At 49.9% G+C, this 57,671-nt stretch carries 52 protein-coding genes (1 of these 52 running past the window's edge); 32 read left to right on the top strand and 20 right to left on the bottom strand.

Annotated features, from left to right (window positions below; translation table 11 throughout):
• From AB1757_26930 to AB1757_26915, 4 genes are all read left to right on the top strand, one after another.
• On the top strand, positions 1–325 hold the 3' end of the coding sequence (locus AB1757_26930; protein ID MEW6130695.1) for an NAD(P)-binding domain-containing protein. The gene continues 3,002 nt to the left of window position 1, outside the view; the window shows 325 of its 3,327 coding nt (coding positions 3,003–3,327); its start codon lies beyond the left edge, outside the window; it ends in the stop codon at positions 323–325.
• Positions 326–468: 143 nt separating this feature from the next.
• Complete coding sequence (locus tag AB1757_26925; protein ID MEW6130694.1) at positions 469–1,200, top strand: hypothetical protein; 732 nt, start codon at positions 469–471, stop codon at positions 1,198–1,200.
• Between the two features lie 17 nt (positions 1,201–1,217).
• Positions 1,218–1,907 carry a hypothetical protein gene (locus tag AB1757_26920; protein MEW6130693.1) on the top strand — a complete coding sequence of 230 codons (690 nt, stop codon included), beginning with the start codon at positions 1,218–1,220 and terminating at the stop codon, positions 1,905–1,907.
• A 72-nt stretch (positions 1,908–1,979) separates the two neighbouring features.
• Positions 1,980–2,516, top strand: a complete 537-nt coding sequence (locus tag AB1757_26915; protein MEW6130692.1) for a hypothetical protein — start codon at positions 1,980–1,982, stop codon at positions 2,514–2,516.
• A 48-nt stretch (positions 2,517–2,564) separates the two neighbouring features.
• On the opposite strand, the gene AB1757_26910 is transcribed toward AB1757_26915, so the two are convergent.
• Positions 2,565–4,526 (bottom strand): heme-binding protein, encoded by a 1,962-nt coding sequence (locus AB1757_26910; GenBank protein ID MEW6130691.1) that lies wholly within the window; start codon positions 4,524–4,526, stop codon positions 2,565–2,567.
• A gap of 450 nt (positions 4,527–4,976) precedes the next feature.
• Here AB1757_26910 and AB1757_26905 point away from each other — a divergent pair, with 450 nt between their 5' ends.
• From AB1757_26905 to AB1757_26895, 3 genes are all read left to right on the top strand, one after another.
• The gene (locus AB1757_26905; protein MEW6130690.1) at positions 4,977–5,741 is read left to right on the top strand and encodes a 3',5'-cyclic-nucleotide phosphodiesterase; all 765 of its coding nucleotides are present in this window, start codon (positions 4,977–4,979) and stop codon (positions 5,739–5,741) included.
• Positions 5,731–5,970 carry a LytTR family DNA-binding domain-containing protein gene (locus AB1757_26900; protein ID MEW6130689.1) on the top strand — a complete coding sequence of 80 codons (240 nt, stop codon included), beginning with the start codon at positions 5,731–5,733 and terminating at the stop codon, positions 5,968–5,970. The genes AB1757_26905 and AB1757_26900 overlap by 11 nt, the downstream gene beginning before the upstream one ends.
• A gap of 86 nt (positions 5,971–6,056) precedes the next feature.
• The gene (locus AB1757_26895; protein ID MEW6130688.1) at positions 6,057–7,841 is read left to right on the top strand and encodes an amidase; all 1,785 of its coding nucleotides are present in this window, start codon (positions 6,057–6,059) and stop codon (positions 7,839–7,841) included.
• A 113-nt stretch (positions 7,842–7,954) separates the two neighbouring features.
• On the opposite strand, the gene AB1757_26890 is transcribed toward AB1757_26895, so the two are convergent.
• Together AB1757_26890 and AB1757_26885 are read right to left on the bottom strand one after the other, a co-directional pair.
• The gene (locus tag AB1757_26890; GenBank protein ID MEW6130687.1) at positions 7,955–8,254 is read right to left on the bottom strand and encodes a 4a-hydroxytetrahydrobiopterin dehydratase; all 300 of its coding nucleotides are present in this window, start codon (positions 8,252–8,254) and stop codon (positions 7,955–7,957) included.
• Between the two features lie 5 nt (positions 8,255–8,259).
• The gene (locus tag AB1757_26885; GenBank protein ID MEW6130686.1) at positions 8,260–8,625 is read right to left on the bottom strand and encodes a hypothetical protein; all 366 of its coding nucleotides are present in this window, start codon (positions 8,623–8,625) and stop codon (positions 8,260–8,262) included.
• 159 nt (positions 8,626–8,784) lie between these two features.
• On the opposite strand from AB1757_26885, the gene rpmH reads away from it, so the two are divergent.
• The 10 genes from rpmH to AB1757_26835 all read left to right on the top strand — a co-directional run bounded on the left by rpmH (position 8,785) and on the right by AB1757_26835 (position 19,171).
• Entirely contained in the window at positions 8,785–8,928 is a 144-nt protein-coding gene (rpmH, locus tag AB1757_26880; GenBank protein ID MEW6130685.1) for a 50S ribosomal protein L34, read from the top strand.
• 80 nt (positions 8,929–9,008) lie between these two features.
• Entirely contained in the window at positions 9,009–9,389 is a 381-nt protein-coding gene (gene rnpA / locus AB1757_26875; protein MEW6130684.1) for a ribonuclease P protein component, read from the top strand.
• Entirely contained in the window at positions 9,352–9,561 is a 210-nt protein-coding gene (yidD, locus tag AB1757_26870) for a membrane protein insertion efficiency factor YidD (protein ID MEW6130683.1), read from the top strand. Before rnpA ends, yidD begins: the two co-directional genes overlap by 38 nt.
• Positions 9,562–9,612: 51 nt before the next feature.
• Positions 9,613–11,670: a membrane protein insertase YidC gene (gene yidC / locus AB1757_26865; protein MEW6130682.1), complete on the top strand. Its 2,058-nt coding sequence runs from the start codon at positions 9,613–9,615 to the stop codon at positions 11,668–11,670.
• A 55-nt stretch (positions 11,671–11,725) separates the two neighbouring features.
• Positions 11,726–12,178 (top strand): R3H domain-containing nucleic acid-binding protein, encoded by a 453-nt coding sequence (locus AB1757_26860; GenBank protein ID MEW6130681.1) that lies wholly within the window; start codon positions 11,726–11,728, stop codon positions 12,176–12,178.
• Between the two features lie 77 nt (positions 12,179–12,255).
• The gene (gene mnmE / locus AB1757_26855; protein MEW6130680.1) at positions 12,256–13,620 is read left to right on the top strand and encodes a tRNA uridine-5-carboxymethylaminomethyl(34) synthesis GTPase MnmE; all 1,365 of its coding nucleotides are present in this window, start codon (positions 12,256–12,258) and stop codon (positions 13,618–13,620) included.
• 111 nt (positions 13,621–13,731) lie between these two features.
• Positions 13,732–15,828, top strand: a complete 2,097-nt coding sequence (locus AB1757_26850; GenBank protein MEW6130679.1) for a beta-galactosidase — start codon at positions 13,732–13,734, stop codon at positions 15,826–15,828.
• Between the two features lie 66 nt (positions 15,829–15,894).
• Positions 15,895–16,470, top strand: coding sequence for a hypothetical protein (locus tag AB1757_26845; protein MEW6130678.1), 576 nt, complete (start codon positions 15,895–15,897; stop codon positions 16,468–16,470).
• Positions 16,471–16,637: 167 nt separating this feature from the next.
• Entirely contained in the window at positions 16,638–17,540 is a 903-nt protein-coding gene (locus AB1757_26840; protein ID MEW6130677.1) for an alpha/beta hydrolase, read from the top strand.
• A 197-nt stretch (positions 17,541–17,737) separates the two neighbouring features.
• Positions 17,738–19,171: a PhoPQ-activated pathogenicity-related family protein gene (locus AB1757_26835; GenBank protein MEW6130676.1), complete on the top strand. Its 1,434-nt coding sequence runs from the start codon at positions 17,738–17,740 to the stop codon at positions 19,169–19,171.
• Between the two features lie 114 nt (positions 19,172–19,285).
• Here the strand turns inward: AB1757_26835 and AB1757_26830 are convergent, their stop codons facing one another.
• Entirely contained in the window at positions 19,286–20,398 is a 1,113-nt protein-coding gene (locus AB1757_26830) for a hypothetical protein (GenBank protein MEW6130675.1), read from the bottom strand.
• Between the two features lie 355 nt (positions 20,399–20,753).
• The gene (locus AB1757_26825) at positions 20,754–21,308 is read right to left on the bottom strand and encodes a hemerythrin domain-containing protein (GenBank protein ID MEW6130674.1); all 555 of its coding nucleotides are present in this window, start codon (positions 21,306–21,308) and stop codon (positions 20,754–20,756) included.
• Positions 21,309–21,788: 480 nt separating this feature from the next.
• Here AB1757_26825 and mnmG point away from each other — a divergent pair, with 480 nt between their 5' ends.
• The 4 genes from mnmG to AB1757_26805 all read left to right on the top strand — a co-directional run bounded on the left by mnmG (position 21,789) and on the right by AB1757_26805 (position 26,770).
• Positions 21,789–23,660 (top strand): tRNA uridine-5-carboxymethylaminomethyl(34) synthesis enzyme MnmG, encoded by a 1,872-nt coding sequence (mnmG, locus tag AB1757_26820; protein ID MEW6130673.1) that lies wholly within the window; start codon positions 21,789–21,791, stop codon positions 23,658–23,660.
• 217 nt (positions 23,661–23,877) lie between these two features.
• Entirely contained in the window at positions 23,878–25,965 is a 2,088-nt protein-coding gene (locus AB1757_26815; GenBank protein ID MEW6130672.1) for a S46 family peptidase, read from the top strand.
• A 62-nt stretch (positions 25,966–26,027) separates the two neighbouring features.
• Positions 26,028–26,294 (top strand): hypothetical protein, encoded by a 267-nt coding sequence (locus tag AB1757_26810; protein ID MEW6130671.1) that lies wholly within the window; start codon positions 26,028–26,030, stop codon positions 26,292–26,294.
• On the top strand, positions 26,291–26,770 hold the full coding sequence (locus AB1757_26805) for a putative toxin-antitoxin system toxin component, PIN family (protein MEW6130670.1): 480 nt from the start codon (positions 26,291–26,293) through the stop codon (positions 26,768–26,770). The genes AB1757_26810 and AB1757_26805 overlap by 4 nt, the downstream gene beginning before the upstream one ends.
• Positions 26,771–27,198: 428 nt before the next feature.
• Here the strand turns inward: AB1757_26805 and AB1757_26800 are convergent, their stop codons facing one another.
• The gene (locus tag AB1757_26800) at positions 27,199–28,938 is read right to left on the bottom strand and encodes a proline--tRNA ligase (protein MEW6130669.1); all 1,740 of its coding nucleotides are present in this window, start codon (positions 28,936–28,938) and stop codon (positions 27,199–27,201) included.
• Between the two features lie 302 nt (positions 28,939–29,240).
• Here AB1757_26800 and AB1757_26795 point away from each other — a divergent pair, with 302 nt between their 5' ends.
• Positions 29,241–29,558 (top strand): EthD family reductase, encoded by a 318-nt coding sequence (locus tag AB1757_26795; protein MEW6130668.1) that lies wholly within the window; start codon positions 29,241–29,243, stop codon positions 29,556–29,558.
• 26 nt (positions 29,559–29,584) lie between these two features.
• Here the strand turns inward: AB1757_26795 and fumC are convergent, their stop codons facing one another.
• Both fumC and AB1757_26785 read right to left on the bottom strand, forming a co-directional pair.
• Positions 29,585–30,991 carry a class II fumarate hydratase gene (gene fumC, locus AB1757_26790; protein ID MEW6130667.1) on the bottom strand — a complete coding sequence of 469 codons (1,407 nt, stop codon included), beginning with the start codon at positions 30,989–30,991 and terminating at the stop codon, positions 29,585–29,587.
• Between the two features lie 162 nt (positions 30,992–31,153).
• Positions 31,154–34,168, bottom strand: coding sequence for a putative LPS assembly protein LptD (locus AB1757_26785; protein MEW6130666.1), 3,015 nt, complete (start codon positions 34,166–34,168; stop codon positions 31,154–31,156).
• A 244-nt stretch (positions 34,169–34,412) separates the two neighbouring features.
• Between AB1757_26785 and AB1757_26780 the strand changes: the two genes are divergently transcribed.
• Positions 34,413–35,039 carry a hypothetical protein gene (locus tag AB1757_26780; GenBank protein ID MEW6130665.1) on the top strand — a complete coding sequence of 209 codons (627 nt, stop codon included), beginning with the start codon at positions 34,413–34,415 and terminating at the stop codon, positions 35,037–35,039.
• Between the two features lie 74 nt (positions 35,040–35,113).
• Here AB1757_26780 and AB1757_26775 read toward each other — a convergent pair whose 3' ends face one another.
• From AB1757_26775 to AB1757_26765, 3 genes are all read right to left on the bottom strand, one after another.
• Positions 35,114–36,532: an aldehyde dehydrogenase family protein gene (locus AB1757_26775; GenBank protein MEW6130664.1), complete on the bottom strand. Its 1,419-nt coding sequence runs from the start codon at positions 36,530–36,532 to the stop codon at positions 35,114–35,116.
• A 125-nt stretch (positions 36,533–36,657) separates the two neighbouring features.
• On the bottom strand, positions 36,658–37,062 hold the full coding sequence (locus AB1757_26770) for a type II toxin-antitoxin system VapC family toxin (protein ID MEW6130663.1): 405 nt from the start codon (positions 37,060–37,062) through the stop codon (positions 36,658–36,660).
• Entirely contained in the window at positions 37,059–37,298 is a 240-nt protein-coding gene (locus tag AB1757_26765; protein MEW6130662.1) for a type II toxin-antitoxin system prevent-host-death family antitoxin, read from the bottom strand. The genes AB1757_26770 and AB1757_26765 overlap by 4 nt, the downstream gene beginning before the upstream one ends.
• Positions 37,299–37,382: 84 nt before the next feature.
• Between AB1757_26765 and AB1757_26760 the strand changes: the two genes are divergently transcribed.
• Positions 37,383–37,976: a DUF1990 domain-containing protein gene (locus AB1757_26760; protein MEW6130661.1), complete on the top strand. Its 594-nt coding sequence runs from the start codon at positions 37,383–37,385 to the stop codon at positions 37,974–37,976.
• 946 nt (positions 37,977–38,922) lie between these two features.
• Here the strand turns inward: AB1757_26760 and AB1757_26755 are convergent.
• The 5 genes from AB1757_26755 to AB1757_26735 all read right to left on the bottom strand — a co-directional run bounded on the left by AB1757_26755 (position 38,923) and on the right by AB1757_26735 (position 43,987).
• Positions 38,923–39,507, bottom strand: a complete 585-nt coding sequence (locus AB1757_26755) for a hypothetical protein (GenBank protein ID MEW6130660.1) — start codon at positions 39,505–39,507, stop codon at positions 38,923–38,925.
• Between the two features lie 46 nt (positions 39,508–39,553).
• Positions 39,554–40,672 (bottom strand): hypothetical protein, encoded by a 1,119-nt coding sequence (locus tag AB1757_26750; GenBank protein ID MEW6130659.1) that lies wholly within the window; start codon positions 40,670–40,672, stop codon positions 39,554–39,556.
• Positions 40,673–40,709: 37 nt separating this feature from the next.
• Positions 40,710–40,913: a hypothetical protein gene (locus AB1757_26745; GenBank protein MEW6130658.1), complete on the bottom strand. Its 204-nt coding sequence runs from the start codon at positions 40,911–40,913 to the stop codon at positions 40,710–40,712.
• Between the two features lie 236 nt (positions 40,914–41,149).
• On the bottom strand, positions 41,150–42,520 hold the full coding sequence (locus AB1757_26740) for a sigma-54 dependent transcriptional regulator (protein ID MEW6130657.1): 1,371 nt from the start codon (positions 42,518–42,520) through the stop codon (positions 41,150–41,152).
• Positions 42,521–42,529: 9 nt separating this feature from the next.
• Complete coding sequence (locus AB1757_26735; protein ID MEW6130656.1) at positions 42,530–43,987, bottom strand: ATP-binding protein; 1,458 nt, start codon at positions 43,985–43,987, stop codon at positions 42,530–42,532.
• 228 nt (positions 43,988–44,215) lie between these two features.
• Between AB1757_26735 and AB1757_26730 the strand changes: the two genes are divergently transcribed.
• The 7 genes from AB1757_26730 to AB1757_26700 all read left to right on the top strand — a co-directional run bounded on the left by AB1757_26730 (position 44,216) and on the right by AB1757_26700 (position 52,124).
• Positions 44,216–45,160: a MoxR family ATPase gene (locus AB1757_26730; protein MEW6130655.1), complete on the top strand. Its 945-nt coding sequence runs from the start codon at positions 44,216–44,218 to the stop codon at positions 45,158–45,160.
• Between the two features lie 6 nt (positions 45,161–45,166).
• Complete coding sequence (locus AB1757_26725) at positions 45,167–46,735, top strand: DUF58 domain-containing protein (GenBank protein ID MEW6130654.1); 1,569 nt, start codon at positions 45,167–45,169, stop codon at positions 46,733–46,735.
• 84 nt (positions 46,736–46,819) lie between these two features.
• Positions 46,820–49,201, top strand: coding sequence for a DUF3488 and transglutaminase-like domain-containing protein (locus AB1757_26720; protein MEW6130653.1), 2,382 nt, complete (start codon positions 46,820–46,822; stop codon positions 49,199–49,201).
• Positions 49,202–49,310: 109 nt separating this feature from the next.
• Positions 49,311–49,937, top strand: a complete 627-nt coding sequence (locus AB1757_26715) for a cyclase family protein (GenBank protein ID MEW6130652.1) — start codon at positions 49,311–49,313, stop codon at positions 49,935–49,937.
• Positions 49,938–49,943: 6 nt separating this feature from the next.
• Complete coding sequence (locus AB1757_26710; GenBank protein ID MEW6130651.1) at positions 49,944–50,588, top strand: hypothetical protein; 645 nt, start codon at positions 49,944–49,946, stop codon at positions 50,586–50,588.
• Between the two features lie 212 nt (positions 50,589–50,800).
• Positions 50,801–51,160 carry a hypothetical protein gene (locus AB1757_26705; protein MEW6130650.1) on the top strand — a complete coding sequence of 120 codons (360 nt, stop codon included), beginning with the start codon at positions 50,801–50,803 and terminating at the stop codon, positions 51,158–51,160.
• A gap of 52 nt (positions 51,161–51,212) precedes the next feature.
• Complete coding sequence (locus tag AB1757_26700; GenBank protein ID MEW6130649.1) at positions 51,213–52,124, top strand: carboxypeptidase-like regulatory domain-containing protein; 912 nt, start codon at positions 51,213–51,215, stop codon at positions 52,122–52,124.
• Between the two features lie 30 nt (positions 52,125–52,154).
• Here AB1757_26700 and lpxK read toward each other — a convergent pair whose 3' ends face one another.
• The 3 genes from lpxK to efp all read right to left on the bottom strand — a co-directional run bounded on the left by lpxK (position 52,155) and on the right by efp (position 55,234).
• Entirely contained in the window at positions 52,155–53,237 is a 1,083-nt protein-coding gene (gene lpxK / locus AB1757_26695) for a tetraacyldisaccharide 4'-kinase (protein ID MEW6130648.1), read from the bottom strand.
• A gap of 38 nt (positions 53,238–53,275) precedes the next feature.
• Positions 53,276–54,595 (bottom strand): 3-deoxy-D-manno-octulosonic acid transferase, encoded by a 1,320-nt coding sequence (locus AB1757_26690; GenBank protein ID MEW6130647.1) that lies wholly within the window; start codon positions 54,593–54,595, stop codon positions 53,276–53,278.
• An 81-nt stretch (positions 54,596–54,676) separates the two neighbouring features.
• A complete protein-coding gene (gene efp / locus AB1757_26685) occupies positions 54,677–55,234 on the bottom strand; it encodes an elongation factor P (protein MEW6130646.1) in 558 nt (185 codons plus the stop codon).
• Positions 55,235–55,473: 239 nt separating this feature from the next.
• On the opposite strand from efp, the gene AB1757_26680 reads away from it, so the two are divergent.
• Positions 55,474–56,472 (top strand): beta-ketoacyl-ACP synthase III, encoded by a 999-nt coding sequence (locus tag AB1757_26680; GenBank protein MEW6130645.1) that lies wholly within the window; start codon positions 55,474–55,476, stop codon positions 56,470–56,472.
• A gap of 93 nt (positions 56,473–56,565) precedes the next feature.
• Here AB1757_26680 and deoC read toward each other — a convergent pair whose 3' ends face one another.
• Complete coding sequence (deoC, locus tag AB1757_26675) at positions 56,566–57,459, bottom strand: deoxyribose-phosphate aldolase (GenBank protein MEW6130644.1); 894 nt, start codon at positions 57,457–57,459, stop codon at positions 56,566–56,568.
• Positions 57,460–57,671 lie beyond the last annotated feature (212 nt).

Here is a 57,671-nt window from a genome sequence, read left to right as displayed (position 1 = left end):
AGCGGCGGTGGATTTGACCGGCTTTAAACGCGAAGGGCGAGAGATAAGCTTTACGCGGACGAACGAAGTGACGCTGGTGATTCGCAGCGATTTCAAAGGCGATTTAAAACTCGGCAACAAGATGAACGTGTTTGATTGCATTGACGCAGGGCGCATCAAAGTTTTTTTCGGCACGCAGATTAAAGAGATTACCCCGCAAGAGGTGGTGTTGGTGGATGGCAAAGGCAACGAAAAAGCCCGCGTGGCAAACGATTATATTTTCGCGTTAATCGGCGGCGACCGCCCGACGAAATTTTTAGAAAAAATCGGCATTCAAATCGGTTGATATATTTTCATTAAATTAAGAAACGTAAAATTAAAGACATTAATTTGATGATTTTTAACTCAATCGTTTCTACAAATTCTTGTGTGTCCTTATCGGATGTGTATATCATTGCATCTTCATTGAAACATTTTGGAGATTTATTTGTGATTGATAGAATTTTGAAATATCAAGCTAGTGCGTTTGTAAAAGCTGAGCAAATAGTTCCTGACCCAAAAATAATTTCTGAATTGACGCCAATTTATGGGAAGCATGGTTTATTTCCCACAATCATTCAGGAACAGACTCCGACCGGCAATAGCTCTCGAATATCATTTAAATCTATAAACGAGCAGATACATCTTTTACTAATGGGTAAAAGATTTGATTTCGTTTACCTTGGTTTTGATGGGAGTTACGATAATTTCGATGAGTTTTCATATTTCTGTCGAATTGGCTCTGAAATGATCAATGAAGTTACAGGTTATTTTAATTTACAACCACACCGACTCGCATCAGTGAAAGAATTTTTTCTAAAAGAAATGTCTGAGGAAGAAATGAACAAAGTTGCTTCGATACTTTTGAACCTTCCTCAGCTATATTCCAAGCATCTTCCTTTTGAGTGGGATTGGAGAGCCGGTTCTTATTCCGAACGCACATTTGGAAATAAAACTGAAAGATCAATTTCATTAACTGGTATTCATAGACAGGTTGCTAATATCTCTCGAAGTTCTGGAATTGGAGAAACTTTAGATAGAATTAGAATACAAACAGACATCAATACTGATCCTAAGAATATTCAAGAGCGGTTTAATAGTAATGACATTTCAAGCTACTTCTCAGAATCACCCCAATGGCACGATGAAATAGTAAATGAGATAATAAATTTTATCTCATAAGCCTATAGGTGAGTTTTATGAATACATCAACCGAAAATTCTAGTTTTACTTCACGACCTAATTATCAGAAGCTTTTAAGGTCAATCTTAGTTGCAGGTATATACCTTTCCGTTAGTTCTGCTGCCACAGGTAACGATGAACAGGAAATGCCTTACATTCAGAAATTCGACTTTAGAACTCATTCAACGAGTTTTTTAGAATCCATAAATAATAATAAACCTACTATTGATTTCCTCGACGACAAGGATAATTTTGGAAACGAGAGATTTTTTAGTTCACCAATCAAGCCGGAACAACTGAATCTGAAGATGCAAATTCGTGAACTCCTAAAAATAGAACCTGTTGAAGATGGTGTAACACATCCTGCTGAAAATTTTTTACTGCATGAATTTGAAGTTGGAAATAAATTTGTCGAAGAAGCCATTGAAAATCTTTATTATGAGTCAATATTAAAATATCCAGGCTTATCAGCAGATCTCCTCCAGGTCGCAGGAAGAGTTCCAGTTAAGCTTATAACAGAAAAATTACGTTTACTTCCAACTCACGCACTTTTTCAGGATTCTGTTGAAGTTCGTGAAGCGGCTGTTTCCACACTTGAATTATGGGGTGGAAATCAAGCAATAGATATTTTAAAAAATCGAGTTAAAACTGAAAATATTTCGTGGTTAAGAGACTATATGCAGAGTGTGATAAACGACCTTGAATAATTTGGTAATAGTGTTAATAAAATCTTTGTATAAATCATTAGGATAGCTCACAATTCGTTGGACCATCAGGAAATGCAAAACAGTAATTCTTCTTTGAAATTTCTTGCTAGGAAAATTGCGCGTTCAAAGTGGGAAGAAGTTCCCCCACTGAAACCTAACGGTATTTGGGCAGATGCAATTTGTAATTGCATTAGGACTACCAGCAATGGCCTGTCTGTTTGGGCATCTCAAGAAACGAGGGAAGATGTTTCAGAAGTTGTATTAGCATTGATGACGGCAAAAAATGCATCACTTTCAAAACTTAATATTTTATTACTTGAAAAATCAGAACTAGATGCTATTAACCTTGAAGTAAAGTTATCACCTGAATCAGGTGATACTCTAATTAACGATCTAAAAGCAAGACATCACGATTTAATAGATTTGGACATGGATAAATTATGCGATTTAGCTAAATTAATTTCAGGACAGGTCAGAAGTGAGAAATACATTTATACCTTTACAGCAGGACAGGTAAAAGAAATTATTCACAATGCAATCAGAGCGAATAGGATTGCATACGATGAACTGAACGAAAATGTAAGAAAGGGTATTCGTCAACCTTCTTAAAACCCGCCTTATATTTGTTAATATCTGCCGTAAATCCACATAAATTTCTCACCGGTTCGGATTGCGCGGGAATTTCACAAACGGTAAGCGAGTGCCGCGCACGAACACGGTATCGCAACGGATGCTGGTTGGCGATTCAAAGCCCGTGCTGCCCATCGCAGAAATCAAATCGTCCTGATCGACGCCGTCGCCGCTGACGCCGATGGCTCCTACCAACCGACCGTTTTTATAAAGCGGCACACTGCCGGGAAAAATTTGAATGCCGTTTTTGAGCGCCGCTATCCCCGTGCAGTTATTCGGACTCGTCATTCCTGTGGTTAAAAATTTAACCAGCGCGGGGGTAATCAAATCGAGTTGCAAGCCGACATTGAACGGCGAGAATTCTTCAATCGCTACCGAAAACGGCCCGTGTTCGGTTTCATCTATGCCATCGGGAAAAAACGGGCGACTCAAAAATCCGTGCCCCCGGTCGCTGAATGCTACCGACCCATCAAGGCGAATGCCGTCACGCGATGCCGCATCAACATAGCTGCCAAGCCCTACGCTTCTCAGTTCGCTTGCAGCAGTCGTTTTGCTGAAAAAAGCAGCGGTGCGGGCTTTCTGCACGCACACATCCAAGCCAAACATCGGCGCATCAACGGTGCTGAAAAGTCCAAGCAGAGTGCCATCCGTATCAACGACCGCGATGTTGACTTCTGCGGCGCTGCCTTCCGGTTGACGAATCGCCGCGCGGGTCTTGAACGCCTGCGCGGCGGCTTGCGCAAGTAGCATATTCACTTCGCTCACGGTGAGCGCCGAACCACTACGAAAAGATGCCGCGCCATTTGGAAAAATGCGTTTATTAACACGACCAGCGGGCGCGCCATTCAAGGTTTCGCTGATGAATTCCGAAGCCGGCGCGTTCCTTACGACGTTCGGCGCAAGCCCCAGAGTCGAACAAGCGGTATCGGTCGTGCCGCGCAAATTATTGAACGAAGTTTGCGAAGCGGCAGCAGGCGTCCCGGCATTCACATACTTGAAGCGAATGCCGTTGACGATAATTTTATCGCCGGTGATTGCCGCCGGTGGTTCATAGCCGCGCGCCCCTGCAACGGCGATGAGTTCTTCGGTTGGGACATCGTTATCCGTAGGGTCGGGGTCGAGCGTGTATTTGCCGTCGCCTTCGATGCCGAGACCGCCGACTTTCAAACCGTTTTTGTAAAGCGGAATGCCGCCGGGGTCTGCCGAAAGTCCGAGCGGCGCTTTCGGATTGATGTCGCTACAGACTTCGAGTTGCGAAAACTGCACGCCGAAAAGTGGACCCCCCGCTTGAAAATTGACGCCGGGCGGAAAGTGTTCCTGCACGATGAAACTCGCGGTGCGCGTCGAAAAGGCGTGACCCTGACTGCTTAAAAACGTCCCGGTCACGGCTTTTGAAATTGCCGCCGCGCATGACGGCACAACGACGCCTTCAAGTCCGCACTCGCCCGCGCGTCCTGCGCATTTGCCTGTACCGATGGTGGTGTTTGCCGCTGCCCCCGCCATTTCAAAAACCCCGAGGACATTGCCTTCTGCGTCTGCTACAGCGATGGTGACTTTCAGGTTGCTCGCTTCGGCTTGCGCTGCCGTCTGTTCAATGATTTTTTTGACATCGCTTTCGGTAAGCTGGCTTTCATCGACCGCATCGAAGGTTAAATGCACGACTTCTGAGGCGACGCCATTGACCATGACTTGCGCCTCAAAGCCTCGGCGGGCGTCTTCGGCAGAGACATTATTGATGACGATTTTTTTGACGCTTTTGATTTTGACGCGCCCGAAATTGATTGCCCCTTCGGCGCTACTGAGACTCACAACCGCGCCGCTTTGAAAATTGTCGCCTTTGAGGACAAGCGTGCCTGAGCGTACGTCATAAGCGCAAGCCGGAGCTTTGATGATGGGGATAGCCGTTGATTGCAGCCAGGCGCTTCCGGTAAACAGGAAGAGCATCGGCGCAATGAAAAATAGCAAGCGTTGGCAAACAACTCTTCGCATACTCAAACTCCTTTTTTGCAGGGAAGCCCACAAACGACCTGTGTAATGAGCGGCTTTTCGGCGCGGAGTATATGTCAGGTGCGCAATTGATTTCAAGAAAGCGGAATTATATTTCGCAGAGCGAAAGGTTAGAAAATCGAGTCAAGCGATTTTTGTTTGTTGGCTGATAGCAAAATTATTCACCAACAATTTAAGCTGAAGCGAAAAGGAATATTGCTTGCTCTTGAATTCGGCTAAAGCCGCTTTTCATAATTCATCTTCAGTCCACTAGCTCAAGCGAGTGGCAATTCATTGAAGGGGGGTGAATGAATGGTGACGCAGATAAACCGGCTTTAGCCAAATTTTAAAGAAAATTTCCTATGGGCTTTAGCCATAATGCAATGACGGATTCTGCTTGCTCGAATCGGCTTTTCGTAGTTACATATCGGGCGACAAACGGGAGAGCAGCGCATGAAAATCAAACTACTGCCCAGTAACATTGATGCGAATTTGCAAACCTTCACCACCTTCTTAATCAATGACGAGGTCACCATTGATGCGGGCAGTCTTGCCGTGGCGCTTACCCCCGCAGAGATGGCGGCGATTGGTCACGTCATCGTTACCCACACCCATAACGACCACATCGCCAGTCTTCCGGTGTTAATCGCCGAAGCCTTCACGCATCTTGAAACGCCTGTAATGATTTATGGAATTGAAGAAGTGATTACAGGTTTGCAAGCTCACATTTTCAACGACGCGATTTCACCGGATTTTACGAAGATTCATCTGGCAGGGACAAACGATGGGGCGATTCGCTACCAGACGCTGGAGCCGCGAAAACGCATTGACATTGGCGGGCTACAGGTAACCCCGATTCCGGTCAATCACACAGTTCCTTCGTGCGGCATGATGGTTGAAGACCAAACGGCGACGGTAATTTTTTCGGCTGATACCTATGTCACCGATGAACTGTGGCAAGTGGCTTCTGATGCCGCTAACCTGAAAGCGATTTTCGTTGATGTGTCGTATCCGAATGAACTCGAAGGGTTGGCGCGGGTTGCCAAACATTTCACGCCTGAGTCGCTTGCCGGGGATTTGCAGAAACTGAAATGCGAAGCCGAGATTTACGCAATGCACATCAAACCGAGCCATCACCGGCAAGTGATTGCACAACTCCGCGCGCTTAACCATCCGCGACTATTTATCGCCGAAGTCGGGCGCGTCTATGAGTGGTAATACCCAAGCGATTTGCGATTCGTCGCTTGCCGGTTTGCTTGACCGCTTAGACCCCGAAAGTTTCAAACAATTCCATCGCAATAATCTTGTCTGCATCGCCCATATTCAGGCTCTAACGACCACCATTCAGGGCGAGATGTTCATCGAACTCGCCAATCGAATGCGCCTGCCCGTGTCGCGCAAACACCGCCGCGATGCGCGCGAACTACTGAAATCCATCAGCAAGTGATTTGTCGATTTGCGTCGGGTTTACCTGCAAAGCTAAGATTGCTGCCTTCAAATTTTTCTACAGATTTTTTCAATAAAAGGACAGCTATGAAAAAAACTTCGCGTAAAGAGTCCACCTCGAAAAAGTTGAATCTCAATCGCCGTTCGTTTGTTAAAAGCTTACCGGCGATTGGATTGGCAAGCGTTGCAACGCCCGGCGCTTTAATCGAAGCAACCGAAGCCGCGCAACAACCGCAACAACCGCAAACCCCGCAACGCATCACCAAAGAGATGTTGCATACCGCCGAAGGGCTTATCGGCATTGAACTGACGGACGCGCAGGAAGCCCTGGCGCTAAATAACCTCAACGGGTATCTCACAAGTTACGAAACGCTTCGCAAAATCGAGATTCCGCTCGATACGGAACCGGCGACCGCTTTTCATCCGGCGCTGCCGGGCAAAAAATTCAATAAGAAAAAGCCTGTGGCAAAAACGAAAGTCAAATCGGCAAAAGCCACCGCGCCGCATTTCGGCTCACTTGAAGAAGTCGCGTTTTATACCGCCACGCAGCTTGGCGAATTGATTCGCGCCAAACAAATCGCGCCCGTGGAACTCGCGAAAATGTATCTGGGGCGACTGAAAAAATATTCGCCGCGCCTGCTAAATGTCGTCACCCTCACCGAAGATTTGGCGATGGCGCAAGCTGAGCAAGCCGAACGCGAAATCAAACGAGGCAAATATCGCGGCGCGCTGCATGGCATACCCTGCGGCGTGAAAGATTTGTTCGCCACCAAAGGGATAAAGACCACCTGGGGCGCAGAACCTTTCCGCGACCAGATGATCGATTACGACGCGACCGTCGTTGAGCGATTGCGCGAAGCCGGCGCGGTGCTGGTCGCCAAACTTTCGATGGGGGCGCTTGCGCAAGGCGGGCGCTGGTTTGCGGGCGTCACGCGCAACCCCTGGCAACCGAACGAAGACCGCATCGGGTCAAGCGGTTCGTCTGCCGGTTCGGCTTCGGCAACCGCAGCCGGGCTTGTGGGCTTTTCAATCGGCACGGAAACCCTGGGTTCAATCGTTTCGCCGTCGTCGCGTTGCGGCGTGACCGGGCTTCGTCCGACTTATGGACGTGTGAGCCGCTATGGCGCGATGGCGCTCAGTTGGACGATGGATAAAATCGGCGCGATTTGCCGTAGCGCCGAAGATTGCGCCATCGTGCTCGAAGCGATTTACGGACCCGATGAGCGCGACATTACGGTCAGCGATGTGCCTTTCAGTTTCGATGCGAGCGTGCCGCTTGCCAAAATGCGCATCGGCTATTTGAAAGCCGAATTTGAAACGCCGGGCGGTGGCGCGAATCAACAAAACAGCGAGCAGCGCAGCAAGATGTACAGCGAGGCGCTCGAGGCATTGCGAAAAGCCGGAGCCAATCTGCAACCGATTGAATTGCCGAAATTCTCGACCCAGAGCCTGAGAATTATTTTAACCGCAGAGGCGGCGACCGCTTTTGATGACATCACCCGCGATGGTCGGGTCAATCAACTGTCGGGACAAAATCCCGGCGATTGGCCTAACACCTTTCGTTCGGCGCGATTCATTCCGGCGGTCGAATACATTCGCGCGCAACGGGCGCGGACACTCTTGATGCGCGAGATGGATAAACTGATGGCAAACTGGGATGTCTTTGTTTCGCCCGCCCCCCAAAGCGCCAGTTTGATTGTGACCAATTTAACCGGACACCCGGCGGTCTGTTTGCCTTGCGGATTTATTAATAATTTGCCGCAATCGATTATGTTCACCGGCAACCTGTATGACGAAGGCGCACCCTTGAGAGTCGCGCGCGCTTATCAACAAGCGACCAACTGGCACCAGCAACATCCCAAGTTGGACTGAGGATTAAACGGTGAAGTCAAAACGCTGAACGATGAAGTAAGAAATAGCTTACTTTATTCGCTAAAAGCCGCTAGAAAAACTTATCAACACTTTTTCATTGCCTTGTTCATCGTTCAGCGTTCCGACTTCATACTTTCCGCCAGCGCGTCGATTTTTTCCGCCAGTAGAAAATCTTTTTCGGTTAACCCGCCGGTGTCGTGTGTCCAGTTGATGAGCGTGACTTCGTTGTAATGGATGAAAATATCCGGGTGATGATTGAGCGATTCGGCAAGGTAGCCCACGGCATTCACGAACCACATCGCCCGTAAAAAATTTTTGAAGCGGTATTTTTTCTCAATCGCCTTTTCAATCCGCGACCAGCCAGCGAGCCGCTCTAACCGCTCAGTGATTTGTTGGTCAGTTAATCGCTGCATAATCGTTAGTGACTGGGAATTTTTTGCGGCATCAGCGCGTTATTGATTTGATGGGTGATTTGCGTGCCGTCAAAGGTTGAGATGCTCAGTGGCGGCAAGCCGGTTGGCGAAGCACCGGTGTAAGCCCGGACGATAATATTTTTATACTGGCTTTTATGCCTTTCGATTACGGTTTCGGCGGCGGTTTTGGCTGTCTGTTCGGAAACCGGCGGGGAGAGCGTAATCTGTACCACGAGGGATTGAGTGGTCGGGTCAACAATCGAGCTTTGAATCAGAAAAGGTTCCCGCTTGAGGGCTTCCCCGGTGGGTGCCTTGCTGTTGCAGGCGGAAACCAGCGTCACCAGTAAAATGATAGAACTGAATTTAATCATCGCTCTCCTGTTTGAAAAAAGATTTTCGGACTGAATCCAATGAGCGTCAACCTCATAAAAGCAGCAACTTCCAGTAGGTCGAAACCTAATCTTGACAATGATGTATTGTGACTAGTACGCTTACCCTTTTCTGTACAAACGAATTTCGAGAGGTATGCTATGAAGAGAACGTTTCAACCGAATAATCGTCGGCGCGCCAAAACCCACGGCTTTCGCGTGCGCATGAAAACCAAAGGCGGACAACTGGTCTTAAAACGCCGCCGTGCCAAAGGTCGCAAACAATTAAGCCCTGCGCATTACTAAAAATCAGAGTCCGGAGTCTGGAGTCGAGAGTCTGGGGTCAGTAATGACTCTCGACTCCAGACTCCGGACTCCAGACTTCTATGAGTGAGCATTTTCCAAAATCGCATAGAATTCTCAGGCGTGCGGAGTTTCGCCAGGTTTACCAGCAAGGGCGTAGATTTCAGGCAAAATTTTTTACCGCGTTTGTTATTGACAACCAGGGTAACCAGACCAGGCTCGGCATTACCACGACGCGCAAGATGGGCAATGCCGTTCGGCGCAATCGCGCGCGCCGCCTGTTGCGCGAAGTCTTTAGAAAAAATAAACAACTCGCGGCGGATGGCATTGACATCGTCCTGAATGCAAGGGATTCTATCAGTGAAGCCGCCTATACGGATGTTGAAAGCGACTTCATCTCTTTTCTAAAAAAGGCGGGCAAGCGCAGTGAAGTTCATTCTGATATTTCTGATTCGGACTTATAAGGTTTGCATTTCGCCGCTACTGCCGCCTGCTTGTCGATTCACTCCTACCTGTTCACAATACGCCCTGGAAGCAATCACCAAGTATGGCGCTTGGCGTGGCACCTATCTGGCAATTCGCCGTCTGTTGCGCTGCCATCCGTTTCATCCGGGGGGCTATGACCCGGTGAAATGAGTTCGCGAATTTAATAAAGGACAAACGCCCGATGGCGTTTGATGTGGTTTGATGGAACAACGAAGTAGAATAATACTGGCAATTTTTCTTTCAACAATAATCTTGATTGGCTGGCCCCTGGTAATGAAACGACTGGGCTTGATGCAAGCGCCTGCCGAGCCTACGGCTACAGAGATGCCACCGGCGCAGGAACCTGCACCGACGCCGCCTGCGCCAACGATGACTGCCCCGGCAAAATCTGAGGATAAAAAATCCGTGGCAAAGACGACGGCGACCGTCGCGCAACCTGCGCCACCTCAAACTCAGGTAGCCGAACGTGACTTGATCATTGATACGCCGTTCTGGCGCGCCAAATTTTCCAATCGCGGCGCAGTGGCGACCTCCTGGATTATTAAACAGGATGGCACGCGCCAGATTACTGCGGCAAACGGCAACCCGCTCGAACTGATTCCGCAGGACGAGATTAAACAACTGGGCGCGCCGTTTCGCTACCGCATTCCCTGGGCAGCAGAGCTTACCTATCAACTCAATCAAGCGAACTTTCAAATCGAAGGCGCAAATGAATCAGAGATAGCCCTCAAACCGGGCGAACAACGCGAAATCACCTTTACCTATCAAGCGCCAGGCATCACAGCCCGTAAAACCTTTAAATTCGATGGCGGTAAATTTGTATTCGACACCACTGCCGAAGTGGTTGCCAATGGCGAGAAGAAAAATGTCGAACTGGTTTTAGGTCCGCGCATCGGGGATGCCACCAACGCGCAAACCGGCGGCAGTTATGCCAATCACTATCAAGCCATCGCCTATACCAAAGAGGGTTCCCGTGTACAGGTTGATGGCGCGCAGATCACCCATCAGTTTGCAAAAATCACGCAAATTGACGAAGCCACCAAACGCATTCAAATCGATAAGCCACTTGCGAGCGATGTCGAAGGCATAAAAATTATTGGCGGCGACGGCAAAAATTATATTTCGCTCGTCGGTTTTGCCCGCGTCACGGAACGCGAAGGCAATAATCAAACCCTGACTTTGGATGCCCTGCCGGAAGGCGTTCAGGTCGGTAATGGGGTCGGGCAGGCGGCAGATACCTTACACAACAGCTATGCGTGGGCGGGGGTGATGGATCACTATTTCAGTATGCTGGCAATTCCGCCGCAAGCGGTCAGCCAAATCGCGCTAAGCAGCGTGCAACTGAGAAACGGCGAACAACAGGAAGTCGCGCAGGATTATCCATCGGTTGCGGTTCCGGTAGATAGCCAGGCATCGACCAAAATTTTCATCGGTCCCAAAGACCGCGAATTGCTCATCCGTCTGAGCAATGAGTTGGGCGCGAATCTCGAAGACATTATCGATTATGGAATGTTTCGCGCCATCGTTCGTCCGATTGTCGCGATTCTTGCGCCGGCGCTCGATGGACTTGGCAACATCTTTAAAAACTATGGCTGGGCGATTGTCGCCATCACCGCTGTGGTCAATCTATTGCTGTTCCCTTTGCGTTGGTATAGCTCGAAGAAGATGAAGCAGGCTGCCAAACATCAACCGCGCATTAAAGAGTTGCAGGAAAAGATGAAGAAACTCAAGGAAAACCCCAAAGCTTCGCAACGCGAGATCGAAGCCATTCAACGCGAGCAGATGGAAATCATGAAAGAGGCGAACCCGATGGGCGGTTGTTTGCCGATGCTGTTGCAGATGCCGATTTTCTGGTCGTTCTTTATCTTCTTAACCATTTCGCTCGATATGCGTCACGCGCACTGGCTGCTCTGGGTGAAAGATTTGTCGAAGCCCGACCCGCTGCATATTCTGCCGATTATTATGTGTGTGACGATGATTGCTTCGACCGCCTTGATGCCGCAACCGGCGGCGGCTGACCCCTCGATGAAGATGCAGCGCACCTTGATGACCTGGGTGATGCCGATTATGCTCACCTGGTTTTTCTTCCTGAGCGCGCCAAGCGGATTGGTGTTGTACTGGATGGTCAGCAATATCGTCGGCGTCGCCATTCAACTGGTTATCAACAAAATGACCGCCGAACCGCAAGCCCAACCTGCGGATGTGAGCAAAAAAAAGGATAAGAAACCAACTCAAAGAAGTCGCAACGTCGAAGCTTAAACCGGAAATTTTGAATCGCAGGTGAAGTGATGTCGCAACCTGTTTGTAAAAAATTATGACTCAAGAAGACGCCAACATAATCGTTGATTTTACCAATGCATTGCTGAAATCGAGCCGTCTCAGATTGACCGCTGAAGCGGAAACGCTGGCAGAGGGTTTTAAAGTACAGGTGCGTGGCGACGATGTTGCCATATTGCTTGGTCATAACGCCGAATTTTTAGACGCCCTCGAATATCTCGGCAATCGCGTGTTATCCAAAGGTCGTGATGAAGAGACGCACATCGCTTTCGATTCGGGCAACTATCGCGCGCGCCGCGAAAAAGAGTTGCACATGATGGCGGAAAAAGCTGCGGAAAAAGTTCGCACCACAAAAATTCCTTTCAAGTTTGACCCGATGAGCGCGCATGAAAGAAAGATTATTCATCTGGCGCTTTCCATTCACACAGGCATCCGCACGGAAAGCACAGGCAACGGCGAAGACCGCCGCCTGGTGGTCTATCCCGCTTAAAAGAGTGATGAGTAATGAGTGATGAGTAATGAGTAAATGGCTTTTCACTCATCACTCATTACTCATCACTCATCACTATGTTAAGAGATGACACCATCGCAGCGATTTCAACGCCCACGGGGCGCGGCGGCATCGGCGTTGTGCGCTTGAGCGGCAAAGATTCGCTGAGTATCGCCCGGCAAATTTTTCATACCACGACGAAAGATTTCCAACCAAACTACGCGCGTTTCGGACGCATCGTTGACTTGACGACCAGTGAAGTCGTTGACGAAGCGATTCTCACCTATTTCAAAGCGCCGCATTCTTACACCGGCGAAGATGTTGTTGAACTCAGTTGTCACGGCAGCCCCGTCGTCTTGCGCCGGGTTCTGGATTTGCTGATTGTGAGCGGCGCGCGCATTGCCGAACCCGGCGAGTTCACCTTTCGCGCTTTCTTAAATCGCCGGATTGATTTGGCGCAAGCCCAGGCGGTGCGCGACATCATCAACGCCCAGACTGCCTATCAAGCGCGGGTGGCGACTCGCCAACTCGAAGGCGCATTTTCAAAACAACTCGCGCCGCTCAAACAAACCCTGCTCGATATTATTGTTCACATGGAATCGAGCGTCGAGTTTGTCGAAGATGACATCACGCCGGAAAATCTCGGACGCATTCTGCAAAAACTCGAACGGGTGATTGGCGAACTGAAAAAAGTAGCCGCGACCTTTGCGCTCGGTCGATTCGTCAAAGAAGGTTTTGACCTCGCTATTGTCGGTCGCCCGAATGTCGGCAAATCGTCGGTCTTCAATCAACTCGTAGGCAGCGACCGCGCCATCGTCACGGCGATTCCCGGCACCACCAGAGATACGCTTTATGAAAGCGCCTCGATTGCCGGCATCCCCGTGCGCTTGATTGACACGGCAGGGATTCGCGAAACCCAGGATGTGGTTGAAAGCCTTGGCATCAGCCGCAGCCGCCGTGCGATTGCCGATGCCGACATCGTGTTATTGGTTTTGGATAATTCGGAAAATTTAAGCGCGGATGATAAACGGTTGCTTACAGAACTTCCGGTTGAAAGACGCATCGTTGCGCTCAATAAATCCGACCTTGCACACCGGTTGGAAGAGAAAATCGGTGACGAGTTGAAAGATGCGGTGATTATTTCGGCGCTCACCGGTGAAGGCTTGGATGGGTTGCGCGACAGAATTTTTCATCAGCTTTCCGGCGACCTCAGTGTTGAGCGCGACGACCTGTTAATCACCGATGCGCGTCAACAGCAAGCCGTGCGAGTGGCGTTTGAACAGGCAAAGCAGGCGCGCGATTTAATCGTCGAAGGCGAACTCGAAGAAGTGATTTTGCTGAAACTCCATGCTTCATTAACTGCGCTCGGCGACATCACCGGTGAAACCTTGACCGATGATATTCTCAATCAAATCTTCTCGACTTTCTGCATTGGAAAGTGATACTGAATTGCAAATCAAAATACGATAGACCGAGTTGAGAAGCGGTCATTGAGCGCGCTTGTCGTTTTCTGACCAACACTCAACTGAAAAATCTTCATTGGAGATTTAGGGATGAACAGATTTTGCCGCTTTGTGAGGATTTCAGTTCTGCTTGCGCTCATGTTGTCGCAGGTTTCAATGGTCATTGCCGCTCAAACGGCATCGCGGTTTTTTCCCGCTAAAGACCTGATGACCATCGGCGTTTATTATTACCCGGAACACTGGACTGAGGCGCAATGGGACAGAGATTTCGCCAATATGGAAGCGATGGGTTTCGAGTTCGTTCACCTGGCGGAATTCGCCTGGGCGCGGATGGAACCGGTCGAAGGGAGATTCGATTTCGCCTGGCTCGATAAAGCCATTGCGCTGGCGGCGCGTCATCATCTGCGCGTCGTGCTCTGTACGCCGACGCCCTGTCCCCCTGCGTGGATGGGCGAAAAATATCCGCAAACCTTTTTAGTCGGAAGCGACGGGCGACGCCGCGAACACGGCTCGCGCGGCAACAACGCGCTTGCCGACCCGACCTATTTGCGACTGAGTGAGCGCATCATCACGGAGATGGCGCGGCGTTACGGGCGCAATCCGAATGTCTGGGGCTGGCAACTCGATAACGAACCGGGCGCGCCGCCCGATTACAGCCCTTCGGCACAAGTGGCGTTTCGCCAGTGGCTCAGGGCGCGTTATAAAACCATCGAACAACTAAACAAGGAATGGGGCACGGCGTTCTGGAGTTTGACCTACAACAACTTCGCGCAGATTCGCATCCCTAATCCGACCTATCTGTATGGCGTCAACCCGCATGCCTTGCTTGATTTTCGCCGCTTCACGGCAGACCAAACCGGCAAGTTTTTGAACTGGCAAGCGGCGCTCCTCAGGCGTCACACCGCGCCCGCGCAATGGATCACCACAAATTACATCACCACTATCGCTTCAAGCGACCCGCGCCGTTCAACCGATTTGGATTTCATCTCGTTTACCCTCTATCCCGTAAGCGGCGGTCATAACCTGGGCGATGATGGGTTTCGTCTGGGTTGGCAATATGGCATGGCATTCGGCAATGCATTTTACAAATCGTTTAAAGGCGTCACAGGGGTAATGGAACTGCAACCCGGTCAGGTCAACTGGGCATACATCAATCCGCAGCCCAACCCGGGCGTCGTGCGTATGTGGCTGTGGCATGCGTTTGCCGGAGGCAGTTCTTTCGCCTGCACCTATCGTTTCCGCCAACCGCTTTACGGCAGCGAACAGTATCATTATGGCATTGTGCGCACGGATGGCGTGACGCCTTCGCCCGGCGGCTTGGAATATCAGCAGGTTATTAAAGAGATGCGAGGCTTACGAGCGAAATATGATGCGGCGGCAAAAGTTCCGGCTGATTATCTGGCGCGCAGGACGGCGATTTTATGGAATCACGAAAACCTCTGGAATATTAATGAGCAGAAACAGACAGGGCTTTGGGACACCTGGGGACATACGTTTCGTTATCTGGAAAGCGCCAAGTCTTGCGGCGCGCCCGTGGACGTGATTGCCGAAACCGATGATTTCAATAAATACCCGGTGCTCATTGCCCCGGCTTATCAATTGCTCGATGAAGCGTTGGTCAGCAAATGGACACGCTATGTTGAACAAGGCGGCAATCTCGTGCTCACCTGTCGCACCGGGCAAAAGAAACGCAACGGGCAGTTGTGGGAAGCGCGTTGGGCAGAGCCTATCTATTCTTTAATTGGCGCAGAGGTCGCTTTCTTTGACGCGCTGCCGGGCGATACGACCGGAGCGGTTCGCCTGAACACGACGAACTATCAATGGAACGTCTGGGCGGATGTCTTGAAGCCATTGGCAAATACGGAAAGCCTGGCGCAATACGCCAATCAATACTATGCCGGACAAACAGCCGTGACCTATCGCAAAATCGGCAAAGGCAGTGTCACCTATATCGGTGTACACAGCAAAGACGGGCAGTTGGAACGAGCCGTCTTACGCCAGGTTTATCAGCGCGCGGGCATCGCCGTTGAAGATTACCCGGAAGGCGTTTATGTCGAATGGCGCGACGGCTTTTATGTAGCGGTCAATTATTCTTCGCGGGCGGCGAGTCTGTCATTGCCAAAAGGCGCAGAAATTCTTTTGGGGAATTTGCCCTTGAAGCCAGCTGAGGTTTTAATCTGGAAATAATTTGAAAGAGGGAGCCATATGGAAAGTGAAGTTGAATCGCTTTTGAAAACCCGGTAGGCTCTCCGCATGACAAGGTTCATTTCTCCGCAAATACGCAAACATTTTTGCAGCCGTTTTACGGATGAATATTGTGATGAGGCATCGCTTCAACGATTATGCGCGCTTGATGACAGGATTCTTGAACGTGTCGCCCAGGTCAGCGAATCGGTATTGCTCGAAAGGCATCGCCTCAATCCTCGCATCATTAAATTGATTAAGCCACAAACTGCAACCGTTGACTCGATGGTCGGTTTTTATATTCTCTATCCGATTAACCGGGAATGTGAAACCTTGATTGAATCAGGGGTGATTTGCCAAAGCCGCGAACTTACCGCAGCGCATTTATGCCAAGCCAACGAATCGGTTGATGCGCTCTATCTTTCGATGGTTTATGGTCGCACCCGACAAGCGCAAGGTTATCTGATTTACCTGCTCTATCGCGACTTGAAAGCCATCATTAAAGCGAATCGGTCAATCCGTTACATCTATGTCAGACCGGTAACAACTGTAGGATTTCAAGCAGTTGAAAAACATGCGTTTCATCCGATTCACCCGGATTCGGGAATTTATTGTCGCAAAGTCGCTCCCGAAGAGATTGCTTGAAGGTTGATAAACTGAAAATTTGGCTGGACTATGCAGGATAAAATGGTGGCTCTCAAACATAAAGCTCTTAAGCAAAAGAAAACCGGTTATGAAAGAGCCAGGTCTTGAATCGCATTGCGCTTCATCAGGCGTGCCGTTATGATTCGCCACTATCAACGGAGATACCCATGAGGAAAAGGCTTTTGTATGCTTTCATCCTAAGCGCGCTTTTTAATTTGCCAACCGTCAATAGACAAACTGCGCCGCCACTTGAACCGCTGTGGCCGCAAGGCGCGCCTGCCGCCAAAGGCAGCCAACCGGAAGACACACCGGCGATTCAGTATTATCCTGCGCCTGCCGATAAAGCGACGGGCGCTGCCATTGTCGTTTGTCCGGGCGGCAGCTACGGTCATCTTGCGTCCCACGAAGGGCACGATGTGGCGTTGTGGCTCAATCGTCTGGGAATTACCGCCTTCGTTCTCAAATATCGTCTGGGTCCGCGCTATCATCACCCGGCGATGATGTGGGATGTGCAGCGGGCGATTCGTCTGGCGCGCACTAAAGCCACCGAATGGAAAATCGACCCGCATCGTATCGGGGTGATGGGATTTTCAGCGGGCGGGCATCTGGCATCGACCGCCGCCACGCATTTCGATGACGGCAATGCGCAAGCTGCCGACCCGGTTGACCGCGTGAGCAGTCGCCCGGATGTGGCGATTCTCTGCTATCCGGTGATTACGATGAAGTCACCGTTTACGCACAGCGGCTCGCGTAAAAATTTATTGGGCGAAACGCCTGCGCCGGAGTTGATAGACTGGCTTTCCAATGAAACGCAGGTGACGGCAAAAACCCCGCCGACCTTTTTATTTCACACGGTCGATGACAGTGGTGTGCCTGTTGAAAACAGCACCAGGTTTGCCGATGCCTTGCGCAAAAATAATGTCAAATTTGAAATGCACCTCTTTGAACACGGCAGACATGGCGTAGGGTTAGCCAAAGACGATGCGACCTTGAGCCTCTGGTCTACACTCTTAGAAAATTGGTTGCGCGGACAGGGCTTTTTAAATTCCAATGATGCTTCAAAAAAATAGTTCCAGTGGAAAATTTTAGGTTGATTACCCGAAACGTGGGTAAATTTCAAGCGTCTTGATACGAGTGATTTTATGTAACCCTCTGCGTCTCGGTGTCTCAGTGGTGAAAAAGAAAAATACAGAGACACCGAGAGTTGATAGAAAATTTCCGCCACCGAATGACGCACAGGCTTCGATTCCATAAGGAGAGTTTTCAAGTGAGCAACAGGATTAGTTTGTCATTGATTCGTCATACCATTTTATGCGCCTTGATTTTATTGATTGGCAGCTATGTTTATGCCGCGCCGCGCGAGCGCAACCTGCGCAAACAGACAGCCCTTGACCGTTACGTTTTCAAACCGGATGCGAATTATCGCTATGACTTGCTCAATACCGTGAAAGGCGCGGGCTATACGGCATTCATCATCGAACTCACGTCGCAACAGTGGCGCGCGGCTGAAGAGGTTGACCGCCCGTTGTGGAAACATTGGTTGGTCATCATTCAACCCGAAAAGGTGACCACTTCAACGGCAATGCTGTTTATCAATGGCGGCTCAAATGGCAGCAAAGCGCCAAACGGCGCGGATGCGAATCTCGCGGCGGTTGCGGTTGATACGCAAGCCGTGGTTGCCGATTTACGTATGGTGCCAAACGAGCCATTGACCTTTAAAGATGAAACGAAATCACGCACCGAAGATGGCATCATCGCTTACACGTGGGAGAAATTTTTAAAGACCGGCGATGAAACCTGGCCCCTGCGTCTGCCGATGACCAAAGCCGCGGTGCGCGCGATGGATACGGTAACGGCATTTTGCGGCGAGGCGGAACGCGGAAAGCTTAGGGTTGATAAATTCGTTGTCGCCGGGGGGTCAAAACGCGGCTGGACAGCGTGGACAACCGCCGCAGTTGATGATCGGGTGACGGCTGTGGTGCCGATTGTGATTGATGTTTTAAACAATGAAAAAAGCATGGAACATCATTTCCGGGCTTATGGTTTTTGGGCACCGGCGATTGCCGATTACTCGAACCTGCATTCATGGTCGGGCACGCCGCAGTACGCCGAACTCATGAAAATCGAAGACCCGTATTCGTATCGCGAACGACTCACCATGCCGAAATTGATTATGAACTCGACCGGCGACCAGTTCTTTCTGCCTGATTCCTGGCAATTTTATTTCGATGATTTGCGGGGCGAGAAAAATCTGCGTTACATCCCGAACACCAGACATGACCTGCGCAATTCGGATGCCCGCGACAGTCTGCATGCATTTTTTGAATCGGTGGTAAAAAATCAACCGCGCCCACGCTTTTCCTGGAGGATTGAAAAGGATGGTTCAATAACTGTGCAAACCAAAGACCAGCCTACAGAAGTCAAGCTCTGGCAGGCGACTAATGCGAAAGCTCGCGATTTTCGTTTGGATACGATAGGCGCGGTTTATAAGAGTTCCGTGTTGACCGCTAAAAAAGCAGGAATGTATCACGCTCAAATTGCAGCGCCTATGGAAGGCTTTACAGCTTATTTTGTGGAGTTGACCTTTCCGAGCGGCGGCAAATATCCACTAAAACTAACAACCGGGGTGCGGGTGACGCCTGATAAATTGCCCTTTGCCGTGCCGAAACGCGAAGCTGTCGGAGCGCAAAACAACAAGTAATCGCTTATAAAAATTTCAACCTGCTCACCTGTCTTGTGAGCAGAAAAAATAAAGCCCGACACAACCGAGTTTTGTTTGATTGTGTCGGGCTGCTCAATTTCAAACAGACTCAAATTAGTCTGAAAAGAGTGCCGTTAAACCGAGAATTCCGGTTAAGACTGCGCCCAAAATTGAGATTCTGCCATTTGAGTAGTTCCCATAACGATGGCGGCTATAATAACCGTCTTCGTAACCGCGACGGAATCCTTCGCGGAAATAGTAATTGTACTCAGACTGGTCTACATAAAATCCCGTGTAACCATAGTTAGCATCCTGATAGGCAAACGAGGAGCGATAATCAAATCTCCAGCCATCTTCTCTATCCGCCTGTCCGGCACGGAATCCTTCCTGATAACCCTGGTTAATTGCCTGTCGCAGCAAATCTGCTGCGTAGCGATTTACCTGATAGTACCTGCCAGCGCGATAGTAACGGTAACTCGGTGGCGTGTAGAAATACGGGTCGTTGTAGTAGTTGTAATTTCTCATCGCCTGAATCCGGCGTTGCTGTTCGCGCAGGTGCTCAAAATAAGCCTGCTGATAACGATATTGCTGTATACGTCTTTGTCGTTGCAGGTAATTTAAACGGTCACGGGAAATTCGCTCACGTTGTTCAAGCGCCTGACGATACTGCACAATTCGTTGTTGTTGACGATTAATCAACGCCTGTTGCTGCTGTTGCGACAGCCGTTCGCGTTCGGCTCTGGCGGCTTGTTTCTGTTGTTGATTTTGCAAATGGCGTTGCCGAGCCTCTTCCTGTCGCTGTTGTTCTAAACGTTGTTGCGCGGCGCGTTGCTGCTGACGCACAACTTCCTGTTGTTGACGCGCAGCTTCCTGTTGTTGCGCCGTTTGTTGACGAGCAGCGCGTTGTTGCTGACGCTGTTGCTGTTGTTGCTGCTCCTGACGTTGCTGCTCTAAGCGACGCTGTTGTTTTTCCTGCTGGCGCTGAGTTTCCAGCTGTTGTTGACGTTGTAGTTCTTGTTGAGCTTGTTGTTGTCGTTCAGTGCGACGTTGCTGCTTTTGTTGCTGTCGCTGCTGTTCGGCTTGTTGCTGTTCTTGACGACGCTGCTCTTTGCGTGCCTGCTTGTCTTGTTGTCCGTTCTGCTGTGTGTAAACCGGCATTCCGGTTCCGACTAAAAACAGTGCGCTCATTACAAGAGATAATAGACGTGTAAAAATATTTCTTTTCATAATTTATCTCCTTCTTCTGTTGTATGCCGCTAAGACTTTTTGTAAGAAATCACAAGGCAATCCATCACTGCAAAAAGTCCGATTGGCTACATACATTTCAATTCAATTTTATTGGCAAATAGCGTGCCTTCGAGTAAATGGTGCAATAACAGTATTTGGATTTTAAAAGAGGAGAAGGTGAGACACCATTTCGTACGCCGGTGAAGCGAAAGCGTTACTTTTTAAAAGCCGCTGGCTTATCAAAATTTTTATGAAGATTTCATAAAATGGCAGGATGCAAAAATTTAAAATTCATTGGTAAATGAGCAGCAGACGGCGATAAAGGTCGCGTAAGTGTTAGCTCATCTTAAAAAATTTAAACCGCCCATTTCTCTTCAAGCGTTGAGGCAAGGTCTTCGTATTCGCGAACCGCATCCGTGCCGAGACTATTTTCTGCAAGTTTAAAATCCTGGTAGAGCGCGTCTTTGTCCGGCTGCTCTAATAACTCTTCAGCCAATCGAAATAGCGTCGCGTCTTCGTGGCGCAAATGCCCGATGAGGTGCGCTACATATTTGGAGGCGATGTCGGTGAACTGCTCAATAGCCACCGCATCATTTTTCTCGATGCCTTTCACCGCATCCAGTAGCTTTTCTACCAACTCGGTCTCAATTTCATGCTCATAAGAGAGGGCTTGCAGTACGCCGCCTTCGCCGCTGATGCCTTGTTGTCTCAGCCGGGGAAATAGGTATTGTTCTTCTTTGAAGTGGTGAAATCCATGCGCGAAATCGCTGATGAAATCAATAAGTTTTAAAAGATCAGCGGCGGGCACCGTTTCTCCGGCTTTGAGCCTGAAGCAGACGCCCTCAAGCGCCCGCAATGCCCGTTCAATTACCCTGTGTTCGTGTTTCAAAATGTAAAATGGCGCTGACATAAGTCGACTCCTGCATAAAGTGTTAAAGTGAACAAAACTGCAAGCTTTGTGCCGAGGTAAATAGCGGTAAAAACCGGGTTTTTAGGAGGTAAATAATCGAAATTTGCGATTTCGCCGCGTGAAATGCCGCAACCCGATAGGCAATATCACGCAAGCAAGGGTCGCGATAACTTTTAAGACCATATCCATTGATTTCTGTTGGTGGTTTCTCGTGACCTCTGATGAATTCGAGCCAAGGTCTAACCCGGTTCGCGAATCATTTGACAGGTATTTTCATCATCAACCGCAAGCTGTTTATCAACGCTTTCAACATTCATCTGTTCAACCAGAGTATGACTCTACTGTCGCCGCATTCCAAAGCCAGTCCCACTTTTAATCGTACCCGCTTTTAGCGCAAGGTGAATTTCACCATTGCATTTGCCTACCGAAAAGCGTTAAACAAATAGATTACAAAAGACACGGAAATTAAGATGGTAGGTTATGAGCAGCACACTTTCATTTGATGTAGTGGTCATCGGCGCGGGACACGCCGGATGCGAAGCCGCGTACATTGCTGCGCGCATTGGCGCAAAGACCGCGCTTTGCACCATCGATGTCAATTCCATCGGCATGATGAGTTGCAATCCGGCAATCGGCGGCATTGCCAAGGGACATATGGTTCGCGAAGTCGACGCGCTCGGCGGTTTGATGGGCGAAGTTATCGACGCGACCGGCATTCAATTTCGCTTGCTGAATCGCAGCCGTGGGCCTGCCGTGCAATCGCCACGCGCCCAGGCGGATAGAAATCTCTATCGTCGTGAAATGCGCCGTCGACTAGGACTCACGGAAAATCTTACGGTCATCGGCGGCGAAGTCGCGGAAATCCAAATCACCGGCGATAAAATCACCGGCGTCGAACTCGCTGACGGTACAATCATCGAAGCGCGCGCAGTTGTTTTGACCACCGGGACGTTTTTAAACGGTCTGGTTCACGTTGGCAAAAAGACTTTTTCGGCGGGACGCAGCGGCGAACCCGCATCCATCAAATTAGCCGCAAGCATTCGCCGTGTCGGATTTAAAATGGGGCGACTCAAAACCGGAACCCCGCCACGACTTGATGGACGCACGATTGATTACACGAAATTCGAGCGCCAACCGGGCGACCCGGAGCCGGTGCCGTTTTCATTCAAGACCGAACGCATCCGTCGTCAACAAATCGAATGCTTCATCGGCTACACCAACCACAGCGTTCACGACATCATTCGCAATAACATTGATAAATCCCCGCTCTACAGCGGTGATATTCAAGGCATCGGCCCGCGTTACTGCCCGTCGATTGAAGATAAAGTGGTGAAGTTTGCCGAAAAAGACCGGCATCAGATTTTCCTCGAACCCGAAGGCTACGAAACCTATGAGGTTTATCCGAACGGCATCTCGACCAGTATGGATGAAGCGGTGCAGAAAATGTTCGTGCGGGCTATACCTGGACTTGAAGCGGTAAAATTTCTGCGACCCGGTTATGCCATCGAATATGATTTCGTTGACCCGCGCGAACTCTACTCGACGCTTGAAACCAAACAAGTAAACGGGCTTTTTCATGCGGGGCAAATCAATGGCACCAGCGGTTATGAGGAAGCCGCAGGGCAAGGCATTGTCGCTGGAATCAACGCCGCATTGAAAGTTTTAGGTCGCGAACCGGTAGTGCTTGACCGGGCGTCGAGTTATATCGGGGTGATGATTGATGACCTGGTTACCAAAGGCGCAGATGAACCTTACAGAATGTTCACCTCACGCGCCGAAATGCGTTTGTCGCTCAGATATGATAACGCCGACCAGAGGCTTACGCTGCTAGGTTACCAAATCGGTTCGGTTGATGAGACCGACTATCAGGCGTTTTTACGAAGACAGGAAAATGTCGAGCGCGTTAAAACCATTTTAGTGAACAAGAAAATTTCCGAACTCGATGAAGCATTCGTCAATAATTTAGCTATCGAGGGTTCGCAGGACAATCTGGTTGGTAAAAAGCTCGAATATCTGGCGCGGCGTCACGATACCGATATTGAAAAGCTGACGGCGCTGTTGCGCGAAGTGGCAGGAGGCGAAATTGCCGATGCGGAAATTGTTATTGCGCTCAATGACACGCGCTATGCCGGGTATTTGAAAGACCAGGAAACCTTAGCGAAAAAGCGCGCGCGCTATGACAATCTGGAAATTCCCCGCGAGATGGATTTCGCGCAAATCGGCGGATTGTCGAGTGAAGTCATACAAAAACTCACGCGCATTCGCCCGATGACCATCGGGCAGGCAGCGCGCATTCCCGGGATAACTCCTGCGGCGATTTCGATTCTGCTCGTCGCCATGCTTAGAAATTAGGTTGCTAGGCTGAATCCGGCTTACCGGAAAGCCCTGTTGCGCCAGTGAGCGAATCTGCTATCATTTTATTGGCAGCAGCGAACTGCCATCTTCTCCAAGAGTGAGCGGAATGGTAGAGGGCGAGAGGTCAGAACATCTCGCCCTCATTTTTACGCATCTACGAGTTCAGATGATTACCAGCCCGATTAAAACTGCAATTCAATTCGAGGATTATAAAATGCGATTAAAAAAATTATTTAGCCTATTGCTGATTCTTGCTTTCAGCGTGTCAAACATCGCCCTGGCATTTGCCGATGAAGGCATGTGGACATTTAATAACATCCCGAAAGCTGACATTAAAAAACGCTACGGCTTTGAGGTGACCGATGAGTGGTTGAAAAAAGTGCAACTCGGTTCAGTGCGCTTCAATAGCGGCGGCAGCGGGTCTTTCGTTTCGTCCGACGGACTGGTTTTAACCAACCATCACGTCGCTTCCGAAACCCTGCAAAAAATCTCCACCCCGGAAAAAGATTATGTGCGCATCGGGTTTTATGCCAAAACTCATGCCGAAGAAATTAAAGCGCCTGACCTTGAACTCAATGTCCTCGACAGCCTCGAAGACGTCACCACGCGCGTCAATGCCGCAGTGAAAGCCAATGCGTCGCCTGCCGAAGCCAACGCTGCGCGCCGCGCCGCGATAGCTGAAATCGAAAAAGAGTCAACGGAAAAAACCGGACTCAGAAGCGATGTTGTCACGCTCTATCAGGGCGGGCAATATCACCTGTATCGCTATAAAAAATATACTGACGTGCGGTTGGTCTTTGCGCCCGAATTTGACATCGCCTTTTTCGGCGGCGACCCGGATAACTTTGAATATCCGCGTTACGACCTGGATATGGCATTATTCCGCGTTTATGAAAATGATAAGCCCATCAAAAGTCCGAGTTATTTCAAATGGTCAACCAAAGGTTCAAGCGTGAGTGAACTGGTTTTCGTCTCCGGGCATCCCGGTTCGACGCAACGCCTGAATACCGTCGCGCACCTCGAATATCTGCGCGATAACGGCTTGCCTTACACCTTGAAATTACTCGAATCGCGGGTCAAAGCCTTGCGCGAATACAGCAAGAAAGGCGATGAACAATCGCGTCGCGCTCAGGAAGATATTTTCGGAATTGAAAACAGTTTGAAAGCCTTGCGCGGGCAATACGCCGGGCTTCGCGACCCGAAAATCCTTGCGAAAAAACAGGCTGCCGAAACCGCTTTGCGCGCTAGAGTTGCAGCCGACCCGAAAATGAAAAAAGAATTCGCCGATGCCTGGGACGCGATTGCCAAAGGGCGCAAAATGTTTGCCGCGTATTTCAAAGAGCATTCCCTGCTATCAAACGGCGCAGCGTTTGATTCCGAACTTTTCGGCATTGCGCTGGCGCTGGTTCGCTTGACCGAAGAGAGTCAAAAGCCTAACGCCGAACGTCTACCGGAATACACCGATGCGCGCCGCCAGTCGCTTGAACTCGGACTCTATTCACCGGCGCCGATTTATGAAGATTTCGAGAAAGTCAAACTCGCAAATGCCCTGGCGTTTATGCGCGATGAACTGGGAGCTAATCATCCGACGGTGCAGAAAGTTCTGGCGGGTAAAACGCCCGAAGCCCGCGCCGCTGAACTCATTGACGGCAGCAAATTGAAAGACGTTGAGTACCGCAAACAGCTTGCCGCAGGTGGCACAAAAGCCATTCAGGAATCAACGGACGCGATGATTGCCCTTGCCCGAATGATTGACCCGCAAGCGCGTGAACTGCGCAAGAGATATGAGACCGAAGTGCAGGCGAGCGAACGCGCCAATTATGCCAAAATTGCCAAAGCGCGGTTTGAAGTCGAAGGCACGAAAGTCTACCCGGATGCGACCTTTACCCTGCGTTTATCTTATGGCGCGGTGAAAGGCTACACGGTAAATGGCAAATTCATTCCGCCCTTTACGGATTTTGCGGGACTGTTTAAACACGCGGCAGCGCACGGCAACAAAGAGCCTTACAAAATTCCCGAAAGCTGGACAGCGAAAAAAGCTCAGCTTGATATGAAGACGCCGTTCAATTTCGTCACCACGCACGACATCATCGGCGGCAATTCCGGGTCTCCGGTGATTAATAAAAATCTCGAACTCGTGGGTTTGATTTTCGACGGCAATATCGAATCCCTGGTCGGCAATTTCATTTACGACGAAACCCAGAATCGCGCCGTGTCGGTTGATGTCAGAGCCATGTTGTACGCTTTGAAAAATATCTACAGCGCGAAAGAATTGGTCGATGAACTGACGAAAGGTGAGTAACTTGATAGCGCATCGAAGCGCGATAAGACAGGAAAATCAAGCGGCCTGAAAACGGAGGGCGTATGGACATCACGATTACGATTGAGCCGGAGGTGCAAGCCAAACTTCAACAGCGCGCTCAGTCTTTGGGGCAGGATATTAAGGAATTTGTTGAGAGTGTTGTGAAGCAGGAAGCCTTGAAACCTGTTAAAAGCGTTGATGAAATTCTTGCGCCGGTGCGTCAGGAATTCGCCGAAAGCGGCATGACAGAAGATGAGTTAGACGATTTCTTGAATGACGTTCGGGAAAAAGCCTGGCAAGAAAAACCCGCAAAGGATAATGCCCAGTGACCGCAGAGTTGCTCAGGGTGGTTTTCGATTGCAATATCCTCTGGCAAGCGTTCTTTTCAAAAACGGGGGCTTCCGGGCGGTGTCAGAAACTGGTTGAGGATGGAAAAATCATTCTCTTTCTCAGCGCCGACGTGTTGGATGAAGTGCGAGATGTTTTAACCCGACCGGAAACCCAAAACCAGTTTGCCCAAGCCACCCCCGAAGCCGTTGAGGCTTTTCTCAAAGACCTGACAAGCAAAGCCGTCGTCTTGAAATCGGTAGCCCAAAAATTTCGTTATGAACGCGATCCGAAAGATGAACCGTATATCAACCTTGCCGTTGAAACAAAAGCGGATTATCTGGTGAGCCGCGATAAAGACCTGCTTGATTTGATGACCGGACACACCGCCGAATGCAAAGAATTTCGCCAAAGATTTCGCCCGCTGAAAATAATTGACCCGGTCGCATTCTTGAAACTTTTCACAGACCCGGATTAACAAAAATCTCGAACCCGTGGGTTTGATTTTCGACGGCAATATCGAATCCCTGGTCGGCAATTTCATTGTGAAAGAGTTGGTCGATGAACTGACGAAAGGTGAGGTTGCGGCAAGCACACGCTAATTGTAAAACCGCTGGCGCAACGAAAATTAAATTCGTTGCGCTTTTATTTTGAACCGCCAGGACGCCAAGTACGCCAAAAAATTAGTCAGGTTTTGATTTGGCGTTCTTGGCAGGGCTGTAACAAAGTCGGAAGCCGTGATACTGGGAACGCGGACGTCCACGTCCGCCGACTTCACGGCTGTGGACGTGGACGTCCGCGTTCCCAGTTAAAAAGTTTTCTGATTCCTCATAGAGAAGCACTTTTGGATTTGCCCCAGACTTTGTTACAGCCCTGGCGTTCTTGGCGTCCTGGCGGTTTATTCTTTTATGCTGTTGGCATCGCTTCGGCAATTTTCGTTTTAAGAACTGAAACCACTGCGTCAATTGCTACATCCTCTTTTTGCCGTGAAGCGCGCGTCAGGAGTTCAACTTTGCCTTCGCTGATTTTTTTGCCGACGGTCACGCGAAATGGCACGCCTATCAAATCCGCATCATTGAATTTCACACCGGCGCGTTCGTCGCGGTCATCGAGTAAAACTTCAATACCGGCAGCTTCTAATTCACCATAAAGTTTTTCAGCCGCCGCAAGCACCACTTCGTCTTTTACATTCACAGGGGTAACGACGACCTGAAAAGGGGCGATTGCCGGATTCCAGATAATTCCCGCTTCGTCGTTGAAGAGTTCAACCGCTGCGACCATCACGCGCTCAACGCCGATGCCATAACTGCCCATAACTATCGGCACACTTTTGCCATCGGTGGTCAGGACATTCGCGCCCATACTCTCGGAATATTTCAATCCGAGTTTGAAGATGTGACCGATTTCAACGGCTTTGAAAACATCAAGCGGCGATTCACAAGTAGCGCACATCTCACCGGCATTCACAGTGCGCAGGCTCGCCCATTTAGCAACCTGAAGGTCACGCGCCACCGACACGCCACGCAAATGGTGGTCGTCTTTATTTGCCCCGGTGGTCATATTTTTTCGACCTTGCAACGCTTCATCGGCAACAATGCGCGTGATGAGTTTATGGGTTGATGGCGTGACACCGACCGCGCCCAAGGAACCTGCGGATGCGCCGAGGGCTTCGACAATCTCTTCGGGGTGTGCAGGGCGAATCTCAATCGCGCCGGTCGCGTCCGCCAGTTTGGTTTCATTGAGTTCGTGGTCGCCGCGCATCAGCACCAGCGCCAGTTTGCCATCCAGCACATAGACCAGAGTTTTGATTTGCCTATCAGCGGGCGCGCCGCCTTCAAATTGCACCAGGTCTTCAATGGTGCGCACGCCCGGCGTCGGGAAAATTTCCGGCGCGGTGAATTTGTCTTCGCCATCGTTTACGGCGTCAAGTTTCGAGGTCGCTTTTTCAACGTTTGCCGAATAGCCGCATTTTTCGCAAACCACGATGCGGTCTTCACCGGCTTCCGTGCGCACCATAAATTCGGTCGATTTGCTGCCGCCCATCGCGCCGGAACTCGCTTCGACCGGCGTGAATTTCAAACCGCAGCGATTGAATATCGCGCAATAGGCGTTGTATTGGTCGTCGAAAGCTTTATCGAGTCCGGCAAAATCAACGTCGAATGAATAGGCGTCTTTCATAGTGAATTCGCGCACTCTGAGCAGCCCCGATTTAGGGCGCGCTTCGTCGCGGAATTTGGTTTGAATCTGATACCAGACTTGCGGTAGGTCACGGTAAGAACGAAGCGCGCCGCGCGCGATACTCGTGAAAACTTCTTCGTGCGTCATCCCCAGAGCCATCTCTGCGCCTTTGCGGTCTTTCAAGCGAAACATATTGTCGCCCATCACGTCCCAGCGACCCGATTCTTTCCAGACTTCGGCGGGGTGAATCGCCGGCAGTAAAAATTCCTGCGCGCCGATGCGATTCATCTCTTCGCGAATGATTTGCATGACTTTCAAGCGCACGCGATGCCCAAGCGGCAGCATGGAATAGACGCCGGCGGTGAGTTGACGAATGTAACCGGCGCGCACCAGCAGACGGTGGCTGACGACTTCGGCATCGGCAGGGTCTTCACGCAGGGTTGGAATAAACAGCTTCGACCATTTCATAAATTAACGAACTCCTAAAAAAAATTTAGCGCAAGCTCTCTATGCCTGCGCCATTGAGCTAAACGGAATTTGAAAAGGTAACAACCGGATTCAGTTGTAGTCAAACCTACTCGTAAAATTGAATTGTCTACAGATAAAGGTTGCAAATTATCCTCAAAAAATGCGCCTTTCCGCAGCGCAGGCTCGCTCGCATCAATCGATACCATATAAAAAACGCAAATCCGACTTACTGGCTTGCGTCTTTCATAATTTGCAAGGTTGAATATGAATGCAATTTTTATAACAACCGCGAAAGGAAACCAATGATTAAAGTCAGCATCCTTTACCCTAACAATGAAGGCTGTAAATTCGATTTGGATTATTACACTAACACCCACATCCCGATGACCGAAGCGCGACTCAGCGCAGCCCTCAGAGGTGTGACCATCGAAAAAGGATTGAGCAGTGGCGCGCCCGGCTCTCAGCCAACTTATATTGCCGCAGGGCATTTGCTCTTCGATTCCGTCGAAGCGTTTCAGGAAGCAATCGCGCCGCACGCGCAGGAACTCATGGCGGACATTCCGAATTACACCAACGTGCAACCCGTCGTGCAGATTAGCGAAATCACCGTTTCGCGTTAAGCCAATCCGGTAGCTTCGCATTCACTTTACGGATGCGTCATGGTTTCGGGTCGCGCGATTTCATCGAACTCTGCGGCGCTCAGCAAGCCGAGTTTTATGCAGGCGTCACGCAAGGTGCTGCCTTCTACATAAGCCGTATGCGCGAGATGCGCCGCGTTGTCGTAACCGATGCGCGGGGCAAGCGCCGTCACCAGCATCAAAGAATTATTGACGTGCGCCGCAATCTGCGCGCGGTTGAGTTCGATGCCGCGAATCATATAATCGACAAATCCATGACAGGCATCATGAATGAGCGTCACCGAATGCAGGAAATTATGAATGATCACCGGCTTGAAGACATTCAATTCAAAATTGCCCTGTGAACCCGCAAAAGCAATCGCCGCATTATTGCCGTGAACCTGTGCAGTAATCATGGTCATCGCTTCGCACTGCGTGGGATTGACTTTGCCCGGCATAATCGAAGACCCCGGCTCATTTTCAGGAATAATCAACTCGCCGAGTCCGCAACGCGGACCAGACGCCAGCCAGCGTATATCATTGGCAATTTTCATCAGCGACACCGCGAGCGTATGAATTGCGCCGTGCGCAAACACCAGTTCATCATGCGCCGAAAGCGCCGCGAATTTGTTCGGATGCGAACGAAACGGCAAGCCTGTCAGTTCGGCAATGCGCGCTGCCGCGCGTTCGGCAAATTCGGGATGAGTGTTGAGTCCTGTGCCAACGGCTGTGCCGCCGATAGCTAAATCATAAAGCCCATCAAGCGACTCTCTGAGCCTTCGGATGTCGCGCGCAAGCAGACTCGCCCAGCCCGACATCTCCTGCCCGACGGTGAGCGGCGTTGCGTCCTGCAAATGCGTGCGACCAATCTTGACGACTCCGGCAAACGCTTTGGCTTTTGCGTCAATCGCGTCGTGAACCAGTTGAATCGCGGGAATCAGATAATTGTGTACGCGCTCTGCCGCGGCGATGTGCATGGCGGTCGGAAAGGTGTCGTTCGATGATTGCGACATATTTACATCATCGTTGGGGTGAATGGGATTTTTTGAACCGCGTATGCCCCCGGCAAGTTCAATGGCGCGATTGGCGATGACTTCATTCAAATTCATGTTGGTCTGGGTGCCGCTGCCGGTTTGCCAGATACTCAAAGGAAACTGGTCGCTCAATTTTCCCGTGATGATTTCATCAGCGGCTTGAATGATGAGGCGAGCTTTTTCCGCTGGCAATTTGCCGAGGTCGAGATTGACCATCGCGGCGGCTTTTTTCAAAATCGCAAATGCGCGAATCAGTTCCGCTGGCATGCGGTCGTGCCCGATGTTGAAATGAATGAGCGAACGCGCGGTTTGCGCGCCCCAGTAAACCGAAGCGGGCACTGCAATCGCACCCATGCTGTCGGTTTCCATGCGTGTTTGAGAGTTTGATAAATTGCTGGACATAACCTTATTTTCTCCTGCTATAAGTTTATAAAAATAGAATACTCAGATAGACAGAGGGTTGTCACGAATCGAGGAAATGAAACAGGTGATGACGCTCGCCTGATCACACAAGATATGGTGGAGTTTCGCTTCGATTAAAAATTCAATAAGAAACAGGTCTGCTTAAAAATCGTTGGCGGCGGCTTTGCGGGCGCGTTTCGCGGCTTTGCGGGAACTGCCGCCACCCCCGCCGAGCTGGGAAAACTGGTCGGTGCCGAAACTGCCAAGCCCTGCAAGCGAGAAGGTGAACGTAAACGCGCTTTCGTTGCGCAGCCCGGCTTTGAAGGTGTTGTAGTTGAATTGAATGCCGCAACAATCGAAGGCATAGCCGAAATAGCTGCGCGAGTTTCTCAGCCTTCCGTTGGAAACTTCCGTGGCGCTCAAAAACTGGTCGGTGAAGTCGTAGCCGATATTCGTGCCCCAGTAAAAGCCTTTGCCTTCGTCGCCATATTGAAAAGTGGTCACCAGTTGATTGCCGGCAAAACTTCCCGGCTCAAAGCGATTGGCATCAAGCGTAATGCGTCGCGATAAAAACCAACTTGATGAAACCGTGAATTTATCTTTGTCATAGCCGCCCGAAATCGTTACGTTGCGAACCACGCCGTCTGTAGAGCCGACATCCATTCGCACGTCCGTGAACAGCACCGATAGCGGTCGATAACGCACCTGAATGTTGGCGGGTGAAAAACTGCGCGCCCGCCCGCCGAAAGTAAACCCGGAAAGCGTATTGATGGGAAAAAATTGATTACGCGCCAGGGGTTTCAACGCCCCGCCGAAGTCGCGGTCAAAAAAATATTTCTGCGCGACTTTGATGGTTAGAAATTCATAAGCCTGTTCGGGCGCATCTTCGTTGGTTGCGGATGCCGCAAGGCGTTCGGTTTCGCTGAGTGTCGCGGTTGACTCGTCAGGTTTGGTTTCCGAAGTTGCCGCTTTGCGATTCGCGTCATTGGTAACCGCGTCTTTATTCGCGTCGATGTCGGTTGCGATGCGCCGGTCGAGTTGATTGGAATTATTCTTCAATTCGCTTGATTCGCCGGTCGCGAGTTTCGGCTTTTTCTCTTTCGTCGCTTTGGCTTCATCGCTTGTTACGTTATCCGTCGGGTTTTCGCCGCTTACCGGTTCACTCTTTTTATTTTTCTTGCGTTTGGTTTCAGGGCGTTCAATTTCCATCGGAAAGGGATTGCCGGGTTGTTGTTGTTTGCGAATTTTTTTATCGCGCCGTAAATCGCTGCTTTCAATCGTAGTGTAAAACCGGTTGACCAAGGCGTATTCAAATTCGTTGGTGTTGGCTACGGCGTCGCGTTCATCGAAACGGATGATTTCATTGAACTCGCTGCCGACGCCTTTGATTAAACGATAAGTGATGTAAGGTTCGATTAAATGTTTGAAACGTCTGGAACCGTCCGCCTTCAAAAAGATTTTCTCAAATGCCGGGGGGCGAATATCGACGGCAAATTCTGCGTAACTGCGCAACAGCGATTGCGGAATAATCGGGTCGAATTGTTCGCGATTATAAAGCGTGATGTTGGGATTGAATTCCGGTAGCAGCGGATTGAGTCGCGGGTCGTCAGGACTGGCGGCAAACAACTCCGGGGTAAATCCCGAACGCAGCGGGTCGAGGCTGCTGGTGTAATAGGTTTCGCGAATCGAGAAACTCGGAGTGACCGCGATGCCTGCAACGGTGGCGAGCGGCACGGTGACTTTCGGTTGAAAATCGAATCGTTGAACGACGGCAGGGGTGACAAAAACCCGGTTGTCATTGACGCTGTGTTCACGTTTCAATGCGCCGATATCGGCATCGAATGCAAAATAGATTGGCAGATTGTCAAAGATGCGGTGTGGATACATGGTCAAATTGATTTCCGGCGCTTGTCGCACTTTGACATCGAAATCAGTGCCGCCAACTGACTCCTGATTCAAACGAAAGATGCGGGTGATTTCATTCGAGGCTAAAAAATTGAAACTGAAATTGCCGGTGTTGTTATTGGCATAAAAGGTCGATTCGCGGCGCGGGTCGATGACTTGGGTGATGTCATCGGAAAATGCCTGGCGGAATTTCAGCGAAGAAACCACAGAGACATTGCCCACGGCAAGCCAACCATGCGGCAGGTATTGAATGGCTTCACCGGAAAACGCCGTGCCGCCCTGATTTTCACCCACAGGTCCAAACAACCGGTCTTTGACGGTGAAGGTGCCAAGCCGCAAATAGGATTTTTCATCGGTCTGCGCGCGAAACTCTGCGCCAAACCCGCTGCCGCGCGAAGTGTAGAGGTCATTGCGAAAGGTGATGTCTGCGGAATTGCCGAGCGTTTGATAGTAAGCATTGCGAATGGTGCGCCCTTTTTGATTGGACGAACCGGTGGTCGGCAGCAAAAAGCCGGATTGGCGTCCGTTGCGTGTGCTTGGTATCCACGCATACGGCAGATAAAAAATCGGCAGGTTTTTTACGCGGAAAATCGCTTTGTTTAAAATCAACCGGTCGCCCTGTTTCAACTCGGCGCGTTTCGCTGCAAAAATCCATTTCGGAATCGCATCTTCGCAAGCTGTCACATCAGCATTGATGAGTTCGTAAATGCCCTCGCCGGTTTTGTGCACCTCTGCGGCAGTGTAATAAATGTACTCGCCGGTTTGTGTGCGGTTGCTGAATCCTGTGGTATCCCAAAACGTCCCGCGTTTGGAAACCAGATTGATTTCGGCGCGTCTGGCGGTGATGCGCTGGTCTTCGCCTTCATCAAAAATGACATTGCCTTCGGCAACCGCATCTTTAGTGGCGTCATTGAAGGTCACGCGGTCGGCTTGCAAACGATAAAGCCCTGCGGTCAGATTGACATAGCCTTCATAGAGATAAATATCGCCGTCTTTGGTCTGTTTATCGGCGGTGACGACGACCACTTCACCGGTAGGAGTTTTCGGCGCTGCGGGTTTTTCTTCGCCGGGTGGTTTATTTTCTGTTTCGGATTTTTGCGATTTTTCCTGTGCCGCCTTGCGTTCCTGTTTTCGGGCTTTCTTATCGGCTTTTTCATCCTGCGGATTTTGTTTGAGGATGTAGATGTATTGCGCGCGGCTGGGGCGAGCGGCAATGAGTAAAATAAAGAGAAGAAAAATTGCTACGATAAGCAATCTTGAATAACGCGCCACAAATAAAAACTCCTCTGAAGTAACGGGCTGGCAGCAGTAAATCCGATGGTAGCACGCCGTTCTTACAGGCGGCAATGTCACTATATCAACAGGGTTTTAGAGAAGTCTTTTCCTTGCATTCTTGATACGTCGAGCATAGGATTTGCGGGTCGCTTCTCAAACTGAAATGAAACCTAAACAGGTAGATTGAAAACCTCCCGATGCTTTACCTGAAAATCAAGAGTTGAATAGGAGTACCCTGGCTATGAACATTAAACAAACCTTTGCCCTCTTTCTGGTTATCACGCTCATGGCTTCATCAAGCTTGGCATTTGCTGATGCCTTGAAATTACATCCGAACGGCTTCGGTGAAAAATCGAAAGCTTCGTGGAAAGCCAAACAAGGTTTGCCCGATAATTGCGGCAATGGCAAACAGGCATTGTTATTTGAAAAGAACACCACGACTGCGACTTTTGCCGCCGGTGTGGCAGTCGTCAATGGACTCGAAGGCAAGGCGGTTGCGGATTTAACCGGACTTTCGTGGGAAAGTCGAGATGATGGGCATTGCAGTGGCGGCGCGCCGCGCTGGGATTTATTTATTAAAGGCGCAAGCGGAACCTCTTATACGGTGTTTTTAGGATGCGCCGGAGCCTCGCATAGCGCCGGAAGCGCCGCGGGATGGACTTTAGACGCCTATTCCTCGGCGGATATTTTGAACCTTGTGGTTGCCGCCGGCGGAGCCGATGCCGTAAACGGAACCATCAGCGGATTGATTATTGTTTTCGACGAAGGCATTGATACCGGTGTAGGCTTTGTTTACCTCGATAACATCAGCGTCGAAGTCAACGGAGAGCCGACCACCTTCACCTCAGCCTGCGATAACGGGCAGTAGTATTGATAAAGAAAAAGTTGGCCTGTAAACGGTAAGTTGCAGACCAACTTTTAAATTCCTACCGAACAACTCTTCTAAAGTTGCAGGGATTTGATTTCGAGATACTCTTCAAATCCGTATTTGCCCATTTCGCGTCCGTGCCCCGATTGTTTGAAGCCGCCGAAGGGAGCCAGCGGATTGAACTTGCCACCGTTGATGTCAATTTGTCCTGCGCGAATGCGCCGCGCCAGACGTTTGGCGCGTTCGACGTCGCCTGACCATACGCCGCCCGCGAGTCCGTAAATCGTATCGTTAGCAATACGCACCGCGTCATCTTCATCTTTGTAAGCAATGATGGAAAGCACCGGTCCGAAAATCTCTTCCTGCGCGATGGTCATATCATTGCTCACATTGGCAAAGACCGTCGGCTTGACGAAAAAGCCTTTGTCCAAGCCTTCGGGTTGCTGTGCGCCGCCGGTCACCAGAGTCGCGCCTTCATCAATGCCTTTTTGAATAAAGCCGCGAACACGCTCCTGTTGGGTTTTGGAAACCAAAGGTCCGAGTTTCGCTTCGCCTGTGCGCGGGTCGCCGACCGTGAATTTTTCGGCGGTCGCTTTGGCGATTTGCACGGCTTCATCATAACGCGATTCGGGAACCAGCAGGCGCGTGTGCGCCGAACAGGTTTGCCCCGAATTGAAATAGCAATTGCCGACGCTTGATGAGACGGCGCGTTGCAAATCCGCATCGTCCAAAACAATGCTCGCCGACTTGCCACCAAGTTCGAGTGCTACGCGCTTGACATTTTGCGCGGCGACTTCGCTCACACGCTTGCCTGCGCGAGTCGAACCGGTGAACGACACCATATCAATATCCGGGTGCGCGGCGATGGCTTCGCCGACAACCGTACCGTAACCGGTGACCAGGTTGAACACCCCTGCCGGGAGTCCCGCATCGTGCAACACTTCGGCGAAAACGAATGCTGTGAGCGGCGCAACTTCACTGGGCTTCAAAACCACCGTGCAACCGGCGGCAATTGCGGGCGCAACTTTGCAGACCACCTGATGCAGCGGATAATTCCAGGGCGTGATGCAACCGATGACGCCGACGGGTTCTTTGACGATGAGCGAATTGTTGACCTGTTCTTCAAACTGATATTCGCCGAGAAGTTTTGCATAAGACCCCATGACCATCGCCGGCATTCCGGCTTGTACGGCGGTCGCCATCTGCAAAGGCATACCGACTTCATTGGCGATGAGATTGCCAAGTTCATTGACTCTGGCTTTCAAGCCTTCGCTGATGCGGGCGATGATGGCGGCGCGTTCTTCGGCTGGAGTCGCAGCCCAGGTGGCGAAGGCGGCGCGGGCAGCGGCGACGGCGCGGTTGACATCTTCAACGGCGCATTCGGGAATGCGTCCCATTACTTCTTCGGTTGTCGAATTGATGACATCAATCATATTTTTGCCAACGGGAGCGACCCATTCGCCATTGATGTAAATTTTGTCATGGATAATCACATCTTGCGGTTTGGAAGCAGTCATAAAATATTCTCCTTAGAATTTTGAATAAGAGCAGTTTTGAGTATTCATAGCGGCGGCTTTCGTTGTCAAGAAAACATCAATGGGGTTTGATTTAAGATAAATTAAGGGTTGGGTTTCGCGCTCCAGATGAAATCCGAAGTATATTTGAGCATAATTGGGTCTGCCGTTAGAAGGGTGAGCGATTCAATTTTGGTTTGAGCAATAATTAATCGGTCAAACGGGTCTTTGTGAATCAGCGGCAAGGAATAAACGGCGAGAACATGATGAAATTCTATTGGAAAACCAATTATACCCGCGCTAAGTAGTTTTTTGGGGAGATAAATATCCGGCGGTTCAGGCAGAGCTATTTTACCAAGCCCATACTTTATTGAGATTTCCCAAGCGCGCGCTGCTGACAGGTATAATTCATTGTTCGTATCCGTCAGCGCATCTTTTCCATCATTGCCAAGTTTATGAGGTTCCAGAAAAAACCACAGAAAACTTTGAGTATCTATCAATATTTTCACTCGCCGCGTCCCTCGAAGTAGGCTTGTATATCATCAGGCAGTGGCGCATCAAAATCGTCAGCCACCCAGCCTTTGCCAGCGTCTTCGCCGAGTTTTCGGCGCGGGCGTTGTTGGGTTGTGACAAGTTTGGCGATGGCTTTGCCGCCTTCACAAATAATTACATCTTCGCCCATACTGACACGCTGCAAGAGTCCTGATAATTGCGCTTTGGCTTCTTCTATGGTGACTTCAATCATGGCAAAACGGTAAAACAACCCTTGTACGAAGTCAATTTCTTATTTTTTCCAACGCGCTCGCTATAATTCCTTTCAGAGTGATTTATGTTTTTGTTGACCCAACCGACTAAAAAACAGGTGCGCGAATTTCTTGATGCGCAAGCCTCGTCCGGGTTCTCTTATGCGGAAGTCGGCGCGTCCAGACACGGCTCACCCATTGGCTACAACAGCGATCATAATCGCATTCAACTCGGCACCGGCGCAGACGCCTTCGCGCTTGCCGTTCAGGCGATCCAACGCTGGCAGATGTTCAATACGGGTTGGGTTAAACTCTATTTCAGCGATGCGCCGATAGCGGTTGGCGCCTGCGTTGCGCCGCTCGCCAGTCATTTGGGATTTTATTCCTTAAACGCCTGCCGCATCGTTTATGTCATTGATGAAAATGATAACGACGTGAACGTAAAAAAATACGGCTTTGCTTATGGCACACTCACGGAACACGTTGAACAGGGCGAAGAGCGTTTTTCAGTTGAATGGCATCACGCCGATAATTCGGTCTGGTATGACCTGTTTGCCTTTTCAAAACCCCGTCATCCATTTGCGCGACTCGCCTATCCTGTGAGTCGCCAATTGCAAAAACGTTTTGCTGCGGATTCCCAACAGGCGATGCTTCGCGCCGTCAAATTTGAGGAGTTGTGAATTTGAACTGCGCAAAAAAATAACCCCTTGCCGGGAAGTTCACGACAAGGGGTTGGAAACTTGAAGGACTCTCCCAATCCTTCAAGGATGAAAAGGGCTAGCGATACAACATCGAATGTTCAAATCAAAACAAGGGACAAAATTTTCAAGCCTTGGCTTTGAAAAAAGCCAGCAGGTTGCAGGCACTGCCAACCTGCTGGGATTAGGCGTTATGGTGATTACACATTCTTAAACTGGTTAACCTTCCCCGGCTTGAGTTTGGTTTCTTCACGTTTCATAAGCGTGACGCAATAGATGCAAGCGGCTTCAAAATTGTGACCTTCGGTGCAGGCTGTCGTCCTCACAATTTGTACCTTCTGCAAAACTCGCTTCTGCGATAGAGGGCGCGCGGCAGGACCGCTCGTCAACCGCGCGCCTGAAATTCAAGACGCGCCATATGCAGGCATGCGGGAAGCGCGTCTTGCTTTCTGTGCGACTTCTCCTGAATCACACAGTCAGCGTCACATAAGTCACAACGGCAACCTCTGTGCCATGAAAAAAGCCTGATTTTACAGGCTTTTTTGCGGGGTTTTAACCTTCTTCATAAAACCACTGAGACAATATGTCACAGTGGCGTGACAAGCTTGAGCAACATCACATCGCCGCCTGCGAATCCTTCTCAGAGCTGCTGGCTCGACTTCCGGGCATTTTTCAATCGACAGGTTGAATGAGGCGTTGGAAATCAGCGCGGCTCGCAAAACCGTTTGTTGAACCGGCGGTTTATGAGCGCGTCGTTGGGAATTACCGGCTTGAACCACGCTCTCAACCGAAATCCATCGCAAGCAGTTCTGATGATTGAATGGGGAAAATGCCCGGAGAAAAAATAATGAGCGATGAAACGAGCGAGCCAGAGGGGAGCGGCATTGTAGGGGTCGTTTCATCGCCCACACTGAAAAGAGCGATACCCTTAACTCGAACTCAATTCTTTGTTGATGCGTTTGAGCATTTCACGCTCTTCTTTACAAATCCGACTGCTGGATTTGATAAACCCGACAATCGTCCCTGAAGCCTCGGCAACGCGCGTGCAATTCGATACCAGTTCGCGTTCGTTCAGGTTGCGAACTTCGGGCGGCAATCTTTTCACCTGCTCGACAAATAATCGTAAAGATGATTCCAGAAATTGCTCCGCCGGACGTTCCTCCAACCAGACACATAGCAGGTCATACGCCAGCGTCTCTTGATCAATGCCGCGCGACCTGGCAATTGCCAGAATTAAATCGCGCTCGGTTTTCGATACGCGCCCTTCCGCCCATGCTATGCGCACCAGTGGCGTCAGCGGCAACAGCGCAACCGTGTCGCGTGTGTAACCTAAGGCTTGCAACAAACGGAGCGATTCCGTATCGCGAATGCCCGCAAGCTGCGCCAGTTCCTGCAACTCCTGCTCTCTTTGAATTTTCTCTCTCATCGCTTCTATTAATGCGTTGCTATGTTTTTGAAATGGATAATCCAGCGGTTTTCGCGATTCGCCAATTATTGCTTCTCTGATCTGCATACTTTAGATTTCCCCGTAATCCGCGCTGACCGCCTATAAAATAAAGTTAAGCGACCTTGCTGGTTTGCACCTGAAACTGCGCCTGTTCGGGCAGGGCATAACGCAAAAGTGCGCCGACGCCGCCCAGTTGCATGAGTACATCGCTGTGGGTGACGACTTCGATATGACAGCCCTGTTGTTCGGCAAATCGCACCATCGCTTCTTTTAAATTGGCAGAGAAAAATTGTTGCGCGTTGAATTCCGATTGATAGATGGATTCCGGTTCATAATCTTTAGCCAACACCAGCACATCAACCTGACCGCGTTCAAGCGCCCGCAAAGTGTCAAGCGTGCCTTGAACCGCAAGCCTGGTAGTCTGAATTTCACGGCGCAAATGTTCGACGACCGCCAGCGATTCGCGCTCTTCCTGTTCAACAAAAGTTGCTAAGGTTGCCGCCACCACATCCGAAATTCGGTCATTGCCGGATGCGGGAATCGTATCGACGAGTTTCATCGCCAGATGCTTGGGCAAGGCGTTTTTAATCTGTGAGGTCATTCGCGGGTTGCCCGCCAGAATCAAATGCGTGTGTTTGCCCGCAATCATCAAGCGGTCGAGCATTTCAATCTTCTCTTTGATGAATTGATAACGCCGGTCGCGCAGGTGATTTTGATAATGCTCTTTGGTCCATTCGCGCCCGACCCGTTTGCGAAGTTCCGGGCGTTCTTTCCACAAAGTTTCCGTGACTTCGCCGAGATTGACTTCCAGGATGCGGGCGCTCTCTTCGGTTGAAAGCAAAACGACGAACCGCGCATAGGTGTCTTTCAGTTCGACCAGATGAAAAATATTCGGCGTCGAATCTACGCTCAACCAGTTGGGTAGCGGCACGCGGAACCGTAGCGGTAAGAAAAATTTGCGCGTGCCGCCTCGGGAAAAGATGGCTGCGCCCTGAGCTTCGGTAAACGATGCGCTGCCAAGATAATCTTCCAGACGGTTCAAGGCTTCATTGAAGCTTTGCCACTCGGATGCCGATAAACTTTTCTTCAAGATGCGCACCCGCTCATCAAAAGCCGCGCGAAACCCCGCTTGGTCGGATTCCAGATTGAGATAACAACTGATGACCGGGGCTTCGGTTTCATCCAGAGTTGCCAGCGTTCGTATGTGCGTTTGTAATTCTTTGAGTTCCATTATTCGTCTTTTCCGGTTTTCAACGATGATGAAAAAATTATTCAACTTGCGCTTGCCTGAAAAGCGCCGCAAACATCTGCCGGGCGCTTTGTTGTTGCCTGGCACGGCGCTGTTTTGCCCACTGCCCGACAACCTCAACGGCATTTTTCACCGCGCGCTTTTCCTGTACAGGCTTTTTAACGGCGAGTTTGGTGTCAGCTTGAACGACGTGCTGGCGTTTGATTAACCGTATGGACTTCATATCATCCTCTTCACTTAATTAATGAGTTCGCTATCGTCACGCTTGAGATTAGGCAACCGATGTGCCGTAAGCAGGTTGAAAAACGCTCGATTTTTGGGCAGTTCTCGCGAGTTTATAACTGCGGCATGAAGACGATGAGGCAGAATGTCTCACTCTGATTGATTGAATGAGACAAAGTTAGACAAACAAAATAGAGCAAGGTTGGATGAATAAAGGTGAATGGACTAATTCCATATTCACAATTCAAAGTTCGGGTCTTGCGCGCGGTATTCATCGAGTTTGCGATGCAGGGTGCGACGGTCGAAGCCGAGCAGTTCTGCGGCGCGCGATTTATTGCCGCCGGTGAGTCGCAAAGTTTCCAGGATGTATTCGCGTTCCAGTTCATACATGGTCAATCGTTTTTCTTTCGCCTGGGTTAATAGTTGCGCCGTGTGTCCGCTGCTTCTGATGCGTTCGGGTAAATCTGCCGGCGTAAGCGTTGTGCCTTCGGCTAAGGCAACGGCGCGCTCAAGCGCATTTTCCAGTTCACGCGCATTGCCGCGCCATTCATAAGCGGTGAGCACCGCGAGGGCTTCCGGTGAAACATTCACTGGGGTCGCGTGATTGACCATAGCAATTTTATTAAGGAAGTGTTCAACCAATAACGGTATATCGAAGGGGCGTTCTCTGAGCGGCGGAATGTGCAGATGAATGACATTCAACCGCCAGTATAAATCTTCGCGAAAGCGATTTTCCTCAACCTCTTTTTCAAGGTCGCGATTGGTTGCGGCAATTACTCGCACATTGATTTCGCGTTCACGGTCTGCGCCAACGCGCCGTGCCGTGCCTTCCTGCAGGACGCGCAACAGTTTGGGTTGCACAGCGAGCGGCAATTCGCCGATTTCGTCAAGAAACAAAGTGCCGCCCTCGGCGCTTTCAAACAGCCCTGCGCGGGCTTGTTTAGCGCCGGTAAAAGCCCCGCCGGTGTGTCCGAACAGTTCGGCTTCGATTAAATCCGTAGGAATCGCCGCGCAGTTGACCGGCACGAATGCGCCTTTGCGTTCAGACATTTCGTGAATGGAACGCGCCACGAGTTCTTTGCCGGTTCCCGATTCGCCGGTGATGAGCACAGTGCTTGCACTGCGCGCGGCGCGCGGCATCAATTTGAAAAGTTCCTGCATCGGGCGTGAAGCGCCGATGATGCGCTGCGGGGCGGCAGGGATTTCGCGCCTCAGTTTTGCCTGGGCGCGTTGGGCGGCGGTTTGTTCGAGCGCCTGTTCAACGGTTTTCAATAAGTCATCGGTGTCAAACGGTTTGGTGAGATATTGAAAGGCACCGGCTTTGACGAGTTCAACCGCCTGTTCGACCGAGCCGAATGCCGTAATGATGATGACCGCAATTTCGCTGCGTTTTTCGCGCGCTGCGGCAAGCAAATCGCTTCCCGACAAGCCCGGCATATTGACATCGGTGATGAGCAAATCGATGGTTTCCGATTGGCGTTCGAGATGCACGAGCGCCGCGCGCCCATCCATCGCGGCAATCGTTTCAAACCCGCAGTCTTCGAGCACGTCCTGCAACAAATCGCGTAAATCGGCGTCGTCTTCGGCTATCAATATTCTTGGGTTCATAATGGTCTTTCAATTTTGCGGCAGATAAATCGTAAAGGTTGCGCCGCCTTCGCTGTTATTTCCGGCTTCTATCCAGCCGCCATGCTCTTCGACAATGCGGCTCGAAACGGCAAGCCCCAGTCCCGTGCCGCTGCCCACTTCCTTCGTGGTAAAGAACGGGTCGAAGATGCGCAATAAATGTTCATTTGCAATTCCGCTGCCATTATCGGATATGCGAATCGAAGCGAACCGCTCGCCATCTTTGATGCCCGCATCAGCCGTATAACGAATGCATAAAAACCCGCCTCCGGGCATTGCCTGTATGCCGTTTAGCGCGATGTTGAGCAACACCTGATTGAGTAAATCGGCATCGGCTTTAACCGCCACGCCATTTTCGGATTCGAGTTTGATTCTAACCCCGGCGCGCGCCGCCTGGGTTTCCAACGCTTCAACAACCGTAGCAATCGCCTGTTGCAAATCGATTTTTTTGAGATTGAGATTATAAGGTCTTGCCAGATTCAACAGGTTACGAATGATGCGCGAAATGCGGTCAACCTGAGCGCGAATGATGGCAAGGTTGCGCTGGCGTTTTTCAACCGGGGCATCGAGACTTTCCTGCAACTGTTTGGCGCGTCCGTCAATCACCTGCAATGGCGCGCCGATTTCGTGTGCCACCCCCGCAGCCAGTCGCCCGACGGTTGCGAGGCGTTCACTGTGGCGCAATTTTCGTTCAAGCTGCAACCGCTCTTCGGCTTCGGTTGCAATTCGCGCGCGTTGCTCGGCAAGTTGGTCAGCCATGCGATTGAATTCGCTGGCGAGAATTTTGAGTTCGCTTCCGCCTCTGTGGACTTTAACGCGATGGCTTAAATCACCGCTGCCGAAGGCAACCGCGCCGCCGAGCAACTCTTTAATCGGATTTGCCAGACTGAAGCGCGTCACGGCAAGCACCACCAGAAACATTGCCAGACAAATTAACGCGCCCAACAGCACGGTGTCCCGGCGGGTTTGCGCGATATGCCGGTTGACGAAGGAAATCGGTTGCGCCACCTCAAGCGCGCCGATGCGTTTTTCATTTACCTGCAAGGGGGCGATGATCGAAAAAACCGTCTGATTGTTGATTTGTCTGACGGTTTCAAAAGCCTTTCCGGTGGCAATCGCCTGTTGCGCTTCGAGCGGGTCTTTGACCTGTTCGGAGTTGATGCTGTTGGAAACCATAGAGATTTCGCCTTGGTCATCGAAGAGAATCACGCAATAAATTTTTTCAATCGAACCCAGCCGGTTGATGAAACGTTGGGCATCAAGCGAACCCCCCGACAGGTAATCCTCTTCAAGCGCCATCTGCAAAGTGATGGCATGAACGCGAATTTCATCACGGGCGGCGTCTTCGAGCAAGCGGGCGCTGTTTTGCGATGTCAGATAGGTCGCGATGACCATGACGGCACTTACGGTCAAGGTTAATAGCAAAATCAAACGCGTACTGGTTCTCATAAAAGTTCCTGAATGTTAAATGGATTCACCATAAAAGATATTGCGTTGAGGGGGTAACAGCAACCGGCTTGCCAGAATTATTTGGTCTTAAAATTTGCAACCGGCTTTTGCAACTTTTTCTCAGGCGCGGCGTTTTCTGAGTTAAATATTCGCGGGTCGCAGATTTTATGCTACATTTTAAGAGCGCCCGTTGATGAAGCGGAAAAAAAGGAGCGGAGAACCAACTTAGTGATAACCACCGCAGGCAAAGTACAGCAACTGCAATCTTCAATTGAAAGTGTCATTCACGGCAAATCCGATGTCGTCGAACTTGCATTGGTCGCGCTGCTTGGCGGCGGGCACCTGTTGATAGAAGACGTTCCCGGAGTCGGTAAAACGACACTTGCGCAAGCGTTGGCTCGCAGTTTCGACTGCTCGTTTCAACGCATTCAATTCACCTCCGATTTATTGCCTTCTGATATTGTCGGACTTGAAGTTTACAATCAACGCAACGGGGCGTTCGATTTTAAATCGGGACCGATTTTTGCCAATGTTATTCTTGCCGACGAAATCAATCGCACGACGCCGAAAACCCAATCCGCATTGCTTGAAGCGATGGCAGAAGGTCACGTCACGGTTGAGCAGAATACTTACCCGTTGCCGAAACCGTTTATGGTGCTGGCGACGCAAAACCCTGTCGAACATCATGGCACTTACCCATTGCCCGAATCGCAACTCGACCGCTTCATGATGCGCGTGCGGATGGGTTACCCCGATGCCGAAGATGAAAAAAGCATCCTGCGTCAACAAACCCTCAATTCACCGGTTGAACATCTGCGCCCGGTGATGAGCGGCGATGATGTGCTGGCATTGCAACGCGAAGTGCTGGAAGTCGCCGTCGATGAATCATTGCTCGATTATTTAATCAACATCGTGCGCGCCACGCGAGAAACCGATATTTTGAATCTCGGCGTCAGCCCGCGCGGCAGCCTCGCACTGCATCGCGCGGCGCAGGCGCTTGCCTACATCGAAGGCAGGGATTTTGTTATCCCGGATGACATCAAACGTCTGGTGGTTCCGGTGTTCGCGCATCGCATCATCGTCAATTCGCGTTACTCGACAGGGATGCGTCGTTCAGACGAAGCGGAAACCGCCCTCAAAGAAATTCTCCGCAACATCAATGTGCCGCTGTGAGGTTGTATGAATCGGCAGGCGATTCGTGATTTCTTCATCACCGTCTTTTTTCTCGGTCTTTCATTTATCATTGCGCTGCTCAGCGCAATTTTAGCTGAACAGTTACAGCCGCGACCGGCAGCCATTGCTGCGGCAATTTCATTGTTGCTGGCGACGGTCGGCGCGATTTACATCATTCCGAGGCTCGCGCGTAATATTCGCCTGGAAATGTTGCGCTTTGCCGTGCGCACCTCGGTTACGGTTGAAGGGGTTCTGTTTTTTGTCTTTTTGACAGTTATCGGGTTTGCCGCCTGGAATACCGCAAACAATTTGTTGTATCTGGTGCTCTCGGCGATGATTGCCTTTTTAATCGCAGCAAATTTAATCGGCAGAGTGACGCTTTCGGATGTTTCGGTGCAACTGCGATTTCCTGACCATATTTATGCGGGCGAACCGGCAAATCTGAATATCAATGTCACCAATCACAAACGCTTTTTGCCAAGTTATAGTTTTGTCGTCGAAGCGTTATCGGATAAAGATGATGATTATGTGAAAGCCAAACGCGAGATTGAAAAAAAAGAGGCGGTGAAATCCGCAAGTAAAAATTCCGAAGATGACGATGAAGATGAAACGACGAAAAACGGACTCGGCAAACTCGCCTATTTCTTATTGATTCCGGCGCGTTCAACGGCGCGGCAACGCATTCAACACACTTTCGCAAGACGCGGGCGTTATCAAATCACCGGCTTTCGTATCGCTTCAAAATTTCCGGCGGGCTTTTTTAAAAAGTGGCGACGCATTGATGCAACCGGCGAAATCATCGTTTATCCAAATCCGCAATCCATCGATGACACTTATCACACATTGCCTATCTTAGCAGGGCAAATTCAAAGTCAAATCAGAGGCTATGGCGATGAACTCTACACCATTCGCCGTTATCTGCCATCCGACCAGATGCGCCATATCGATTGGAAGGCGACGGCGAAAGCCTCGGAAATGATGGTGCGCGAATACACCCGCGAAGACGAACGCCGGTTGACCATCGTTTTTGATACGGTGCGCCGTGTGCCGCGAAAAAAAGCGGAGAAAAAAGCCGCCGCCGAAAAAAATAATTCGCCGGAAAATTCCATCGAGCAATCGGCGAACCAAGGCTTTGAAGAGAAATTTGAAAAGGCGATTATTCAGGCGGCATCGCTGGCGAATCATTTCATCTTTGAACAATCGGAAGTTGAATTGATTACCACCGATGAAAAACTGAACGTGCGCTCAGGCTCAGGTCACGACCACCTTTATAATATTTTGCGGTCGCTGGCAATGTTGGAGCCAATCAATTTATTAAAAGTTGACGGTGAAGAAACTCAGGAGAAGCCTGTGAAACGCGGATTTTTCAGCCGCTGGTTTGGTGCCGATGATGATAAAGCTGAGGAAACGCCAAAGACCGATGCGCGACCGCTTGAGGCTTGGAAATCATTTGACACCGTACCGGTGCTTGCCAACGAACGCCGATACAAAGTGTTAATCACCTCGGCTCCCAAGGGCACGATTCCGGCAAATGTCTGGCGTCGCGCCCACGTGGTATTTATGGAAGACCTTTAATTAGGTCACAGGTATCAGGTTTCAGGTGTTAGGGAATCAATCTTATATCTAACACCTGAAACCTGATACCTAACACCTGCTGTTATGAAGTTCGATACCTATTTCCGAATAACTTCATATGCCTTTATCGGTTCGGCGTTTATGGCGTTGGCATTGACCGGCGAAGTGGATGCGGTGTCGGTGTTGCTCTATATCCTGGCTTTTTTTGCGGCTTTTTATCTCGACACCAAAGGCGTCAGGAAGTGGCGACCGCGCGAATGGGCTTGGCGCTTGCTCACGGGATTGTACATTCCGTTTATGCTGGTGGATTCGGTAATGATTACCAATCGCATATTGGCGCTGGTGCATCTCTCGCTTTTCGCTTCGGCAGTAAAACTCTTTCAGGACAAGGTTGACCGCGACTGGGTGTTTCTTTACCTCATCGCCTTTTTTCAGGTTCTCCTGGCATCAGGTTTAACCTTCAATGCGACATTCATCGCGTCGTTGATTGCTTTTGTGTTTTTCTTTATTTCAACGCTCGCGGCTTTCGAGATACGCCGCACCCGCCGCAGCATTGAAAAAGGTAAAGATGAATCGATCACCCGTTTAAAACCGAAACCGCTGAAGGCGTCAGGCAAAGAAGCCGGAGCGATTTACAAAAGCCCGCGAACCGGACGGGTGCGGTATCTGATGAGCGCGTCAATCCTGCAAATCGTTATCGTTTCGGCATTGGCATTTCCCCTGTTTTTTATGATTCCGCGATTTAACAGCGCCAATCTCGCAGGCAATGTTGGCGAAGGCGAAACGCTCACGGGTTTTTCCAATACCGTCGAACTCGGTAAAATCGCCGAGATTAAACAAAGCCCGCGAGTGGTGATGCGGGTGACTTTAAATAAACCACCCGTCAGATTCCTGCGCTGGCGCGGTGTGGCGCTGGAACATTACAACGGCAAATCCTGGTCGGTTGTGAAAATGGACAACCGTTACAGCGGTAGATTTCAAAATCAGGATAGTAATAACGAAGATAGGGATAGTGATACCAGTTTTGAACGCGCACATTTTTTCGATTATCCGCTTTATGAACAGCCAACCAAAGATGACATTTTAGAACAGCAAATCCGTTTGGAGCCGCTGGCGACCACGACGCTGTTTGCCGCCCGCACCCCGCGAACCTTGCGAGGACGGGTCTCAATGGTTTTGCAGGATAAATATTCGGGTGCCTTATCGAGCACAGGAATTCGCGGGCGGTTTGCCTATTCAGTAGCATCAAATGTCAGCGCACCTGGCGAAGATGAACTGCGCGTTGATAATTCCACAGACTATGCAGATGAAATCGCACGCATTTACCTGCAAAAACCCGAAGGCTTCGACCCGCGAATCAGAAAAAAGAGCCTCGAAATTATTCAACAAGCCAATGCCAGAACCAACTACGACAAAGCCCTGGCAATTCAAAATTATTTAAAGACCGACTTACGCTATACGCTCAATTTAAAAATGAGCAGCGCCGACCCGCTTGCCGAATTTTTATTCGAGACCAAAGAAGGCCATTGCGAATATTTCGCGACAGCAATGGTGATGATGATGCGGTCAATTGGCATCCCTGCGCGCATCGTCAACGGCTTTCAGATGGGTGAATATAATTCGCTCAACGGGTCATACACCGTGCGCGAAAGCGATGCCCATTCCTGGGTTGAAGTGTTTTTTCTGCATAATGAAAACGCCGCCAGTATCGCGCAAACCCCGGCATCGCCCAATGTGACAAGCAAAGAGGTGGAAACCCACGGCAAAGGCATCTGGGTTGAATTCGACCCGACCCCATCGGCGGGCATCAACGATTATTCGCAAGGTGGGTTGAGAGCCTCGCTTAGAAAATACATGGATGCGATGGAAGTGTTCTGGCTTGATTATGTGGTTACGTTAGACCGCGATGAACAAGCCTCGTTGATGGTCGAAATTCAACAGCGCATTCTGCAAATTAAAAACACTTTCCTTGATTATTACAAATCGGTTAAAAACTGGTTCAAAAAAATCATTCAAAGCGTAGCGGGCGCGCCGCAAATGAATATGGTCGCGTGGGTAAAACTGGGTGGGGCGCTGGTGATTTTATTATTGCTGATAGCCGCGATTTTACTGACGCTCGCCTATGCTAAACGCAAACGCCAGATGCCGACCGGTTATAACCCTTGGTGGTATCGCTGGTTTATCGCGCCGGTTTTGCGCCGAATGCGTTTCAGAAAGCGCGACCATCGCGCTTCGGTGGTGTTGTTTTACGAGCAAATGTTAGCCGTGGCTGCGAGAGCCGGTCTGGTTAAAACCCCTGACCAGACGCCTCTGGAATTTGCTACGGCATCGGGCTATCCGCAAATTGGAGAGATTACCGCGCTCTATAATCGCGTGCGTTTTGGCAATACTCAACTTGCCGAAACGGAAGTTCGCAAAATCGCGACCTTGCTTGCCGATTTAAAACAGGCGATTCATCACCGATAAAAATTTCCGAACTCGAAACCGGCTATGGTAGCCGGTTTTAACTGACCTGCTTTGACAAGACGTGAGTCGGTAACATAGCATACCTCGCACGACTGGAGAAGTTAAGGTTATGAAGATTTACGATGTCACAGTCCCCATTTCCAAAGAACTGATAGTTTATCCGGGCGACCCTCCTATAAAAATCAAACGCGCCAAAACTCTGGGCAAAAACGACGCGGAATATAATTTGACGACATTTTCTTTCGGGGCTCACACTGGCACTCACATTGATGCGCCGTTTCATCTTTTTGCAGACGGAGCTAAGGCAGACGAACTGCCGCTTGAAATGTTAATCGGTCCGGCGCGCGTTGTGGAAATTACTTCACCGCGCATTGATGAGGAGGCATTGCAGGAATTTGATTTAATGGCAGATGTCAGACTTTTATTCAAAACCCGTAATTCCTACCTTTGGGGAAAAAATGAATTCGTTCAAGAGTATGTTTATATCACCCTTGATGCCGCCAGGTATTTAATTAAAGAAGGTGTCAAACTGATCGGCATTGATTATCTATCGATTGAAAAATTCGGCAGTAATGATTTGCCGGTTCATAAAGAATTTTTGAGCGCCGGAACCATTATCGTCGAAGGCTTGAATCTGCGCGATATTGAGCCGGGTGATTATGAAATGATTTGTTTGCCTTTGAAGGTTACGGAAAGCGATGGCGCGCCTGCCCGCGTCATCTTACGGCAGAGTTAATCGCCAATGACAGATGCGGAATTTATCAACCTGGTAGATAAAAATCGAATCATCGCTTTTTTGCGTGCCGATTCCGCTAACACCGCTTTGCGTGCTGCCGAAGCCGCAATTATAGGCGGCATCAAAATTATCGAAGTGTCGCTGGAAACGCCCGGCGAATTTCGCGTCATTGCAGAACTCGGTCGTCGGTTCGGAGACCGCGCTTGTATCGGCGCGGGCGCGGTAATCCATGAAGAACAGATTGACCGCGCCGTGAAAAGCGGCGCTGAATTTATCAGTTTACCGTTTACCAATAATCAATTGATTGATGCCTGTCGCAGACGTCGGGTGTTTCCTTTGATTGGCGCGCTCACCCCCACAGAAATATTTAACGCCTGGCTTGCAGGCGCTTCGTTGATTACGGTTTTTCCCGTCTCACAGGTCGGCGGCGCTCAGTATATTGCGGCGCTCACTTCACGAATGAATGGCATTCGATTGCTGGCATCAGGCAATGTCGCCCCCGAAGATGTTGCCGATTATTTTTCGGCGGGCGCATTTGCCATCAGCGTCGGCAAACGCCTGTTCACCAAAGGCGATCTACAGAATCAAAATTATGTCGCCATCGCCGAACGCGCCCGCGGATACCGGTTGCAGGCGGGCGTCAGCTTATAATTTTTCGCCTCAAATCCTCTTTATATTCTGGTTTGTCATTCACCTTTAGCGTCTCTCTGCACACCAAATGGGTTACTTTTAAACAGCCAATTTTTTCTGCAATCTTTAAAAACTTCGATTTTTCGGGCATTTTTGCCAATTTACTCACTGGCACGCGCTTTGCCGAACTAAAAGAGGCGAAAGCAAAGTTCAAACAATCGGAGGACAAAACGATGATGAAAAAGTTAAGCATTGCAATGTTAAGTCTGGTCATAATGTTTGGTGCGGTGAATGCCGTGAACGCTCAGAATTTTGGTGGCAGCATGTCAACCAAAGATAAGGTGAAATGGATTGGTGGTGCGGCTGCCGCAGGCGCGGTCATCGGCGGATTGCTGAACGGCAAAAAGGGCGCGGTTATTGGCGCAGCGGTTGGCGCAGGCGCAGGCGCAGGCACCGTTTACATCAAAGGCAAACGCGAAGAAGAGCGTTATGGTCGATATTATGACCGCCGTTATCGCGACAATGACCGTTATGAAAACGGTCGCTACAGAAATTACAGCCGCTTTGATAATAATCGCAGAGGCTGCCGCTAATCGGCTATCGCTTCTCGAAAGCCACCTCTGATAAGCTAAAGCCATGAAAACGGTGGCGAATAGAAATAAAATTTGGGTTGTGCCGCTAACAGCATTTACTTTGTTGTTAGCGGTTTTATTTTTTGCGGAAACGCTTACCGCTCGCCCACAAGCTAAACTGGAGAAGCGAAAAATTGTCGCAATCGCCAAGCTCACGGGCACGCGCGAAGGTTTTCAAGTTGTTACCTGGCAAACCGCTCATCCCCCTTCGCAAACCCTGCCCTATGCCCAGGCGCATCTGGCGATTGAAACCCTGGGGAAAAAATCACAGGTGGTGTGGCAGACCGATGGCGGCGACGCGCAGTACCTGGTTGACAGTATAAAGATTGTTGATTTGGATAAAGACGGGATGCCGGAAATTCTGAGCCTCTGGTGGGTGGGTGTTTCGGCGGGCGCAAAACTTAGAATCGTTCATTGGGACGCCGATAAAAAGGTTTTTGACGAAATTGCTTCTGAAATAGAAGGCATTCACGCTTATCAAGTTTCGCCGTCAACTCGCAAAATCCTGGTTTATTCGCGTGCCAGCCGAACACCGGAAGCCTATCAATTGAAAAACTCAGCCCTGATGTTGATTGAGGAAAAACGAGGTAAACCATCGGTGACCAACCCAACACAAAATGAATGCGGCATCGAAGGCGAAACTGTTATTGGCCCTGTCAAACCTGTGGTTCGCGCAGGTGACCCGACGCCTAACACCGCACCTTTTCAAACAACACTGGTCGTGGTTACGGTTGGAGATGGGCGTGAAGTGGCGCGCTTCGACACCGGCAAAGACGGCAAGTTCCGCATCAAATTACCGCCGGGCGAATACCTTGTGAAGCCTGCTGTCCAAAGCAAAATGCAACGCGCCGGCGAGCAGCAGGTCACTGTGGTCGCAGGAAAATTCGCTCACCTTCGCATCGAATTTGATAGCGGAATTCGCTAGGTGACATAGAAATTGTTAGTGATAAAAACTTCAGGCGCGTTTCTGTATCAAGGCTCTGAGCAATAAACTTTTGAGTCGCACTTCGTCATCGCCTTGCAGTTCCAATTGCGCAGCATAAATCGGCATCGTTCGATCAAACTGCAACCCTTCTAATCGCACAGCATCTTTTTCCGTCGTAAAAATCCCATCGGCTCCTGCGGCGCGCGCAGCCGCTATCACCGTCTGCAAATCTTTCTGCGTGTACGCGTGATGGTCAGCAAAAAAATTTTCCGCAACCACATTCAATCCGCCTGCCATTAAATCATCGGAAAAAGCTTGCGGATTGCCTATGCCACACATCACTGCGATGTTCCAGCCCACAAAAGCATCGGCTTCGTAAATCTCATTGGTTTCAAGATGCCGAAATCGGTTTATCGTTGAATAAAAATAGAGGATGGGAATCTCATCGCCGCACACCTGTTTGATGATGGCAAGCGTTTGCCCCTGGTCAAACGGGCGGTCAGCGCGTGTGATAATCACGACATCGGCGCGTTTCAAAGCATAAAGCGGTTCGCGCAACTCCCCGAACGGAACCATCTCGAATTCGCCGAATGGATTGGTCGCATCAAGCAACAGAATATTCAAATCACGCGCCACCTGTAGATGTTGATAACCATCATCCAATATCAGCACATCACTATCAAAGATTTGCTTTGCCCAGATACCTGCTTCATAACGATTTTTATCAATAATCACGGGCACATCAGGCATCGCGCGCGCCAGCATCAAGGGTTCATCGCCAACCTCGGTATAACTTTCAACATTTTTGATTTGTGTTTGTTGTTGCGAACTCGTAGATAAGTTTTCCATCTGCTGGCGCGAATCATTCAGCACGCGGCGGTCTTTTGATTGACGCCCATAACCGCGTGTGAGGATAGCAACCGCGCGGTCTTCGCGGGTTAAGTAACGCGCAATGTAATTGACAAAAGGCGTTTTTCCGGTGCCGCCCAGAGTGATATTACCGACACTGATGACAAAGGCATCAAGCTTTTGGGTTTTCAGATAAGCGGTTTCATAAGCCACAATGCGCAACCGCACCAGCAGTTCATAGAGTTTTGCGGGTAGCCACAGCATTGCGCGTTTGAACTTTTCCTGTTTGCCAATCATTGCAATTAAGAGTGCATCATTTCCCGTAGGGCTGCAAAGACGCAATCGGTGGTGCCGCGATTGGCAAGCAGAATATCAAAAGCGCGTTTTCCGAGCGCCTCGGCTTGGTCAGGGTTTTTGAGCAAATGAGAGAGTTCGTCAGTGAGTTCAGGCAAACTCGCTGCGCCTGCGGATTTCAATTGCCGAATGGCATTGGCTTGCGAAAAATCGGCAATGATTTGCCGGAAATTTTCGGTGTGCGGACCAACGATAATCGGGGTTGCATTGGCAGCCGGTTCGAGGATGTTATGCCCGCCTTTGGCAACCAGACTGCCGCCGACGAAAACCGCGCGAGCGAACTGATAAGTGGCAACCAGTTCGCCGATTGAGTCCAGCAAAATGACTGCTGCATTTTGTGATTGCGTTGTTGGATTTGAAGTTTCCGAACGGCGAACGAATGTCAGACCTGATGTGGCAATCAGATTCGCGACTTCATTGAAGCGTTCCGGGTGACGTGGCGCAATGAGCATCCGCGTATTTTCAAGCGGTGTAGTTTTCCGAAGTTCCAGCAACGCATCCAGCAGTATGGCTTCTTCGCCGGGCGCTGTGCTGCCTGCAACAATCAAATGCTCAGTTGCCGAAAGGCTGAATCGTTCATCTAAATTTTTGCCTTTCACATTGGCGGTTTGATTGGATAAATCGACATCGTATTTTAAATTTCCGCAATCGCGAACCTGTGCCGGATGCGCGCCAAGCGCAATTGCGCGTTCGCTGTCGCCTTCCGATTGCATGACGAGCAGAGAAATTTCATTGAGAATGCTGGAGATGAAACGCCGGATAAACGAATACCGGGCAAATGAACGTGGCGAGATACGTCCGTTGACGATGGCGGTTTTGATGCCACGCAAGTGGCATTCGTGCAGAAATCTCGGCCAGATTTCGGTTTCAAGGATGATGACGACAGCAGGGCGCAGGCGATTGAGCACACGACGGACGGAAAATTTCCAATCGAAGGGAAAATAAAAGACCGCGTCGATTTTTTGTGGGCATTCTTTGCGTGCAAGTTGTTGACCAGTCTGCGTGGTGGTTGAAACGACCAGGCGGAATTCAGGCATCTCTGTTTTGATTTTTTCAAGCAACGGTCGCGCCGCGTTGAATTCGCCTACAGAAACCGTATGTACCCAAAGGGTCGGATGTTGAGTCTGGTTATTAAGCGATTCTGGTAAAAAGCCCAGTCGCTCTTTGAAGTTGTTGAAATATTTTCCGTAACGAAAAGCCTGATAGAGGAAGTAGGGCGCGAGCAGTAAGAAAAAACAGGAAAGCGCGAAGCTGTAAAAGAAAAACATTATTGATAACAAGTCAGACAAGCAAGACGTGAAACTGGCTGCCGCAGCCGATTTCACGTCTGCTACTGAAATCAAAATGATTTATTTTGCGCGTTCAAGATAAACGCCCTTTGTCGGGTCAACACGAATGCGGTCGCCTTCTTTGATAAATGGCGGCACCTGAATGGTGACACCGGTTTCAAGCTTTGCCGGTTTCGGACTGTTAGATGCGGTTGCGCCTTTGAGTTCGGGCGGTGTTTCAATCACGGTGAGTTCAACGGATGCCGGAAGTTCAACGCCAAGCGGCGAACCTTCAAAAAATTCGACTTGGATCTTTGCGCCGGCGACCAGATAATCCATTGCATCGCCGAGGGTTTCGTTATCAAGCGCGACCTGATCATAGGTTTCGGTATTCATGAAATGATGCATGTCGCCATCGGAATACATATATTCCATTTCATGCTCTTCAAGCATCGCCCGTTCGATGTTTTCAGTTGAACTGAACCGGACTTCCGTTGAGGAACCGGTTTTGACATTGCGCAGTTTCGCCTGCACGAAAGCGCGGAGATTTCCGGGCGTTCGATGTTGAAAATCCATCACCCGATGCGGCGCATTGTTGTACATAATAATCATTCCACGTCTAATATCGTTTGCTTGCATAAGTGAATTTATTCCCTTCTCAAAGTGTTATTCTATATAGTAATAATTTGGCGGTAAAACCAACCTTGTAAAATACCGCATCGCAAATGAATGTTGCAAGGATGTTGGCGATACTTGCCGGAGGCGGCGATTGCTTGCATCTGAAAAGATGCCGATGCTAGTATCGGGCTTAATTTAAACGACGATTTACTGAATACACCGCAAGTGAACCGAAATTTTATCGAGGAGTTTTATTGTTAATGAAAGCGACACGCAGAGCAAAAATAACCGCGCTCGGACGTTATGTTCCGCCGAAAGTCGTCACCAACCATGATTTGGCGAAACGCGTGGATACCAATCACGATTGGATTGTCGAGCGCACAGGCATTTATGAACGCCATATGGTCGAAAAAGGCACAGCCACTTCTGACCTAGCCGCAATGGCTGTGGATGACATGCTGAAACAGCGCGGCATCGAAGCCGACGAAGTCGACCTCATCATTGTGGCAACCGTCACCCCTGATATGTTTTTTCCAGCGACCGCCTGTTTGGTACAAAACAAAGTAAGGGCGAATCGCGCCTGGGGGTTCGACGTGTCGGCCGCGTGTTCAGGATTTCTTTATGCTTTGACGGCAGGTGCACAATTTATTGAATCAGGTGCCCATAATAAAGTGGTGGTGGTTGGCGCTGATGTCATGTCCAGCATCATTGATTTTGAAGATCGCTCAACCTGCGTGTTGTTTGGCGATGGCGCGGGCGCAGTGTTATTGGAACCCAGCGAAGATGAAAGTTTAGGTATACTGGATTTCGGACATGAGGTTGATGGTTCGGGCGGAAAACATCTTTATATGCCAGGCGGCGGAAGCCTCAACCCTTCATCACACGAGACGGTTGAGAAAAAGATGCACTACGTTCATCAAGAGGGACAGGCGGTATTCAAATACGCGGTTCGTAAAATGGGGGAAGCCAGTAAAGCAACGCTTGAGCGTAACGGACTTGAAGGCAAAGACATTGATTTATTTATAGCCCATCAGGCGAATTTGAGAATCATCAATGCAACGGCTGACAAACTCGGACTGGATGAAAGCAAGGTTGTCAAAAACATTCACAAATTTGGCAATACCACTGCCGCCACCATTCCCCTTGCAATCGGCGATGCCATTGATGACGGTCGATTGAAAAAAGGCAGCCTTGTGCTGTTTGCAGCCGTCGGCGCAGGCTTTACGGTTGGCTCTGTGTTAGCGCGCTGGGCTTATTGACAATTGCGATGGTCGAATAAATTTTTCAGGCGCGAGTTGAATAATGATTCAATCGCGCCTTTGGTTTATTAAAAACTTAAATCAGGTGATGACCTAATAACTTGTTGCTGCCTGTGCGCTGCTGGTTTTTAAACCGGATGCTTCCTGAAAAATTTTCACGCCGACGCTGGCACCAATGCGGGTTGCCCCGGCGCGAATCATATCTTGTGCCTGTTGATAATCCTTAACGCCGCCTGATGCTTTCACCCCCATGATACTTCCTACGGTGCGTCGCATTAATTCAATATCGGCGACGGTCGCTCCGCCTTTGCTGAACCCCGTGGATGTTTTAACGAAATCCGCGCCCGACTGTTTCGAGAGCAAACAGGCTTTCACCTTCTCGTCATCGGTAAGCAGGGCGGTCTCAATGATGACCTTGCAGAGGCAATCCGCTTCGTGTGCGACATCAACCACACCTTTAATATCACGCAACACCAGTTCATCATCGCCCGATTTCAAGGCACCAACATTGATGACCATATCAAGTTCGGTTGCGCCATCAAAAATTGCCCGGCGCGCTTCATAGGCTTTGGTGTCAGGGACATTCGCGCCCAGCGGAAATCCGATAACTGTACAAATCTTCACGCCGCTACCACGTAAAGCACAAGCCGCTTCGCGTACCCAGATGGGATTGATACAGACAGATGCAAAGCCATAGCGCGCGCCTTCTTCACAAATTTTTAAAATGTCATCGCGTGACGCTTCGGGTTTAAGTAAGGTATGGTCGATATACAAAGCAACTTTGCGCGCGGCTTCGCTCTCTGCGCCGCTCAGCCCAAAACGAATGCCGCCGTGCGCAAGAATCGATTGCATCCGATCAGGACATTTCACAAAACATTCATCGTGACATATGCTGCATTCATTGCTGCCGGCGTTTGAACTTAATCGCGAAAGAATCACGTCGGTGATTTGCGAAACCAAATCTTCAATATTGAATTCGTTCGACATCATAGGAAATTAAATAATGCTTTTTGAAATTACACCGCGTTGATGAGTTTTTTTATTTCTACTGTCAACGGAGAGAGATATTATCTGCGAGCAATTCATGAAGTCAATTGAGCATATTAAACATCAAAAGCGTGAATGTTGGTTGGGCGGAACATCGTTCGGTGAAACTGGCTCCTGTAGCCGGTTTCAAGGTGCGCACCTTGAAACCGGCT

This window comes from Acidobacteriota bacterium (genome assembly GCA_040754075.1).
Taxonomy (GTDB): domain Bacteria; phylum Acidobacteriota; class Blastocatellia; order UBA7656; family UBA7656; genus JBFMDH01.
The sequence above is the reverse complement of the archived record's forward strand: the minus strand, read 5'-3'. Positions and strand labels throughout refer to the sequence as shown.

Excerpts from the sequence above, each read along its gene's own strand:
- AB1757_26840 (MEW6130677.1), top strand. The coding sequence starts at position 16,638 with ATGAGGAAAAGGCTTTTGTATGCTTTCATCCTAAGCGCGCTTTTTAAT.
- fumC (MEW6130667.1), bottom strand. The coding sequence starts at position 30,991 with ATGTCCAGCAATTTATCAAACTCTCAAACACGCATGGAAACCGACAGC.
- AB1757_26895 (MEW6130688.1), top strand. The coding sequence starts at position 6,057 with ATGAAAAAAACTTCGCGTAAAGAGTCCACCTCGAAAAAGTTGAATCTC.
- lpxK (MEW6130648.1), bottom strand. The coding sequence starts at position 53,237 with ATGCTGTGGCTACCCGCAAAACTCTATGAACTGCTGGTGCGGTTGCGC.
- AB1757_26915 (MEW6130692.1), top strand. The coding sequence starts at position 1,980 with ATGCAAAACAGTAATTCTTCTTTGAAATTTCTTGCTAGGAAAATTGCG.
- AB1757_26720 (MEW6130653.1), top strand. The coding sequence starts at position 46,820 with ATGAAGTTCGATACCTATTTCCGAATAACTTCATATGCCTTTATCGGT.
- rnpA (MEW6130684.1), top strand. The coding sequence starts at position 9,009 with ATGAGTGAGCATTTTCCAAAATCGCATAGAATTCTCAGGCGTGCGGAG.
- efp (MEW6130646.1), bottom strand. The coding sequence starts at position 55,234 with ATGCAAGCAAACGATATTAGACGTGGAATGATTATTATGTACAACAAT.
- AB1757_26830 (MEW6130675.1), bottom strand. The coding sequence starts at position 20,398 with ATGAAAAGAAATATTTTTACACGTCTATTATCTCTTGTAATGAGCGCA.
- AB1757_26760 (MEW6130661.1), top strand. The coding sequence starts at position 37,383 with ATGTTTTTGTTGACCCAACCGACTAAAAAACAGGTGCGCGAATTTCTT.
- AB1757_26795 (MEW6130668.1), top strand. The coding sequence starts at position 29,241 with ATGATTAAAGTCAGCATCCTTTACCCTAACAATGAAGGCTGTAAATTC.
- AB1757_26850 (MEW6130679.1), top strand. The coding sequence starts at position 13,732 with ATGAACAGATTTTGCCGCTTTGTGAGGATTTCAGTTCTGCTTGCGCTC.
- AB1757_26900 (MEW6130689.1), top strand. The coding sequence starts at position 5,731 with ATGAGTGGTAATACCCAAGCGATTTGCGATTCGTCGCTTGCCGGTTTG.
- deoC (MEW6130644.1), bottom strand. The coding sequence starts at position 57,459 with ATGTCGAACGAATTCAATATTGAAGATTTGGTTTCGCAAATCACCGAC.
- AB1757_26750 (MEW6130659.1), bottom strand. The coding sequence starts at position 40,672 with ATGGAACTCAAAGAATTACAAACGCACATACGAACGCTGGCAACTCTG.
- AB1757_26920 (MEW6130693.1), top strand. The coding sequence starts at position 1,218 with ATGAATACATCAACCGAAAATTCTAGTTTTACTTCACGACCTAATTAT.
- AB1757_26680 (MEW6130645.1), top strand. The coding sequence starts at position 55,474 with ATGAAAGCGACACGCAGAGCAAAAATAACCGCGCTCGGACGTTATGTT.
- mnmE (MEW6130680.1), top strand. The coding sequence starts at position 12,256 with ATGTTAAGAGATGACACCATCGCAGCGATTTCAACGCCCACGGGGCGC.
- AB1757_26740 (MEW6130657.1), bottom strand. The coding sequence starts at position 42,520 with ATGAACCCAAGAATATTGATAGCCGAAGACGACGCCGATTTACGCGAT.
- AB1757_26755 (MEW6130660.1), bottom strand. The coding sequence starts at position 39,507 with ATGCAGATCAGAGAAGCAATAATTGGCGAATCGCGAAAACCGCTGGAT.
- AB1757_26815 (MEW6130672.1), top strand. The coding sequence starts at position 23,878 with ATGCGATTAAAAAAATTATTTAGCCTATTGCTGATTCTTGCTTTCAGC.
- mnmG (MEW6130673.1), top strand. The coding sequence starts at position 21,789 with ATGAGCAGCACACTTTCATTTGATGTAGTGGTCATCGGCGCGGGACAC.
- AB1757_26885 (MEW6130686.1), bottom strand. The coding sequence starts at position 8,625 with ATGATTAAATTCAGTTCTATCATTTTACTGGTGACGCTGGTTTCCGCC.
- AB1757_26890 (MEW6130687.1), bottom strand. The coding sequence starts at position 8,254 with ATGCAGCGATTAACTGACCAACAAATCACTGAGCGGTTAGAGCGGCTC.
- AB1757_26845 (MEW6130678.1), top strand. The coding sequence starts at position 15,895 with ATGACAAGGTTCATTTCTCCGCAAATACGCAAACATTTTTGCAGCCGT.
- rpmH (MEW6130685.1), top strand. The coding sequence starts at position 8,785 with ATGAAGAGAACGTTTCAACCGAATAATCGTCGGCGCGCCAAAACCCAC.
- AB1757_26710 (MEW6130651.1), top strand. The coding sequence starts at position 49,944 with ATGACAGATGCGGAATTTATCAACCTGGTAGATAAAAATCGAATCATC.
- AB1757_26705 (MEW6130650.1), top strand. The coding sequence starts at position 50,801 with ATGATGAAAAAGTTAAGCATTGCAATGTTAAGTCTGGTCATAATGTTT.
- AB1757_26810 (MEW6130671.1), top strand. The coding sequence starts at position 26,028 with ATGGACATCACGATTACGATTGAGCCGGAGGTGCAAGCCAAACTTCAA.
- AB1757_26735 (MEW6130656.1), bottom strand. The coding sequence starts at position 43,987 with ATGAGAACCAGTACGCGTTTGATTTTGCTATTAACCTTGACCGTAAGT.
- AB1757_26910 (MEW6130691.1), bottom strand. The coding sequence starts at position 4,526 with ATGCGAAGAGTTGTTTGCCAACGCTTGCTATTTTTCATTGCGCCGATG.
- AB1757_26860 (MEW6130681.1), top strand. The coding sequence starts at position 11,726 with ATGACTCAAGAAGACGCCAACATAATCGTTGATTTTACCAATGCATTG.
- AB1757_26715 (MEW6130652.1), top strand. The coding sequence starts at position 49,311 with ATGAAGATTTACGATGTCACAGTCCCCATTTCCAAAGAACTGATAGTT.
- AB1757_26745 (MEW6130658.1), bottom strand. The coding sequence starts at position 40,913 with ATGAAGTCCATACGGTTAATCAAACGCCAGCACGTCGTTCAAGCTGAC.
- AB1757_26800 (MEW6130669.1), bottom strand. The coding sequence starts at position 28,938 with ATGAAATGGTCGAAGCTGTTTATTCCAACCCTGCGTGAAGACCCTGCC.
- AB1757_26725 (MEW6130654.1), top strand. The coding sequence starts at position 45,167 with ATGAATCGGCAGGCGATTCGTGATTTCTTCATCACCGTCTTTTTTCTC.
- AB1757_26825 (MEW6130674.1), bottom strand. The coding sequence starts at position 21,308 with ATGTCAGCGCCATTTTACATTTTGAAACACGAACACAGGGTAATTGAA.
- AB1757_26690 (MEW6130647.1), bottom strand. The coding sequence starts at position 54,595 with ATGTTTTTCTTTTACAGCTTCGCGCTTTCCTGTTTTTTCTTACTGCTC.
- AB1757_26780 (MEW6130665.1), top strand. The coding sequence starts at position 34,413 with ATGAACATTAAACAAACCTTTGCCCTCTTTCTGGTTATCACGCTCATG.
- AB1757_26905 (MEW6130690.1), top strand. The coding sequence starts at position 4,977 with ATGAAAATCAAACTACTGCCCAGTAACATTGATGCGAATTTGCAAACC.
- AB1757_26765 (MEW6130662.1), bottom strand. The coding sequence starts at position 37,298 with ATGATTGAAGTCACCATAGAAGAAGCCAAAGCGCAATTATCAGGACTC.
- yidC (MEW6130682.1), top strand. The coding sequence starts at position 9,613 with ATGGAACAACGAAGTAGAATAATACTGGCAATTTTTCTTTCAACAATA.